This window comes from Frankia sp. AvcI1 (assembly GCF_001420875.1).
Lineage (GTDB): Bacteria > Actinomycetota > Actinomycetes > Frankiales > Frankiaceae > Frankia > Frankia alni.
The window spans coordinates 57672-102565 of the sequence record NZ_LJFZ01000032.1; the positions used below are offsets into that span (position 1 = coordinate 57672).

Consider the following 44894-nt stretch of genomic DNA (forward strand, 5'->3'; position numbering starts at 1 on the left):
GCCGCCTGCGCCCTGCCGGCCGATCCCGCCGGGGCGACGGGTGGGGCGGGCGGTAGGGCGGGCGGGGCGGGCGGGGCTGGTCTGGTGCGAACAGGCGGGCCTCGGCGTGTCGACCGATCGTCACCCAGCCGATCGCGACCAGCGCGATCGCGACGAGATCGAGCCGTGACGCCGCGCCCTGCCCGGGCGGCACCGGGGTGACGAGCAGTGCGATGAACGGCAGCGTGGCGAGGCTGCCGGCCCGGGTGCCCACCGGCCCGAACCGCCGTGTCCAGACGGCGCCGCTGACCGCCGCGGTGAACAGGACCTCGCCCACCGTCCGATGCCGGCGGGACAGGTCGGCGACCTCGCTCGCGAGCAGCGCCACCGACGGCGTCACGAGCAGCGGCAGCAGCCACGTGGCCCGCGGGCCGGGCTGCCCGACCCGGCCGCCCTGACCGCCTCGCCCGACCCGGCTGAGCGTCAGCGCGAGGACAACGCCGATGACGGAGAGACCGGCGGACGCGCCGGTCAGGGCACGCAACGCCAGTGACGTGCCGAAGGTGGCCAGCANAGCGCCCATCGTCACCACCGCCGCCCGCAGGTCGGCTCGGCGATCGACGGACCGTGATCCCGGGGCGCGAGCCGCCTGGCGGCCCGCGACGATAGTCGTCACAGCGAACTAATCTCCGTCTCTCGCCAGCGCGAGCCGCATGGTCAACGCATTCGACGGTCCCCCTGAGCCCAAATAATGGTAAGTGATAGCGTGCTAACTGTGCGAGCAGGAGAGGTGGCAGGACAGGTGGAGAGCGCGGCGGCGATCCGGCGGGCGGTGACCCGGCTGGGCCGCCGGCTGCGCGCGGAGCGGCCGGCCGGCGCGCTCAACGGGACCAAGCTGAGCGTGCTCGGCCACCTCTATCGGCTGGGCCCGAGCACCCCGGGGGCGATCGCCGCGGCCGAGCGGCACCAGCCGCAGTCGCTGTCGCGCACGTTCGCCGAGCTGCAGGCCGCTGGGCTGATCAGCCGGCGCCCCGGGGAACGCGACCGGCGGGCCGCGGTCCTGACGATCACGTCGGTCGGGCGGGAGGCGCTCGTCCGTGACATGGCGGACCGCGACGCCTGGCTCGCCCAGGCCCTGGACGACTGCACGGCGGCCGAGGTGAACCTGCTGCGGATCGCCGCCGGCCTGCTCGAATCGCTGGCGGATCGCCCGGTGGACCTGCGCGACCTCGCGGGCGGCACCGACCCGGGCACCGTCGGTGAGCAGTCGGCATGACCACCCACCGGCAACCGCCACCGCCCCACACGTCCCCGTCTCCCGCGTCCCCGTCTCCCGCGTCCCCGTCTCTCGCGTCCCCGTCTCTCGCGTCGGGGTCTCCCGCGTCGTCGAGCGGTGAGCCGGGCTGGGTGCGCCACGCGGTCTGGTGGCAGGTCTATCCGCTCGGGTTCGCCGGCGCCGACACCACGGGAGCCGACCGGCGGCCCACCCGCGGGCTCGCCCGGATCGGCGACTGGCTCGACTACGCGGTGCGGCTCGGGGCGTCCGGCCTCGCCCTGGGACCGATCTTCGCGTCCTCGACCCACGGGTACGACACGGTCGACCACTTCCGGATCGATCCGCGGCTCGGTGACGACGCCGACTTCGACGATCTCGTCGCCCGTGCCCACGACCGAGGGCTGCGGATCCTGCTCGACGGTGTGTTCAACCACGTCGGCCGGGAGCATCCCGCCTTCGCCGCGTCGCCCGGCGGCGGGGACGCGCCACCCCGCCCGGACTGGTTCGTCCCCACGGGCTCGACCGGACCGGAGGGCCGGCCCGAGTACGCCACCTTCGAGGGCCACGGGGGCCTGGTCACGCTGCGGCACGACAACCCGGCCGTCGCCGACCACGTCACCGAGATCATGACCCACTGGCTCGACCGTGGCGCCGACGGCTGGNGGCTCGACGCCGCCTACGCGGTCCCCGCCNACTTCTGGGCGCGGGTGCTGCCGCGGGTGCGTCACGCCCACCCGGACGCCTACCTGGTCGGCGAGGTCATCCACGGCGACTACCCGGACATCGTCCGCCGCACCGGCCTGGACGCGGTCACCCAGTACGAGCTGTGGAAGGCGATCTGGAGCTCGCTGAACGACGCCAACCTGTTCGAACTGGCCTGGGCGCTGAGCCGGCACGACGGCTTCCTCGACACGTTCGTCCCNCTCACCTTCGTCGGCAACCACGACGTCACCCGGCTCGCCAGCCGGCTGCGCGAACCGCGGCACCTGGCCCATGCTCTCGTCGTGCTGTGCACCGTCGGCGGCACCCCGAGCGTCTACTACGGCGACGAGCAGGCGTTCGTCGGCGTCAAGGAGGACCGCATCGGCGGTGACGACGCGGTTCGTCCCGCGTTTCCCGCCGGCGCGGACGAGCTCGCCCCCTACGGCTGGCCGATCTACCGGTTGCACCAGGACCTCGTCGGCCTGCGGCGGCGTCACCCCTGGCTGCACGCCGCCCGCACCCGTCCGCTGCACCTGGCCAACGAGCAGCTCGTCTACGAGGCGAGCGCCGAGGGCCAGCGCCTGTTCGTCGCGCTCAACCTGGCCGACGACCCGGCCGACTGCCCCGCACCCGGCGCCACGCGGCTTCTCGCCGGCCCGGCGGACCTGGTCCACCCCGGCACCGAGCAGGCCCTCGCCCGCCTACCTTCCCTCGGCTGGGCCGTCCTCGCCCCCGCCGACCACTGACCCTCAGCCGCCACTGACCCTCAGCCGCCACTGACCCTCAGCCGCCGCGGGTCGCGGCGCGCCGGCCGCGGGCGCCCAGCGGAGCGTCGGACAGGTCCTCGGCCAGCGACCGGAGGTTCTTGTGCCGGTAGCCGCGCTCGGCGAGCCAGGCCTGCGCGGACGCCTGCGCGCGGGCGGTCGCCGCCGCCAGGTCCTCGGCCCGCTCGCCGTGTGCCAGGAAGCGGAACGTGAAGAACGGCCGGGCGGCGATGTCGTAGGTCAGGCTGCCCTCGGGTGTGAACGCGGCCTGCAGGATGTCGTGCTCCGCCGCCCGGGCCAGCAGTTCGGCGCGCTGGTCGGCGCTCAGCCCGTCGAAGGCACCGCGCACGGTGATGCGGAAGGTACGGGAGCTCACAGGCCGATCCCACCACATCCCGCCGGGATGTCCAGCGCATTCCTCGGCGCCCGGGCGGCGCGGGGAAAACAGGGCGCGGGCGCAACGGGCAGGTCAGGAGAACACGACCGTGCGACGGCCGCTGATGAGGACGCGGTGCTCGACGTGCCAGGTCACCGCGCGAGCGAGCGCGCGGCACTCGACGTCGCGGCCGAGCGCGGCGAGGCGGTCGGGACCGTCGGCGTGATCGACCCGGATGACGTCCTGCTCGATGATCGGGCCGTCGTCGAGCTCGGCGGTCACGTAGTGCGCGGTCGCGCCGATCAGCTTCACCCCGCGGGCGTGTGCCTGGTGATAGGGCCGGGCGCCGGAGAAACTCGGCAGGAACGAGTGGTGGATGTTGATCGCCCGGCCGGCGAGCGACGCGCACAGCTCGGGGGAGAGGATCTGCATGTAGCGGGCGAGGACCACGAGGTCGATCCGCTCCCGTTCGATGATCTCCCGGATCCCCTGTTCCTGCCGGTCGCGGGTGGTCGGGTCGACCGGCAGGTGATGGAACGGGATGGCGTAGGAGCCGACAAGGTCGGCGAAGTCGGGATGGTTCGACGCGACGGCCGGGATGTCGACGTCGAGCAGCCCCGACCTGTGCCGGTAGAGCAGATCGTTGAGGCAGTGTCCGAATCGGCTGACCAGGATCAGCACGCGGGGGCGGACCGCCAGGTCATGGATCGCCCAGTCCATCGCGAACGGGTGGGCGACGCGGGCGAAGCCGGCCCGCAGCGCCTCCAGGGTGAGCCCCGCCTCCTCGGCGGCGACGTGCACCCGCATGAAGAACCGGCCCGAGTCGGGGTCGCCGAACTGGGCGGCGTCGGCGATGTTGCCACCGACGCCGGCGAGGTAGGCGGAGACCGCGGCGACGATACCGAGCCGGTCGGGGCAGGACAGCGTCAGGACGAACTCGCCGGCCGCCGTCCGGGCGGAGGGGCCGGTCGGCGGGCCGGGGGAGCGGCCGGGATCGGCGACAGGCGGCGTCACGCCGCGGTCTTCGGGGATGGGCACAGCCCCTTCCTACCTTGGCACGACCGGCCACACCCGGCGCGGCGCACCGGCCCCCGCGCACCGGCCGGAGCCAGGGCGGCGACGACGGCGCCGGCGGAAGGCCGGGCGCCCTACCGCGGCTTGCGGCCCTGCAGGCCTCGGGTGCGCGGCCGGCGGCCGGCGGGGAAGGCGCCGGGGCCGGTGCGCACCGCGGGGCGGCGTCGTCCGGCCGCGAGCGGGCGGCGCCCGCGATGGTGCCTCACGGTGCGGCCTGCGCCGGCGGCACCGGCGTGCCGTCGAGGTGCGGGACGGTGACGGCGGTGAGCAGCAGGCCGCGGTCGGCGAGCCAGTGGCCGTCGAAGCCGGTGAGCTCGCCGCCGTCGAGCGTCGGCCCGGTCACCAGCAGCTTGGCGGTGAACGTGCCGCGGGCCGGGGTGGCGGTGGTCGCCGCCGTGCCCGGGTCGATGGTGAGGGCGGCGTCCTCGAAGCCGAGCCAGCGCTGGGCCAGCGGGAACCACGCCTTGTACACCGACTCCTTGGCGCTGAACAGCAGCCGGTCCCAGTGCACGGTGGGCAGGGTCCGGGTGAGGGTGGCGAGCCAGCCCTCCTCGGCCGGGACGGTGATCTGCGCCGTGACGCCCTGGGGATTGGGTTCGTTCGGTTCGGCGTCGATGCCGATCGTGCGCAGCCGGCCGGCGAGCGCCACCGCCGCCGCCCGGTAGCCGGCGCAGTGGGTGATGCTGCCGACCACGCCGTCCGGCCAGTGAGGGGCGCCGCGATCGCCCGACAGGATCGGTACCGGCGGTAGGCCGAGGCCGGACAGCGCCCGGTGCGCGCAGATCCGGGCGGTGGTGAACTCCCGGCGGCGCTTGTCCACGGCGCGGGCGAGCAGCGCGGCCTCCTCGGGGAACAGCACGGCGTTCGGGTCGTCCTCGAACGCCTCGACGGCGACGGCCGCGTCCGGCAGCAGGCTGGCCAGCATCGCGGTCAGCTCCGCGCCGTCGACGGCGACGCCGCCCGTTCCTGCGCCCCCGCGGCCGGGGCCGGAGCGGGCTCCGCCGGGTAGGGCAGGATCTGGCGGGGGCCGGCGAAGGGCCGGCCGTAGGCCTCCCACGCGACGCGTTCTCGCGGGTACCCCATCGAGACCTCCTCGAAGCGGACGCCGTCGTACCAGGTCGTGCGGGGAATGTGCAGGTGGCCGTAGACGACCGCCGCCGGGCGGAAACGCCGGTGCCAGTCGCCGGTGGCCGTCGTCCCGCACCACAGCGCGAACGTCGGGTAGCGCAGGATGTCGGTGGGTTCGCGGACGAGCGGCCAGTGGTTGACGAGCACGGTCGGCACGGCCGGGTCGAGGGCGGCCAGCCGCTCGGCGGTGTAGGCGACCCGGGCCCGGGACCAGGCGTCGATGGTGGGATGCGGATCGGGGTGCAGCAGCCACTCGTCGGTGCACACCACCCCGCTCTCCCGGGACAGGGCGAGGGCCTGCTCCTTCGTCGCGGTGCCCGCCGGGCGGAAGCTGTAGTCGTACAGGGCGAACAGGGGCGCGACGACCACCGGGCCGCCCTCGCCCGTCCACACCGGGAACGGATCCTCCGGCGTGACCACGCCGAGGCCGCGGGCGATCTCGACCAGGTGGCGGTACCGTTCGTCGCCGCGCAGCTGGAGCGGGTCGTGCTTCGGCGTCCACAGCTCATGGTTGCCGGGCACCCAGATCACCTTGGCGAAACGCTGGGTGAACAGCTGCCAGACCGCCTCGATCTCACCGGCGACCTCGGCCACGTCACCGGCCAGAATCAGCCAGTCCTCCGGCGAACCGGGCTCGATACCCTCGACAATCAGCCGGTTCTCCGAATAGCCGACATGAATATCACTGACGGCCATCAGCCGACCGGGCGGCGCAGGTGAATCCACGGGGGACACGTCGAAAAGCCTACCGGCGCAACGGGGCAGGTGTCCGGCCGACGGTCGAACCTCCGGTCGTCGCCCCCCCGACAACGCCGGCCCGACACCGCCCGCGGCACCCCCGGGCAGCGTGGATGTTCGTATCGGCCGGACATCGGGCATGCCGTCATGGATCATCGCCCCGGGCCGCCGGCCGGCCGCCGCGGGGACCGACCCGGAGTGGAGTGGATGATGGGTGACAGCTTCGGCACGGCGCTGCTCGTCGTCCTCGGTGTGCTGGTGGCCCTCGGCCTCGCGCTGGCGGTGGCCGCCCTCGTCGTCGTCCGCAGGTACGACCTACCGCTGCGCGGCACCGTGGCGACNCTGGCCAGCCTCGCCTACGTCGTCTCGCCGGTCGATGCGGTCCCCGAGATCCCGCTGGGGCCGATCGGGCTGGTCGACGATCTCATGGTGATCATTGCCGCGGTCGTGTACGTCCGCGGCCTGATCGCCGCCCGGCGCGACCTCGGCCAGGCGGGGCTCGACCACTCCGGCCACGCGCCCCGCGACCTGCCTCGCCAGCCGCCGCCGCGGCTGCCCCGCGGACGTCGCGGCATCCGCCGCTGACAGCGGAACATGCCCGGGGGCGCGTCTGTTGCCTCGGGTATGACCTCCGCCACGTTCGCGATCACCTGGGATTACCGCTGCCCGTTTGCGCGCAACGCGCACGAACACGTGCTTACCGGTCTCGCGGCCGGTGCCGACTGGAATGTCAGCTTCATCCCCTTCTCGCTGGGGCAGGCGCATGTCGAGGAGGGCCAGCCCAGCGTCTGGGAGAAGCCCGAGCAGGATTCCGGCATCCTCGCCCTACAGGCCGGCGTCGTGATCCGGGACGAATACCCCGACCTGTNCCCGGCGGCTCATCGCGCGTTGTTCGCGGCGCGCCACGACGAGGGCCGCCATCTCGAGGACCGCGNCGTGATCAGGGAGACGCTCACCGCCGTCGGGCTGCCCGCGGACGAGGTGCTCGCCCGGGTCGACGAGGGGGGGCTGGCCCGGGTCCAGGCCGAGCACGAGCGCTACGTCGCCTCCCACTCGGTCTGGGGCGTGCCCACCTTCATCGCCGACGACCAGGCGGTCTTCGTGCGGCTGATGAACCGGGCTCCGCTCGGTGCCGAGGCCGCACCGTCCGTTCGGGCGGTGGAACGCGTCGTCGACCAGCTCACCGGCTGGCCGGAGCTCAACGAGTTCAAGCACACCTCCATCCCCCGCTGACCTCCCCGCCGACATCTGCGCGGAGCCCGTCTTCGCGTCGGTGCCGTGCCGGGTGCCGTGCCGGGACGGTCGGGTCGCCCACGGGGCGTCTCGGCCGGGCCGGTCTCGGGGTTCAGACGTCGAGACCGTACCCGCGGGCGATCTGCGCCAGACCGGCGACGCCGCCCTCGCCGAGGGCGCGAAAATGNCAGCCGCCGCTGTCGCGGTGCAGCTCGCCGAACAGCATCGAGGTGTCCCGCGCGGCGGTGCTCGACAGGTCGTAGCGCACCAGCTCGTCACCGGTGTCGGTGTTGACGACCCGGATGTACGCGCCGTGCACGTCACCGAAACTCTGGTGCCGGTAGTCGGCGTTGTGGATGCTCACCGGGAAAACGATGCGGGTGATCGCGCTGGACAACAGGTCGAGCCGCACGTCGATCTGCTCGTCGTCCCCCGCACCCTCGCCCGTGAGGTTGTCCCCGCGGTGCACGATCTCCCCACGCGGGCTGCTCAGATTGTTGTAGTAGACGAAATAGCTCAGGCTGGGCGCCCGGTCGTTCTCCTGCAGGGCGATCGCGCTCGCGTCGAGATCGAACTCCTCCCCGCCTGGACGATTGGGATCCCAGCCGAGACCGACCGTGATGTGTGTGAGGGTCTCGGTGGCTTCGGCAAGAGCGACGCTGCCGCCCTTGGCGAGATCAATGCCCACTGTTCTCCGTTTCCGCGGCTTTCGCCGATCGCACCGATCGCACCGGCCGGACCGGCCGGCGTCCGATCCACGTGATCAGCCAAGCACAGACGGGCGCCGCCGGGGAGCGCATCCGGCGATACTTCGCTGTCGTCGGGGAGACGGCCGCCGGCGCCCGCGGGCCGACCGCGGCGGACAGGTTCGGCGGCCGTGGTGTGAGCGCGGACGGTCGGTCACCGGATGGTGGTTTCCGGCCCTGCTCCGCGGTGATCCGACAGCCGTCGATCACCCTCTGGCGGCCGTCGGTCTCCCTGCGCGTCGGATGGCTGCCGCCCGGCACCGGCGAGCCCGGCGTCGCGGGCGCGGCAGGGCCAGCATTGGCTAACGTCGGCAGACGTGGATCACCTACCACTGCTCGTCGGTTCCGGCGACATCGCCCGCGCCCTGGGCCTCACCCGTCAGGCCATCGATCACCGACTGCGGGTCGATCCGGCCGCGCCGAGCCCCGCCGCGGTCGTCAACCGCACCGCGACCTGGGGTGGTACTCGGATCTGGTGGCGGGAGGAGATCGACCGATGGCTGCGCCTCGAACCCGAACACTGGGAAGTGCACTGACGGGGACGTGTGCCGCAGGAAAGGATCCGCGTCGCCGGTTGACGGGAAGCGCCGCCGGTTGACGAAGAGCGCCGTCGGTTGACGGAGAGCAGAGAAGGCGCGGGGACAGGCCCCGGGCGGTGCGGGGTACGCGGAGTGGCGCCACCCCGAGTGATGGCGTGTTGAGGCATCATTGATACTTCCGTGTCGTGGGNATCGCCATCCGGGCGGTCGGCTGATAGCGTTTGGCGACACCGTCCGTCGGATGGCGGTGGGCCCGGGGGCGCGGTGATGGTAATCGAGTGTGCGCGATGAAGAGCTACTTCTTCGTCTCCTATGCCGCCAAAGAGGACCGTCGCTGGGTCCAGCGCTTTCACGCCGATCTGGAGTATGAGCTGGGCCGGCTCGTCGGCTCCGCGGTCGGCGGAATCCTCGATACCAGGCCGCGGCCCGGCATGGACGCGGACCTCGCCCTCGCGGCGGGGGCCGGCCGTATCCGCTCGATGGTCGCCCTCTGCTCCGATCCTTTTTTCAAGGACGGTTGGTGCGGACGCGAATGGGAGGTCTTCGGCGCCCGCGTCGAGAACTTCAGCAAGGCCGGTGCGACCAGGCTGGAGGACGGTTTCCTGCGGGTGTTGTGGCGGCCGACCCACGACCCGGTGCCGCCGGCGGCACGCCCCGCCCTCGCCGACGCCAGGCTCGGGCTGCCCGAGGTCTACGGCCAGCACGGACTGCTGTGGCTCATGCGCAACATGCTGCGCGGGCCCAGCGGCTACTACGCGTTCGTCCGACTGTTCGCGGCCCGGGTCATCGCCGCCCAGCAGATCGATCTCGACCCTCTGCCCGAGCTCGCGATCCGCGCCGCCGGCCCCGCCTTCGGCTCCCACGGTACCGACGGCTCCGGGCATGCCCCGAACGGCGCCTCCGCGGAACCCGCCGGCCGGCCGTCGGCCGGCGGGGTGCTCCGGCGGCAGGAGCCGCCGTCACCCGCGTGGGCCGCGGCTCCGCCCGCTTCCGATTCGCCTGCTTCGGCTGCCCGAGTTTCGGATCCGCCTGCCTCGGATCCGCCTGCCTCGGCTCCGCCTGCTTCGGCTCCGCCTGCTTCGGCTCCGCCTGCTTCGGCTCCGCCTGCTTCGGCTCGCGGCCGTGGGGCACGAGACGCCGCCGCAGGCAATGGCGCTGCGGGCAATGGCGCTGCGGGCAATGGCGCCGCGGGGGACGGTGCCGCGGGGGACGGTGCCGCGGGGGACGGTGCCGCGGGGGACGGCGCTGGGGGAGCGGGTGCAGCGGGGGAGGGCGCGGAGCGCGGCGGCGGGGATCGGGGCGTCGGCGCTCGGCGCGGCGGGGATCGGGGCGGGAGGGCTGATCGGCCACGGGCGGGCAGCGTCCCGGCGGGCGACGGTGGGGGCCGCGGGGCCGGGGCGTTCGTGACGGCGCCGGTGGACTCGGTGGAGGCGGCCCCGCGGCGGGTCGTCGTCAGCTATGTCGGGGCCGACCAGCAGTGGGCCGACTGGCTCGAGCAGCTCCTGCGCCGCGGCTGCCACGAGGTCCAGCAGGTGCGGTGGGCGCAGAACCGCGGCGAACGGCTCGCCGAGACCGTGGACCGCATCGCCCGGTGGGACCCGGAGATCACGGTCGTGCTGCTGTCAAGGCACTACCGTGCGCCCGTGCCCGAGGACCCCGGCACCACCGAGACCGAGGCCTGGGAGCGCCTCGGCCTGGAGGGGCCGCTGGCCCGCCGTGTCGTACGCGTCACCATCGACCCCCAGCCGTTGCCCGAGCCGCTGCGCACCCTCCGGACGCTGGACCTCAGCGGTCTGGAACCGGCGGTGGTCAACGAGCTCCTGATGGAGGTGCGGGCCGGGGGCGGCTGGTGAGTACCGTGCCCGCCTTCGGTCGCCCGGGCCGCCTGCCCGGGCAGTCCCCGCCCGTGTGGNGCAGCCGCCGGGAGAACGAGCTGTTCGCGGGCCGCGACGACGAGCTGGAACGCGTCTGGGACGGCCTGTGCCGGCACGGCCAGCTCGTCCTCGTCCCCGAGGGGAACCTGCCCGACATCGGGGAGACGGAGCTTGCCGGGGAGTACCAGCACCGTTTCAAGNTGCGCTACGACGTCGCCTGGTGGGTGGACTGCGGCCAGGGCGCCGACATCGCCGCCCAGCTCGACGAGCTCGCCGACCAGGCCCGCGCGCGGCTGGCCGACTGCGNCGCGGACGGCGCGCCGGTGCCCGGCGAGGGCTGGCTGCTCGTCCTGGCGGGGGCGGGCAGTCCCGAGGAGGTCGAGCCGTATCTGCCCGGCCGCGGCGCGCACTGCCTCATCGTCGCCGACCGGACGGCGGACTCCTGGCGGGAGCGGACGTTGGCCATCGGGCCGCTGCGCCGGCGCGAGTCGGTCATGCTGCTCACCAGCGCCGCGCCCATGGTCGATCCGGCCACCGCCGCCCGGCTCGGCGAGCTGCTCGGCCACCGGCCCGGGCTGCTGGCCGAGCTCGCCGGCTACCTGATCCGGGAGACGGCCGTGACCCCNGAGCTCTGCCAGCGTCTGCTCGAGATGGCGGCCGCCCGGCCGGCCCCGGCCGCCGTTGATTCACCGCCCCCTGCCTCCGGCGGCACCGAGCCCTCCGGCGGCACCGAGCCCACCGTCAGGGCCGGGCCGGCCGGAGAGGGAGGCCTGGCCGTCGGGGGTCGCCCGGTGGTCAGCAGCGAGCCGATGGGCCCTGACGGCGCCGTCGGCCGCTTCGGCGGCCGCCGTGCCGTCGGTGACCAAGGCGCCGCTGCCGGCTCCGGCGCCGCTGCCGGCTCCGGTGCCGCGGATCGTTCGGGTGCCGCGGACGGTCCCGCCGCCGTGGCCGACAACCCGGCCGTCGGCGGCGGCGGCTCTGCGCACGCTGACGGCCCCGCGCACGCCCAGGCGACGGCCGCCCGGGAGGTCGACGCGTTGGTGGCGGCGCTGATGCGGGTGGAGTACATCGCCGATCCCGGTGGGTTCGAGCACTGGCTGGACGAGCTGACCCGACTGCTTGGGCGCGCCGTCGCGCTGACCTCGCCGTGGCTCGCCGTTCGGCTGACCACGCTGGTCACCGAGGCGGTTCGCGAGCCGGGTCGCGGGATGCTCGACGCGCTCGTCCAGTCGCTCGACCTGGTCGCCCCTCGAGACGATCGGGCGCTCTCCGTCGTCCGCCGGCTCGTCACCGAACTGGTCGCCCGGCGCGCCGGCGGGCCCGAGCCGGCCGCCGATGCGAGGGTCCGGGCACCCGCTCCCCCGTTCGTCTCCTGGCCGCTGGGCGACGGGGTCGCGCCGTCGGCACCGCCGCCGCCCCGCGGGCCGGCCGGCGCAGCCGCGTACTACTTCTTCACCAGCCACGCCCACCGCCATGACCGGGACCGCGTCGTCGCCTTCCACCGGGAACTGGAGGCGGAACTGCGACGCAAGGTCCGCCGGCGGGTCGAGCCGGCGGGATTCCTCGACGCCGAACGGATGGGTGGCGGGGAACACTGGCCGACCGCGTTGCGCGACGCGGTGCGGACCGCGCCGGTGCTGGTCGCCCTGTGGTGCGACGACTACTTCGAGAGCGACTGGTGCGGCCGGGAGTTCGGGGTCTTTCAGGAACGGATTCGCCGGGCGACCGCGCCGGGGGGAAAACCGCCGGCGGGCATCATCCCGGTGCCCTGGCTGGTGCGGGAGGCGGACGTGCCCAAGGCCGCGCAGGAGCTGCATCTCGCACGGATAGATCTTGGTCGGAAATACGACAACATGCCTGTCCTGGACCTGATGCGACACCCCGACGCGTTCGCGGAGTATGTGAGCCTGTTGGCCTACCGGGTCATGGACGTCGCTCGCGACGAACTACCACCGCTGGCGGCCGACGCGACCAAGCTCGTGCGTTCCCCGTTCCACCCCGAGTCGTGATGTACCGCACAGGATCGATGACCTGGCCGTCGGCGCGTCGCGGGTCGGGCACGGAATCCGGGACCGTCGAGGAAACAATGCGGTCCGGCCGGAGCTGGTCGCCGTGGATGTGAGAGGCACGGGTGTGATGGTGGGGCGGGCGCGCTGTCGTGGAATGCGACCCGAGGGGTGCTGGTGACCCCTTTCTTCCTCGTGCATCATGCCCTCGCCGGGGGCGACGGCAGCTATGTGCACCGTTTCGCCGGCGACGTGCAGGACGGCGTCTACGAGCGGCTCGGTCGCCGCGAGGCGTTCACGGGCCGGGTGGCCGGCGCGGAGGCGTCCGCGCCGGGCCTGCCGGGACGGTCGAACCCGCAGGTGCTGCTCTCGCCGGTGCTGGTGGCGCTGTACTCCGACGCGTACTTCTCCGACCCGCAGTGCCGGGTCGAGTGGTCGCTGTTCCGGGAGCGGCTGCGCTGGCACCAGCACTTCACCGGGCGCCGCTCGCCGGCGCTGATCGGCCTCCCGTGGTCCATCCGGGCGGTACCGCCCCCGGTGCCGATCCGGCAGACGGACATGATCGACGACGACTTCGGCGCCGAGTTCGCCGCGGGGGGAGCGCTGCGGCTGATCCGCGCCGCCCCCGCCTCACCCGGCTACCGGCACCTGGTCGAGGCCGTCGTCGAGTTGATCGCGCGAGCTCGGGTGGACGAGCCGCCGTCGCTGTCCGAACGCGACGCCGAGCTCGTCCGGCTCTCCGGGCGGACCGCCTGGGCGGGTGGGGCCGCCGCCGGGGATCCGCGGCGGCCCGCGTCACGCACGGCGATACGCCCCGCGGGGGAGCGCCGGTGGCGGATGGCCGATCCCGAGCACACCCGCCGGCCCATCCTGCGTCGAGCCGGCGTCGCGGAAAGGGGCGAGGACGATGACTGAGATCACCCCGACAGCCGAGGTGCAACCGACAGCCGGGGTCACCCCGACAGGCGGGCTCAACCCGACGGTCGAGGTCGCCGGGGGATCGGACCCCGCCGAGCGGCCGGCGCACATCGTCACCTTCTACTCGTACAAGGGCGGCGCCGGGCGCACGATGGCGGTGGCGAACGTCGCCTGGCTGCTCGCCTCGTCCGGCAAGCGGGTGCTCACCGTCGACTGGGACCTGGAATCCCCCGGCCTGCACCGCTACTTTCGGCCCTTCCTGCAGAACAAGGAGCTCGACAGCAGCGACGGCGTCACGGAGATGCTGGAGGGCTTCATCCGGGAGATCGACCGCCTGCAGAACGCCGGGCACCCGGGGCTGGAGCAGGCCGCGGCCCCGCCGGACGCGGCCGCCATCCGCGAGATCACCGCCCATTACAGCGACTTCCGGCACAACGTCGAGACGATCGAGTGGTCGGGTTTCCCCGCCGCCGGGCGCANCGACTTTCTCGGCCCGGGCCGGNAGACCGCCAAGAACNCCGTCGTCGCGGTGGCACTGCCGTGGCCGGCGTTCTTCGAGGACACCGACGGGCGGGCCTACTTTGCCGCGCTGCGTGACCGCATGCGCTTCGCCGGCTACGACTACGTGCTGATCGACAGCCGGACCGGAACCTCGGATGCCGCCGGCATCTGCACCCAGTTGCTACCGGACACCGTCGTGGTCGGCTTCGCGCTGAACAACCAGTCGATCGACGGCGGCGCCGCGGTGGTGCGCCAGATCCGCGGCGGCGAGCGGCCCATCCGCATTCTGCCCGTCCCGATGCGGGTGGAGGACACCGAACAGCGCAAGCAGGAGCTACGCCGCCGGGCGGCCTTCCAGGCGTTCCGTCCGGCGCTGAGCGACCTGTGCGGACCGGACCTCCAGGCGCAGCGGGCGCGTCTGATCGAGCTGGAGGTGCCCTACAAGGCCGCCTACGCCTACGAGGAGGTGCTCGCGACCTTCCTCGAGGACCCCGCGAGCCGGTCGGGTCTGCAGGCCGCCTATCGGGTGCTCGCCGGCGTGATCACCGGGGATGAGCCGCTGTCCACCCGGCCGGTGCCCGCCGAGGAGCGGGAACGGGTACTGCGCGCCTTCGAGCACTACGGGCCGCCCGCCCCGCGCTCCGTGGCCGTCTTCGGCGCGCCGGAGGACCGGCCGTGGGTCGACTGGCTGGTCTCCGTGCTCGTCCCGACCGGTGTGCGGGTTCGACCCGTGGCCCCGACCTCCGTCACCCAGGAGGACTTCCCCGCGGCCGACGCGCTGGTCGTCGTCGGCTCGCCGAACCTCGGACCGGACACGCCGGGAGAGGCGGCGCTGCGCGCGGTGGTGCGCTCCCGGGGACGTGACGGGGCGGCGCGGGCCGCGGCGAGCATCGTCCAGGTCGGCGTGACGCGGCTGGACGACGACTACGCCACCGCCGAGATCATCGGGCTGACGGCGCTCGCCGAGCGGGAGGCGGCGGTCGAGGTCCTCGAACGCCTGGCCCTGCCCGTCCCCGGGATCGGTCTCGGCGACCTCACCGCGGTCACCGCCCGCTATCCGACGCGCCGCCCGCGGGTCTGGACGATGCCGACGATGTTCAGCCAGCCGTTCATCGGCCGTCACGTCCTGCTCGACACCCTGCGCGACCGGTTGCTGCCCGGCGCTCGGGCCGCCGGGCCGACCGTGCTGGTCGGCGGCGACGGGATCGGCAAGAGCGCGGTCGCGGCCCAGTTCGCCCTTCGGTTCGGGGCGGACTACGACGTCGTCCACTGGATCCCCGCCGGGGAGGAGGCGTCCGTGCGGCGCTCCCTGGCCGACCTCGCCGTCCTGCTGCACCCGGACAGCGACGTGCCGCAGGCCCAGCGCTCCCCGTCGGAGCAGCTCGAACGGGTGGCACTGGACGCGCTGCGTCGCGGCGACCCGTCGGCGCGCTGGTTGCTGATCTACGACGGCGTGGGTGACCCGGCGTCGCTGGCCGGGCTGGTGCCGACGGCCACGTCGAACGGGCACGTGCTGATCACCTCGTCCGAGCCGGGGTGGCACGACCAGCCCGGCGCCCTGTGGGTGGAGCCGTTCACGCCCGAGGAGAGCCTGGCGTTCCTGCGCCAGTGGCTGCCCGCGGTCGACGGGGAACGGCTGGACCTGGTCGCCCAACGCCTCGATCACCGGCCGTCCGGTCTTCGCACGGCCGTGGGCCGGCTGCGCCAGCAGTGGCGCGGGGCGGAGATCGACGACCAGGCGGTCGACGCCTACCTGGCCCAGACCGTCGGCGCCACGGCCGAGACGACGACCTGGACGGTGTCCTTCGAGACGCTGCGGTCCGCGGCGAGTCCGGTGCGACGGGCCGCCGCCCGCCTGTTGGAGCTGTGCGCCTTCCTGTCCCCGCAGGGCGTCCCGCGCGGCCTGCTGGAGTCGCCGGTGATGCTGCGCTACCTCGCCGGGGAGGTCGGCGACGACACGATCGCCGACCCGACCGTGCTGCCCGAGCTCTGGGGGGAGATCCGCAGGCCCCGACTCGCCGAGGTCGACGCCGTGCCGGAGGGCCAGCTGCGGCTGGCGGCCCGCTGGCAGCTGCTGCTCGTCGAGCGGATGACCCCGGGCGCTCGGACGGCGGCGCGCGCGGCGGTGCTCGGGGTCTTCGCCGAGATCGCGCTGGCCGCCCCGCGGGCCGCCGACCCGGCAAGCTGGCCCATCTACCGGATGCTGGAGGAGCAGGTCCTGCCCTCCGGCGCGATCGACAGCCCGTCGCCCGCCGTGCGCCAGTGGCTGGTGTCCCAGGTGTATGCGATGTGGCGGTCGGGCCGGCTGGAACTCGGCCGGGACCTGGCCGAGCGCACCCTGGACCGCTGGCGGGAGCTGTTCGGGCCGGACGACCCGCCGACCCTGCGGATGGCCACCCACCTGGCGATGCTGCTGCGGGACCTCGGCCGGTTCCAGGCCGCCTACGACCTCAACACCGACACTCTCGCCCGCCAGCGCCAGCACCTGGGCGTCTACCACCGGCACACGCTGATCACCGCGATGAGCTACGGCATCGACAGCCGCGAGCTCGGACGGTACGCGATGGCGGCGGCCGAGGACAGCAGCACCCTGCTGGGATTCCGGGACACCCTCGGCGACAACCACCTCGACACCCTCATGGCCGCGAGCAACCTCGCGCTGTCGACGTTCCTGGCGGGCCGCGCCCGGGAGGCGCTGAACCTCAGCGTGGACACGATGGCGCGGCTGCGGCTGGTCGGCGCCGAGAACACCTCGCAGTTCTGGTGGTTGCAGGCGCGGGCGGGCATCTGCCAGCGCGAGCTCGGTGACCTGGAGCAGGCGGAGCGGCTGCTGCGGCAGGCCGCGACGAGCCTGGCCGACATCGAGGGGAGCACCACCCACCTGACGCTGCGCTGCAACAAGCACCTCGCGGTCGTCCTGCGCCTGCGCGGCAGCGCGGATGCCGCCGATCACCTGGCGGCGGAGACGCTGCGGCGCTACGTCGAGATCTACGGCGAGGCGGACCTGGGCACGATCGCCTGCCGCCTCAGCCGCGCGGGTCACCTGCACGCCCTCGGCGAGCATCACCGGGCCGTGGTCGAGGCCGAGTCGTGCCTGCGGGAATATCTCCGGCTGCACGGCGGCGAGCATCCGTTCACCAACATCTGCCGGTCCGATCTGTCGATTTACCTGCGCGCCGACGGACGCCCGGCCGAGGCGCTCGAACTCGCCGAGCAGGCCTATCTCGCGCTCGCCGACGAGCTCTATCTGCACCATCCGTTCGCCCTGGCCGCGGGGGTGAACCTCGCTGCCGCGCGGGTCGCGCTGGACGACGTCGAGGAGGCCGGCCGGCTGGCGGAGGAACTGCTGCAGGAGGCCGAGATGTCGCTCGATCGCCAGCATCCCCATCTGGCGACACTGCGTCATAACGTTGCGGTGCTGGCCGCCGGGAACGTGGCTGCCGGGAACGCGGCCGGCGGGCACGGTCACCGGGACATCGACATCGACATCTCCAGTGTCTGACCCGGTGCCCGCTTCGCATCGGACGCATGCGCCGGCCACCATCCGGCGGGTCCCGGCAGCCGGCAGAAGGAGGAGCTGATGGTGACTGTTCCCGACGACTCCCTTGAACCCCACATCTTCACCGCCCGGCACATCGGCGACGAATACAACGGCATCAGGCGCGAATTTCGCCGGGCGGTCGCGATCGCCGGTGCGCAGCACATCGGCTACTACGATCGCGGACTGCCGACGGTGGCGGCGGATCTGCTCGCCCATCCGGTTCTGACCGAGAACTTCCGTGGTGCCCGCACGGTGGAGCGGGCCCGCCGGGACTACGAGACGATCGGCCGCCAGCTCAACCATCGGATGACCGAACTGAATGCCGCGCTGTTCGGGGTGGGCGGCGGTCGCCTGATCAGGACGGTCTTCGCGGCGCCTGATCGGGCGGTGCTGTACTTCGACGTCGACGAGGGGCAGTACATCGTCGGCGTGAGTCTCACCGCGCAGGCGCTGGAGGCCGCCGACCTGGCGTTGTCGGCGGCGGCGGCGCGGATCCGGACGGCCCGGGGCCTCGCCGACCCCAACTACGGCGGGTACCACCAGGGCGGCTACTACCAGCCGCCGGCGGAGCCGTTGGCAACGGGAGCGGTCGACGCCCGCCTCCGGGACGCGGCGGGGGACGCAGCCGGCGGAGAGGTCGGCGGAGAGAGCGGGGGAGAGCCCGGTGGATCGGCCGGGGGAGAGGCGCACGTCTTCGCCTCGCTGCCCCGGCCCTCGGTGCCGGTGTTCGCCAGTCCGTGGGCCACGTTGATCCACCGGCGCTGGTCGCCGCTGCGCGACGGCCGCGAGGAGCTGTTCCAGGCGCAGGCGGTGAACATTCTTCAGCCGGCCGACCTTCAGTACATCGCACTGGTGCGCGAGGGCCGCGTGAGCGCCGCGGACGTGCTGGACCACAGCGATCTGAACGAATTCTTCGTCGGTCCCGGACGGACCGCCCGGCGGGACGCCATCGAGCAGGTCGGCGCCGAGTTCCTGGTGCTCAGCGATCTNCTCGACGGGCTGCTGCGCTCGGTGCTAAACCGCCGCCTGACCCGCACCGTTCTCGATGTCGAGAAGGGCGCGCTGTATTTCCATCGGATCAGCCGGGACGAGGTTCTGCTCGGCGTCACCGTCGACCAGCGTCGGGTGGCCGACGCGGATCGGCGGTTCCAACTGCTCGTGCATCGATTCACCGCCGCCCGCGGGGAGTGACAATCGGTCTCGGCGCCGACGGGAACCCGTCGTTGGACGGGATCGCCGCAGATCCCACCGCGCTATTCTTCGTCGTGCAGGTTCCTGCGCCGCAGGACGCGCACCGGCGTGGTGGGAGGCTCCACCGATGGCACACGATCTGACCCCCCTGCCCGGNGGTCTGGTGGACCTCTGCGGGTTCGACATCGACCGGCTGGACGCGCTGTCCGGCCCGGTGTCCGGGGAATGGTTGCGTCAGGTCGCAGCCTGGGTCGGCCAGNCGGCCGCGCCGCTGCCGCCCGCCCTCGCCGTCGCGTTCAGCGGCTCGCTCACCACCGCCGGATACCAGCCCCGCAGCCGCCTGTACGGCGAGGTGTCGGACGGTGAGGTCCGNCGCGGGCGCGGTGTCGCCGAGCTGTCGCGTCCCGGCGACCCGGCCACGCTCCCGACCGACCCGCACTCGACCGGCCCGCACTCGACCAGTGCCCGCTCGGTGGCCGTGCGCCGGCGTCCTCCCCGTGGCCACGTCCCGCCGGCCGCCGCCGGGACGTGGACGGGATTCAGCGGCTCGCGGGCCGAGCCGCTGCCGCCCTCGGCTCGCCATCGTGTCACCTACGGTGACCTCGACGCGGTGGCGCGCGGGCGGGCCGGTCCCGCCGTGCTCACCGAGCTGCGCCGGGCCCAGATCAGCCGGCGGATGCTGCTGCTCTGGGCCGTCCTGCGCAGTGTGGGCGCCGCTGACCTCGACGCCGAGACGCGGGCCTGCCTGGCCACGGCGGTGCGGGTGCTCACCCGGGCCCAGCGGCGGGCGCCCGGGGAGGTGCACGCCCTGCTGTTGCATCCGACGGTCGGGATCTGGCTGGTGGACAGCCTGCGCCGGTGCTGGCGGGCGGCAGCCCGGGTCGACGCTGCTGGGGTCGACGCTGCTGGGGTCGACGCTGCTCGGGTCGACGGCGTCGGCGCGGCCGGCGTCGGCGGTCTGGGTTACCTCGACGGTCTGGGTTACCTCGGCGGGATCGCGGTCGCCGCCGCCCTGCGCGCCCGGCAGGCGTGCCAAGTGCCGGTCCGGATCGTCGACGGGCTGGTCGCCGTGCCGACCGTCGGCTGCGCCGTCGTGGAGGCGGCGGGCGGCTGGGCGCTCGCCGTCGTCACGCCGGCCGGCGCCGGGGACGACCGGCCGTCCACGCTGCGGGTGATGCTTCCCGACCGGTGCCTCGTGGTGCGTCCCGGCGATCCGTCCCCGCCGACCGGGGGCGCCTGGCTCCCGGCGCGCTCAGTGTTCGCCGCCGCCGGGGCCGGTCCCGCCGGCGGCTCCGGCGGCGTCGAGCTGTCGCTGGAGGACACCGACCCGTTCCGCGGCGGCGACGCCCTCCCGCTGCCCGCCGCGGCGCGCGGCGGTCCGGCCACGACGGCGCGCTGGCGGCGACTGACCGCCGCGGCCGGCGCCATCCTGGCCTCGACCGATGCCGGCCAGGCGGCCGAGGTCGCCGGCACCCTGCGCGCCCTGGTCCCGCTGCGCGAGGCGGCGGACCGGCCGAGCAGCAGCGCCACGGTGACCGACGCCCTCGGAACCATCATGATCACTGCGCCGCCCGACCCGATGCGGCTTGCCGTCGCGTTCGTCCACGAGGCGGCGCACAGCCGGCTGGAGATGCTGGGCGACATCACGCCGCTGGTCCGGGCGGTCGAGGGCCCTCGGGTNCACTTCGCCCCCTGGCGTCCCGATCCCCGTCCGCTGGCCGCCGTCCTGCACGGCGCCTTCGCCTACTCCCGGATGGCCGCCTTCTGGGCGGCCCGCTGGGCGCGTCCGCGGCGCGCCGGCGATCTGCAGGCGGCCTACGAGCTCGCCTGGTGCCGCGGCGCCCTGCGCCTGGCGCTGCCGGTACTACGCGCGGCCGGTGGTCTCACCGCGGCCGGTGACCACCTGGTCGCGGCGATGGAGGCCGACTGTGACGTCTGGGACCGCGTCGAGTTGCCGCCCGCGCTGACCTGCGCCGCCCGGCGCGTGCTGCGCGACGTCTGCGTGGTCTGGCGGCTGCGCAACATGCGCCCGGACGCCGATCACATCGCCGGTTGGGCGCGGGACTGGCTGGCCGGCCGACCCTGCGGGCGCCCGGTGCCGCCGCGCGGCCGGGTGGAGTCCCCGCGCGAGCCGTATCCGGTGCACCGCCACGCCCGGCAACTGCTCACCGCTCTGGCTTTCGTCCCGCCCCGCCTCGGTGGGCCTGCGCCCTGCGCAGCCACGGCCGGGGATCTGGCGGCCGTCGCCGGTGACACCACCCGCGCGGCGGTCGAGTTCCGCCGGGAGCTGCGCGAGCGGCCGGGACGGGTGGAGTCCTTCGCCGGGCTGGCGCTGATCCACGCCGCCCGGGTCGGCGGCGGGCTGGAGCGACGGATCTGCCTCGACCATCCCGAGGCGGTGCTGGCGCTCGGCGAGCGGATCCGTGCCGTCACCGGGCGCACCCCCGACCTGCCCGTCCTCACGGCCTGGATCGCCGCCGGCCCCGCCGCGAACCCCGGTCGGCCGGTCGGGCGCATGGTCACCCGCGTGCAGCGAGTACCCGCCGCAGCCACCTGCTGACAGCGGCGAGGAGGTCCCTCACCGCGTCGCTGTCACGGACAGCGTCTGACCTATGGCCTTCTGCATCCCAATCTTCTACGGTTGGTAGAAGTCGAGGCTGAGGGGTGCGCGATGGCAGCGGACGCGACGCTGGATGTGCAGGATGAGGTGAACGTGCTGAACGTGCTGAACGTGCTGGATGTGCTGGTGGTCGGGTACGGGCCGGTCGGCGCGGTGCTGGCGGCGATGCTCGGCCGGCGAGGCCTGTCGGTCGGCGTCGTGGATCCGCAGAAGGAACCCTTCCCGCTGCCCCGGGCGGTGGGCCTCGACGAGGAGACGCTGCGGCTGCTGGTCGGGCTGCCCGGCCTGGCCGGCCTCCTCGACCGGGTGCACGCCAGCGGCCGCAGCGCCATCCTCGGGCCGAACCGGCGGGTGCTCATCGAGCTCGGCCTCGGGGACAGCGAGCTCGGCAACCCGGTCGCGGCGTTCTTCCACCAGCCGTCGTTCGAGCGTGACCTGCGCGCCGGCATCGCCACCCTGCCCGGCGTCACCGTGCACCTCGGCCGGTCGGTGACGGCGCTGCACCAGGACGGCGAGCCGGCGGCCGCGGGCGGCTCAGGCGGCTCAGGCGGCTCAAGCGGCTCAGGCGGTTCGGACGGCTCGGGCGCACCGGACGGCCCGGTCGTCGCGGAGCTGGACGACGGCAGCCGGCTGCGGGCCCGCTGGGTGGTCGGCTGTGACGGCGCCTCGAGCTCGGTGCGCGCCATGCTCGGCGTCGACTACGCCGGGTCGACCTTCACCCAGCCCTGGCTGGTCGTGGACGTCGAGACGCCGACGCCGCTGGCACACCTGCCGTACTTCTCGTTCGTCTGCGACCCGCGGCGCCCCGCGGTGACCATGCCGATGCCCGGCGGCCACCGCTGGGAGTGGATGCTGCTGCCCGGGGAGGACCCGGCGCGGATGGCGCAGGCCGACGGCGTCCGCGCGCTGCTGAGCGACTGGGTGGACCCGGACTCGGTGCGGGTCGTACGCACCGCCGTCTACACCTTCCACGCCCGCGCGGCAGCACGCTGGCGGGTCGGCCGGATCCTGCTCGCCGGGGACGCCGCGCACAGCATGCCGCCGTTCGCCGGCCAGGGCCTCGGCGCCGGGCTGCGCGACGCCGCCGCGCTGTCCTGGCGGCTCGCCGAGGTCGTCGGCGGGCTCGCCGGCGAGGACCTGCTCGACGACTACGAGCGTGAACGCCGCCCGCACGTCCAGGCGATGACGTCCGCGGCGCTGCGGGTCGGCCGGGTCGTGCAGACGACGAACCCGCGGCTGTCCCGACTCACCCGGTCCGTGCTGGTCACCCTCGACCACGCTCCCGGCCTGCGCCGTGCGCTGCGGGGCGGCGCGGCCCGACCGCGGCCGCGGCTGCCCCGCGGCGTCGCCGGCAGCCGTCCCGCCGCCGGACGGATCCTGCCGAACCCGCGGCTGCGCACCCTCGGCGGCCACATCGTCCGCCTCGACGACCTGCTCACCGACGCCTGGACCCTGATCGGCCACGGGATCGACCCGACCGCCGACATGGACCCCGCCGCGCGGGACTGGGTCGACCGGCGGGCCGCCACCGCGCTCACCGTCGTCGCCCCCGGCGGTCTGCGGGCCGTCAGCGACGTCTCCTGCCCGGCGGTCGAGGACCTCGACGGCACGCTGCTGCACGCGCTGCGCACCCGCCGCCCGCTGCCGATCGCCCTCGTCCGCCCCGACCGCTACTTCGCCGGCCTGGTGGCCGCCCCGTTGCTGGGTTCCGACCTGCTCGACCCCGCCGGCCACCTCCGACCCTGAGCCGATTCCGGTGTTGCGCGCAGTCGCGCCCCGCGACCGGTTCTGTGTGTCGGTTCCGGCTCCGCCGCCGGTGATCCGCGGTTCCGCGCAACCGCGTCGACCCGGGCCGGCGCCGACGTCCTGCGCTCACCTGCGGGGGCTTTGACTTGGAGTGCGCTCCAGGTCCTAGCGTGGACTCATGGCCACGCTCGAAGCACCCGCGACGACGTCCAGCCCGACCATCGCACCCCGACAGGCACCGCCCCGCCAGACACCGCCCCGCGAGGCATCGAACCGACAGGCATCGAACCGACAGGCACCGAACCGACAGGCATCGAACCGCCAGGCGTCGGCGCGTCCGGCGTCGTCACCGCAGGCTCCGCTTCGCCAGGTGTCGCCGTGCGCGGTCCCGCCGAGATCCGAACCGGTGGGCGTCGTCGGGGTGGATGACCCGGTTCACGCCTCCTGCGGGGAGCCGGTGGTCGACCCGCTGGCGGGCGAGGACTGCGCCGGCACGCTGACGATCGCCGAGGCCGCCGCGGCCACCGGCGTCAGCACCCACACGCTGCGCTACTACGAACGCGCCGGGCTGATGCGGGATCCGGTCGCCCGGGCCACCTCCCAGCACCGGCGTTACTCCGCTGACGACATCCGCTGGGTGACGTTCCTGACCCGGTTGCGGATGACCGGCATGCCGATCCGGGAGATGGCCCGCTACGCCCGGCTGGCCGGCGCGGGCGAGGGTAACGAGGCCGACCGCCTGGCGCTGCTCACCGAGCATCGGCGCCGGGTGCTGGAGCGCCTCGACGAGGTCCAGCGCAACCTCGCCGCCATCGACAAGAAGATCGCCGTCTACCAGGAGAGGATCGACCGCTGATGCGCAGGGTCGCGTTGGGCAGCCAGGGGCTGGAGGTCTCCGTCCAGGGGCTGGGCTGCATGGGCATGTCCGAGTTCTACGGCGCCGGAGACGACGCCGAGTCCGTCGCCACGATCCACCGGGCGCTCGACCTCGGCGTCACGCTGCTGGACACCGCCGACATGTACGGTCCGCATCGCAACGAGGAGCTCGTCGGACGGGCGATCGCCGACCGGCGCGACGAGGTTGTGCTCGCGACCAAGTTCGGCATCGTCCGCGACCCGGCCGACCCCGCCGTCCGGGGCGTCAACGGCCGGCCGGAGTACGTCCGCTCGGCCTGCGACGCGTCGNTGCGCCGGCTCGGTGTCGACCACATCGACCTGTACTACCAGCACCGGGTCGATCCGTCGGTCCCGATCGAGGAGACCGTCGGCGCGATGGCCGAGCTCGTCGCCGCCGGGAAGGTGCGCTACCTCGGCCTGTCCGAGGCGGCGCCGACCACCATCCGGCGCGCCCACGCCGTCGCGCCGATCACCGCCCTGCAGACGGAGTTCTCGATCTGGTCGCGGGAGCCGGAGGCGGAGATCCTGCCGACGCTGCGCGAGCTCGGGATCGGGTTCATCGCCTACAGTCCGCTGGGACGGGGCTTCCTGACCGGCGCCTTCCGCTCGGCGGCGGACTTCGCCGCCGACGACTTCCGCCGGAACCTGCCGCGGATGAGTGGGGACAACCTGGCGGCGAACCTCGCGGTGCTCGCCGAGGTCGACGAGCTCGCCGCCGAGAAGGGTGTGACACCCGCGCAGCTCGCGCTGGCCTGGGTGCATCAGCAGGGCGACGACGTCGTGCCGATCCCGGGCACGAAGCGGCGTCGTTACCTGGAGGACAACGTCGCGGCGGCCGGGATCGCCCTCACCCCCGCCGAGGCGCAGCGGCTCGGCGCCGTCGGGTCGTCGGTGGCGGGCACTCGCTACCCCGACATGTCGTTGGTCAACGGCTAGCCAGCGCGCCGGGGGCCGGCCGGGCCGGCGCGGTGCGGGCGGCGGCACCGGCCGTGGCGGCCGTGGCTGCCGGCGTCGGGGGTGGCGTCGACACCGGGGGCCGGGCCGAGGCCAGGGGCTGGGGCGAGGCCAGCGGCTGGGGCGAGGCGGGGGCCTGGGGCAGGGGCGAGGCCGAGCAGACGCGATAGCCGATGCCGCGCACGGTGAGGATGTGGGTCGGGGCGGACGGATCCGCCTCCACCTTGCGGCGCAGCCGGCGGACGTGGACGTCGAGCATCCGCGCCCCGCCGAAGTAGTTGTAGCCCCAGATCCGTTCCAGCAGCTGCTTGCGGGTGACGGCCCGCCCGCCCGCCACGGCGAGCTCGCACAGCAGCCGGAACTCGGTGCGGGTCAGGTGCTGGTCCTCGCCGTGCCGGCTGACGACCCCCTCGGCCGGGCGGATCTGCAGGTCGCCGACGCTCAGCGCGCTGGCCGTCGCCTGCCCCGGATGAACGCGGCGCAGCAGGGCCCGCAGCCGCGCGAGCACCTCCGGGGTGACCGGGGGAGCGGTGACGTAGTCGTCGGCGCCGGCCTCCAGGGCCGCGATGACGCCGGCGGGGTCCAGCCGGTCGGCGACGACGACGAGGGGGACGTCGCCGGCGGCGCGCAGCCGGCGACAGAACTCCAGCCCGTCCATCGGAGCATCGGGTTCGGACGGATCACCGCCGGCCGGGCCGAACACCAGCTCGTCCAGCCACGGCACGTCGGAGGCCAGCGGCAGGCAGGTCAGCACGAGATGCGCGCCGCGCGCGGCCAGCAGGGCGAGGGCCTGCTCGCCGGTTGCGGCCGTGTCGATGCCGTAGCCCTCGCCGAGCAGGGCGGGCACCAGGTCGCGCCGCAGGGCGGCCTCGTTCCCCACCAGCAGAAGTGTCGTCCGCACCTTGGCTATTTTCCCGGATCCGGCCTGCTTGTCCCCTCCGGGGCCCGTCCGGACCAGGGCACCCGGGCCCCGTCCGTGCCGGGAAACCAGGGCTGACAAGGCCCTCGACTGCTCCCGTCATGCCATTCGGCACATCCGACCGGTGGCCGAACGGCCCCGGACGGGGGTACCGAAGGTCCGCCCGGCGCGGGCGGACCGGCCCGGCCCGAACGGGTCAGGTCGGCCCGGCGCCCGCGGAGCCGTCCTCCAGGTCGCCCTCGGTGCGAAGGTAGAGCTCCTGCAGGGCGTCGAGGGTGGCCGGCTCGGGATGCTGCCACAGGCCCCGGGCGGCGGNCTCCAGCAGCCGTTCGGTGATGCCGTGCAGCGCCCAGGGGTTGGACTCGGTGAAGAACTTCTGGCTGTCGGCGTCGAGGGCGTAGGTCGCGGCGAGCCGCTCGTACATCCAGTCGGCGACCACGCCGGCGGTGGCGTCGTAGCCGAACAGGTAGTCGACGGTGGCGGCCATCTCGAACGCGCCCTTGTAGCCGTGGCGGCGCATCGCCGCCAGCCAGCGGGGGTTCACCACCCGGGCGCGGAAGACCCGGGAGGTCTCCTCGGTCAGCGTCCGGGTGCGCACGGCCTCGGGCCGGGTGCTGTCGCCGATGTAGGCGGCGGGGGCCCGGCCGGTCAGGGCCCGCACCGTCGCGACCATCCCGCCGTGGTACTGGAAGTAGTCGTCGGAGTCGGCGATGTCGTGCTCGCGGGTGTCGACGTTCTTCGCGGCCACCGCGATGCGCCGGTAGGCGGCCTCCATGTCCGCGCGGGCGGGGGCCCCGTCGACGCCGCGTCCGTAGGCGTAGCCGCCCCAGGTGGCGTAGACCTCGGCGAGGTCGGCGTCGTCGCGCCAGTTGCGGCTGTCGATCAGGGGCAGCAGGCCGGCGCCGTACGCCCCGGGCTTCGACCCGAAGATGCGCAGCGTCGCCCGCCGCTCGTCGCCGTGGGTCGCCAGGTCCGCGCGGGCGTGGGCGCGGACGTGGTTGTCCTCGTCGGGTTCGTCGAGGCCGGCGGCCATCCGCACCGCGTCGTCGAGCATCGCGACCACGTGCGGGAACGCGTCGCGGAAGAAGCCGCTGATGCGCACGGTCACGTCGATACGGGGACGGCCGAGCTCGGCCAGGCCGATCGGTTCCAGCCCGCTGACGCGGCGCGACGCGTCGTCCCAGACGGGCCGGATGCCGAGCAGGGCGAGGACCTCGGCGACGTCGTCGCCGGACGTGCGCATCGCGCTGGTGCCCCAGACGGACAGCCCGACGGACCGCGGCCAGTCGCCGGTGTCGGCCCGGTAGCGCTCCAGCAGCGACGTCGCCATCGCCTGGCCGGTCTCCCACGCCAACCGGCTGGGGACCGCCTTCGGGTCGACGGAGTAGAAGTTGCGGCCGGTGGGCAGCACGTTGACCAGGCCACGCAGGGGGGAGCCGCTGGGGCCGGCCGGGACGTAGCCGCCGTCGAGGGCGTGCAGGACGCTGGCGATCTCGTCGGTGGTCCGCGCGAGGCGCGGCACGATCTCGGTGGCGGCGAAGCGCAGCACCGCCCCGACCGCCTCCCGCCGCAGGTCCGCGGGCGGTTGCGGTTCCTCCCCGGCGCTTGCTGGCGCCGCCGGCAGGACGGCGCCGAGGACGGCGTCGAGGGCGGCGCCGACGGCGGCGGGCTCCCAGGCGCGGTCCTCCATCGCGGTGACCAGGGCGAGGGCGGTCCGTTCGGCGGCGTCGACGTCGACGCGGGCGGCGGTGTCGTCCTCGGCGAGGCCCAGGGCCTCGCGCAGCCCCGGCAGCGTCCGCTGGCCNCCCCACATCTGGCGGGCCCGCAGCATGGCGAGAACGAGGTTGATCCGCGCCTCGCCGGCCGGGGCGACGCCGAGCACGTGCAGGCCGTCGCGGATCTGCGCGTCCTTGACCTCGCACAGCCAGCCGTCGACGTGCAGCAGGAAGTCGTCGAACTCGGCGTCGTGCGGCCGGTCGGCGAGGCCCAGGTCGTGGTCGAGGCGGGCGGCCTGGATGAGGGTCCAGATCTGGGCGCGGATCGCCGGCAGCTTCGCCGGGTCCATCGCCGCGATCGAGGCGTGCTCGTCGAGGAGCTGCTCCAGGCGGGCCAGGTCGCCGTAGCTTTCGGCCCGCGCCATCGGCGGGACGAGATGGTCGACCAGGGTGGCGTGCGCCCGTCGCTTGGCCTGCGTGCCCTCGCCGGGGTCGTTGACGAGGAACGGGTAGATCAGCGGCAGGTCGCCGAGGGCCGCGTCCGTCGGGCAGGACGCGCTCATCCCCACCGTCTTGCCGGGCAGCCACTCCAGCGTCCCGTGCTTGCCGAGGTGGACGACGGCGTGCGCGCCGAACCCGCCGGCCGTCGCCGGGGCGGCCAGCCAGCGGTAGGCGGCCAGGTAGTGGTGGCTGGGCGCCAGGTCCGGGTCGTGGTAGATCGCCACCGGGTTCTCCCCGAAGCCGCGCGGCGGCTGGACCAGCAGCACGACGTTGCCGGCCCGCAGNGCGGCGAGGACNATCTCGCCGTCGGGGTCGCGGGTGCGGTCGACGTACAGCTCGCCTGGCGGCGGTCCCCAGTGCCGCTCGACGCCGGCCCGCAGGTCGGCGGGCAGCGTGTCGTACCAGGCCCGGTAGGCGGCCGCGGAGATCCGCACGGGGTTGCCGGCGAGCTGCGCCGCGGTGAGCCACGCCGGGTCCTGCCCGCCCGCGGCGATGATCGCGTGGATGAGGGCGTCGCCGTCCTGCGCGGCGACTCCCGGCAGGGCGTCCGGGCCGTCGGCGGGGCCGATGTCGTACCCGGCGGCGCGCATCTCGCGCAGCAGCCGCACGGTGCTCGCCGGGGTGTCGAGGCCCACCGCGTTGCCGATACGGGAGTGCTTCGTCGGGTACGCCGACAGCATCAGCGCGACGCGGCGCCCGGCGGGCGCGACGTGCCGCAGCCGGCCGTGCGCCACCGCGATGCCGGCGACCCGGTCGGCTCGCTCGGGATCGGCGACGTAGCTGGTCAGCCCGTCGGGGTCGACCTCCTTGAAGGAGAACGGCACGGTGATCAGACGGCCGTCGAACTCGGGGATCGCGACCTGGGTGGCGGCGTCCAGCGGCGACAGCCCGTCGTCGGAGTCCGCCCACGCCGCCCGCCCGCCGGTCAGGCACAGCCCCTGCAGGATCGGGATGTCCAGCGCGGCCAGCGCCCCGACGTCCCACGCCTCGTCGTCCCCGCCGGCGGCCGCCCGGGCGGGCTGGCTGCCGCCCGCGGCGAGCACCGTGACGACGAGGGCGTCGGCCCGGCCGAGCGTGGCGAGCAGGTCCGGCTCGGCGGTGCGCAGCGACGCGCAGTACACCGCCAGCGCCGTGCCGCCGGCCCGCTCGACCGCGGCGCACAGCTCCTCGACGAACGCCGTGTTGCCGGCGACGTGATGTGCCCGGTAGTACAACACCCCGATCACCGGGCCGGCCTGGCCGGCCGCGGACGGCCGAGCCGCGGCGGCGGGCCGGTCGAGCACGCCCCAGGCCGGGGTGGTGACCGGCGGGGCGAACCCGCCGCCGGTGAGCAGCAGGGTGTCGGCGAGGAAGCGGTGCAGCTCGCCGAGGTTGGCCGGCCCGCCCTCGGCGAGGTAGGCATGCGCCTCGGCGCAGATCCCCGCCGGCACCGTGGAGATGGCCATGAGCTCCGCGTCCGGGGCCCGCTCGCCGCCGAGGACGACCACCGGCCGCGGCCCGGCGAGCAGCCTGGCCAGGCCCTCCTCCCACATCCGCCGCCCGCCGAGGATGCGCACGACGACCACGTCGACGCCGTCGGTCAGCGCGTCGAGGGCGGTGGCGCCGGCGGCGTCGGTGACGTCGAGACGGGCCGGGTTGCCGAGCCGGTAGCGGGCGCCGCTCGCCCGCGCGGAGAGCAGGTCGGTGTCCGACGTCGACAGCAGCAGGACGACGGCGTCGAACTCGCCCTCGGCGGACCCGCCCGCGGCGGTGGACTCGGACGGCGTGCTGGACGCAGGGGTCACGGTGCTGCCTTTCCCGGGCTTCCTCGCCGTGTGCCGCTCGTGGGTGCCTCACGATGGCAGAACGGCCGCCGGGTATGTCAAGCGCTGTGNCGATACCGTCACGACCGACGATCAACCGACAGGGGCCGAGTGGGGCACGTATGCTCCGCCGGTGTCCACCAGCCCGCGGGAGCGCGTCCGCGACGCGTGCCCCGGCGTGCTGCGGACCCATCCGGCGGCGGACGGCGCGCTGGCCCGGCTGCGCATCCCCGGCGGAGCCCTCGACGGCGCCGCGGCCCGAATGCTCGCCGCGTGCGCCCGGGACGTCGCCGACGGCCACCTCGAGCTGACCTCCCGCGGAAACGTGCAGCTTCGCGGGCTCGCCGACGGCGCCGCCGCGGTGCTCGCCGCCCGGGCGCGGTCGGTCGGGCTGCTGCCGTCGGCCACCCACGAGCGGATCCGCAACATCGTCGGCTCCCCGCTGTCCGGGCGCGCCGGCAGGGGCGTCCGCGACATCGCCCCGCTCGTCGACGCGCTCGACCGCGGGCTGTGCGCCGACCCGACACTCGCCGAGCTACCTGGCCGAATGCTGTTCGCCGTCGACGACGGCAGCGGCGACCTGGCCGGCCTGCCCGCCGACTTCACCCTGCGGGCCGAGCCGGCGGGGCAGACCCTGCTGCTCGTCGCGGGCGAGGCGGCCGCGCTGCGGCTGGCGCAGAGCGCCGCCATACCCGCGCTGCTCGCCGCCGCCCGGGCCTTCCTCGACCTGCGCGCCGCCGGGGGCGCCGCGACCGCCGCCTGGCGGGTCGCGGAGCTGCCCGCCGGGCGCGACCGCCTGCTCGCCGCAGCCGCAGCCGCAGCCGCAGCCGTCGACGCCTCTGTTGACGCCGACGCCGACGCGCAGGTCCCGCCCGCCGCCGCGCCCGGCGAGGCCGCCGGCTCGCTCGCCGACGACGGCGGACCGCCGGGCGCCCGGCCGGGTCGGCACCGCCAGCGCGACGGCCGGTGGGCGCTGACGGCGCTGGTTCCACTCGGGCGTCTGTACGCCGACCAGCTGGATCTGCTCGCAACGATCGCCGACGCCGACGGTGACGGCCGGGTGGTGGTGACGCCGTGGCGGTCGGTCGTGCTGCGCGACCTCGACGCCGCGGCGGTGGCACCGGTCCTGGCGCGGCTGGCGGCTGCGGGGCTCGTCGTCGACGCGGACTCGGACTGGGTCGGGGTCACGAGCTGCGCCGGGCGGCCGGGCTGCGCCAAGGCGTTCGCCGACGTCCGCCGCGACGCCGGCCGATCGGCGGGGGCGGGTGGTGCCCCGGGCCGGGCCGGTCCGCCGGGCGGCGGCTCACGGCACCGCCGGGATCGGCTGCCCGTGCACTGGTCGGGCTGCGCCCGCCGGTGCGGCCAGCCGGCCGGCGAGGTCGTCGAGGTCGTCGCCGACGCCACCGGTTACCGGGTTCGCCGCGGCGCCGGAAGTGGCGCCCTGGTGCCGTGGTCATCGGGCGGCGCACTGCCCGCAGAGGTGGCGGGCGAGGTGTCGGCCGTCGGCTGGGACGCGCTCATCGACGCGGTGGCGGCGCAGCGCTCGGTTGCCCGCGCGGGTCGGGATGGACGGGAGGCTGGCACATGGAGGTGACGGTGGCGGGAACGCCGCGGCCCGACTACGTCCGGGACGGCGCGGAGATCTACCGTCGCTCGTTCGCGACGATCCGCGCCGAGGCGCGCCTCGACGGGCTGCCCGCCGACGTCGCCCGCGTCGCCGTCCGCATGATCCATTCGTGTGGCATGGTCGACCTCGTCGACGTCCTGGCCTTCAGCCCGGGGGTGGTCGCCGCGGCGCGGGCGGCCCTGCTGGCCGGCGCGCCGGTGCTGTGCGACGCCCAGATGGTCGCCGCGGGGGTGACCCGCCGTCGGCTGCCCGCCGACAACGACGTGCTGTGCCTGCTCGGCGATCCGCGGGTGCCCGGCCTCGCCGCCGAGCTGGGCACGACCCGCAGCGCCGCGGCGGTCGACCTGTGGGGCGAGCGCCTCGCCGGCGCCGTCGTCGCGATCGGCAACGCCCCGACCGCCCTGTTCCGGCTGCTGGAGCTCGTCGCGGCCGGCGCGCCGCGGCCGGCGGCCGTCCTCGGCATCCCGGTGGGCTTCATCGGCGCGGCCGAGTCGAAGCAGGCGCTCGCCGACGATCCGGCGGGCCTGGAGTTCCTCGTCGTGCACGGCCGNCGCGGCGGCAGCGCGATGGCCGTCGCCGCCGTCAACGCGATCGCGAGCGAGCAGGAGTGAGCGACGCGCGTGAACCGGCGCAGGTCAGNTCGACGGGCCGGCTGTGGGGCGTGGGTGTCGGCCCCGGTGATCCCGAGCTGATGACGCTGCGGGCGGCGCGGCTCATCCACGACGCCGACGTGATCGCCTACCACAGCGCCCGGCACGGTCGCAGCATCGCCCGGTCGATCGCCGCCGCGCACCTGCGCGGCGACCAGATCGAGGAGGCGCTGGTCTACCCGGTCACCACGGAGACGACCAGCCATCCCGGCGGCTACCGGGGGGCGATCGACGAGTTCTACGAGGACTGCGCCAAGCGGTTGGCGGCCCACCTCGACGCCGGCCGGAGCGTCGTCGTCCTCAGCGAGGGCGACCCGTTCTTCTACGGATCGTTCATCCACCTGCACCGCCGTCTCGCCGACCGCTACCCGACCGAGGTCGTGCCCGGCGTGACGTCGCTGTCGGCGGGCTGCGCGGTGCTCGGCCGCCCGCTCGTCGAGGGCAACGAGGTCCTCACCGTCCTGCCGGGCACGCTGGCGCCGCGGACCCTCGCCGAGCGCATCGCCGGCACCGACACCGCGGTCGTGCTCAAGATGGGCCGGACCTTCCCCGGCGTCCGCGACGCCTTCACCGACGCCGGCCGTCTCGCCGACACCTGGTACGTCGAGCGGGCGACGACCGCCGGCCAGCGGATCGCCCCTCTCGGCGAGGTCGACCCGGCGACCGTGCCCTACTTCTCCCTGGCCGTGCTGCCGAGCCCGGTGCGCGGCCCGGACGATCCGGCACCACTGCGCGCCGGCCAGGCCGAGTGGGTGCCCGCCGGCGCCGCGAGCCGGCCGGCGCCGTCCCCATCCGCCCCCGCCGGGACCACCGACCGCACCGCGCCGGCGGCCGAGGAGCCCGCGGTGGAGCGGTCCACGGTGGAGCGGTCAACGGTGGAGCGGTCCGCGGGCGAGGTCGTCGTGGTCGGGCTCGGCCCGGGCGCGCAGGACTGGTTGACCCCGCAGGCCGCCGCCGCGCTGGCCGCCGCCGACGACCTCATCGGCTACGGCCCCTACCTCGACCGGGTGCCCGCCACGCCGCGCCAGCGCCGGCACCCGTCGGGCAACACGGTNGAGGCGGAACGCGCCGAGCTCGCCCTGGAACTGGCCGCCGCCGGCGCGAGCGTCGCGGTGGTGTCCTCCGGCGACCCCGGCGTCTTCGCGATGGCGACCGCCGTCGTCGAGGCCGCGGCGCAGCGGCGGTTCGCCCACGTCGACGTGCGGGTCGTGCCCGGGCTGACCGCCGCCCAGGCGGTGGCGAGCCGGGTCGGCGCGCCGCTCGGCCACGACTTCTGCGTGCTGTCGCTGTCCGACCGGCTCAAGCCGTGGGAGGTCATCGAGCGGCGGCTGCGCGCCGCCGCAGCGGCCGACCTCGTCCTCGCGATCTACAACCCGGCGTCGCGGACCCGGCGCGAGCAGCTCGAACGGGCCCGCGCGGCGCTGCTGGAGCACCGCGCCCCGGACACCCCGGTGGTGATCGGCCGTGACGTCGGCGGCCCCACGGAGACCGTCACCGTGACGACCCTCGGCGACCTGGACCCGGCCGGTGTCGACATGCGCTGCCTGCTGCTCGTCGGCTCCTCGACGACGCGGATCGTCCACCGCGACACCGGCCGCGACCTCGTCTTCACCCCCCGCCGCTACCCGGCACCGTGAGATGCGGGGTGCGGAAGAAACAGTAGTGATCTTCCCGCCGGCCGGTTCCGCGGAACCGGCCCTGCGGCCGGGACGAAACCCGACGCGCGACGAACCCCAGCCAGATCTGACCCACGCCGTTACGGCACAGGAGGTGTCCGTGCTGTCACGGCACCGGCGACAGAGCCCGCGCCCGCGTGGCGAGAGGTGGCAAGGTCGGTCAGCCAACGTGTTGCGGGGGCGATGTCGGAGACGACCGGGAATCCGGACGGTGGGGGCGGACGGTCGATCATGAGGACGGGCAGGCCGAGGTCGCGGGCGGCGGTGAGCTTGGCGGCGGTCATCGCGCCGCCGCTGTCCTTGGTCACGAGGACGTCGATGGCGTGGCGGCGCAGCAGCGCGGTCTCGCCGGCCACGTCGAACGGGCCCCGGTCGAGGATCACCTCGAGCCGCGGGGGCAGCGGGCCGGTGGGGGGCTCGACGCAGCGCGCCAGGAACCAGGGGCGGTGCAGGCCGGCGAACAGCGCGAGGTCGCTGCGACCGGTGGTCAGGAACACCCGCGGGCCGGGGTCGGTCGCCGCGCCGCGCCGGAGCGGGACGAACCGGTCGATCAGGTCCGTCANAGCGGGCAGGGACGGGACCCGGCGCCAGTCGTCGCCGGGCTGGGCCAGCCAGCCGGGGCGACGCAGGACCAGCAGCGGCACGCCGGTGGCCGCAGCGGCCGTCGCGGCGGAGGCGGTCATGCGGGCGGCGAACGGGTGGGTGGCGTCGACCACGGCGTCGATCCGTTCGCAGCGCAGATGCTCGGCGAGGCCGGCCGGACCACCGAACCCGCCGATGCGGACCCGGCAGGACGGCGGCACCCGCGGCTCGCGCACCCGTCCGGCCAGGGAGTAGACGACGTCGAACCCGCCGGCCTCGGTCAGGGCGAGGGCCAGCCGGCGGGCCTCGCCGGTGCCCCCCAGCAGCAGCACCCGCAGTGGCACAGATGCCGCCGCGCGCTGCGGTCCTGCCGCCGGGTCGTCGCCGGCCGTACCGGGCGGCGCGGATCGGGCGGGGTCGGTGCCGGTCACCGTGGTTCGGCGGGGTCCAGCTCGCCGGGTACCGAGGACCAGCCCGTGGCGGGGGCCGGCTGGCAGCCGTCGGGGGCGAAGCGCTGCGGTGAGTAGAGGAAGCTGTCGCGGAAGCCCGCGGCGGCCAGCGCCCGACCGACGATGATGACCGCGGTCTTCGTGAGGCCGGCCGCCCGGGACTGCGCGGCGATGTCGGCGAGCGTGCCGCGCAGCACCACCTCGTCGGACCGGCTGGCCCACGCGACCACGGCCGCCGGGCAGTCCGGGCCGTAGCTGGGCACGAGCTCCTCGACCAGCGTCTCGATGCGGTGCACGGCCAGGTGCAGTACGAGCGTCGCCCGGGACCGGCCGAGCGTCGCCAGATCCTCGCCGGGCGGCATCGGGCTGGACAGCACGGCCGTGCGCGTCAGCACGACGCTCTGGGCGACGCCGGGAACCGTCAGCTCCCGGCGTAGCGACGCGGCGGCGGCGGCGAACGCGGGAACGCCGGGGGTGACGTCGTAGGGGACGCCGGCCGCGTCCAGCCGCCGCATCTGCTCGGCCAGGGCGCTGTAGAGGGACGGATCGCCGGAGTGCAGGCGGGCGACGTCCTGGCCGGCGGCGTCGGCGGCGCACAGCTCGGCCGTGATCGCGTCGAGGGTCATCCGGGCCGTGTCGACGAGACGCGCGCCGGGCGGGCAGTGGGACAGCAGGTCGGCGGGGACGAGGCTGCCGGCGTACAGGCAGACCGGGCAGGCGGCGATCAGGTCCCGCCCGCGCACGGTGATGAGGTCGGCGGCACCCGGCCCCGCCCCGATGAAGTGCACGGTCATCCGCGCTCGCCGCCCCGGGCCCGGCGGCCGGCCGCCGCGGGGGGACGGGCACCGGCGGCGGTGGGCGTGGGAGCGTGGCCCGCGGTGCCTGCGGGTCGTCGCAGGGTGCTCGGCACGACGGGCAACGCTAGCAGGCTGGCCGGGGCGGATCCCCGGATCGTCGCAAGCGGCGTCCAGGTCNGCCGTGGACACGCCAGACGATCCCGGATTCACTACTCAGAGTAATATCTCTGATACAAAAGGCGGGTGATGGTGCCCGGGTCCGGGATCCCCCGTAGCTGGTCCGCGCCGGGGCCGCACGGCCGCCGCACCCTGCACCGCAGCCCGGTGCTCTGGGTGCCGTTGGCGCTGGCCAGCCTGGCGCCCTGGCTCGTCGAGGCGTCCACCGTCCCGTCCGACACCACCCGGGTGAAGCTGCGCTCGGTGGCATTCATGATCCAGAGTGTCGCCTCGCTCGCTCTGATCGGCNCGCGCTACGGGCGTTCGGCCGGGCTGAGTCAGATCCGCGTCGGGCCCTGGTATCTGCTGTGGACCGGAGTCTCGCTCGGCCTGATGACCATGACCTGGCATGCATCGCTGCTCGGCGCCAGATCGCAGATCGACAGTGCGGCCGTGGCCCGGGCGCTCGCGGTGGCCAGCGTCGCACTGCTCTGCTGGACGGCTGGATACCTGCTCGGCCCGGGTGCCGACGCGCTGGCAGTGGCACGGGGGCTTGNGACGGCGGNCGTGCGCGGCGCGGAGTTCCGGGTGCGCAACGCCGCGGTGCCCTGGGTGCTGTGTGGGATCTCCGTCGTCGCCCGTGGCCTCCAGATCGCCCTCGGTCAGTACGCCTACCTCGGCGACGCATCCGCGTTGGTCAGCAGCTCCAGCGCCAACGCGCAGCCCCTCACCCAGCTGGGCAGCTGCGGCCTGCTCGGGTTGCTCGTCGCGGCGGTCGCGCTGGCCCGTGAGGGTGGGCGTCGCTGGACCCTGACGTTCGACGTGCTGCTCGCCGTCGAACTCGCCTTCGCCCTCGTCGGGGGGATGAAAGGCGTGTTCGTGACGACCGTCGGCGCGACGTTCGTGACCTTCGCGGTGGCCCGCGGACGGCTGCCCGTGCGGTGGATCGTCGTCGCAACCGCGCTGCTGCTGCTGGTGATCGTGCCGTACAACGCCGCCTACCGGACCCAGGTTCGCAGCACGGCCGGCCCCATGAGCGGGCGGGCGGCGGTGCTGCTCGCGCCGTCGGTGCTGGCGCACTCCGTCACCGGGGCCGTCGGCACCCTCACCAGGGCCGTCGGCACCGTCACCGACGCCATCAGCACGGGCGCTGCCGGCACCGGCGGGGTCACCTCCGCCTCCGACTCGGCCGAGTCGGCCGACTCGGCCGACTCGGGGGAGTCGAGCTGGCGGTATCTGGCCGATCGGACCGGGGCCGTGGACAGCCTCGCCATCGTCCTGGCGAGGACCCCGGACACCGTCCCGTACCACAGCGCGTCCGAGTTGTTGTTCTCCCCGGTCCGCACGCTGATCCCGCGGGCGCTCTGGCCGGGCAAGCCGCTGCGGATCACCGGGTATGACTTCAAGCAGGAGTATCTCGCCGGCGACGCTCGGGTGTACTCGTCCGCCGCCGTCTCGCCGCAGGCCGACCTGTACCGCTACGGTGGCCTGCTGCCGCTGCTGATCGGTATGACGCTGCTCGGAGCTGGTTACCGCCTCGTCGACGAGGCCTGGCATCCGGCCGTCGACCTGCGCTACGTCGTCCTGTTCGGCCCGCTCCTGCCCAGGATGCTGGGTTCCGAGACCAGTGTTGTGGATCTGCTCGCCGCCCTGCCGATCCAGCTCGCCGTGCTGTTCGCCGTCGCCACGTACGCCTTCGGCGGGGCCGACTCGGGGCCGCGGCGCCCGGGTGGTCGGCCAGGGGCGGGCGTCCGCGGGACCGGGGCGAGACCCCGACCGGATCCCCCGCCGGCCACCGCACCAGAGGCGACGAGCCGGCCGACGATCAAAGTGGCACCTCCCGGCCGTCGCTGACACGGCCCACCAGCAGCCCTGACGCGGCGGAGCCGTGGATCCCGGGCGGTATCCTCAGCACCGGCCGGGCCCGCCTGGACGGGCTCACCCCGGGCGTGGTGCCGGCCACGCCGGGTCGGTCGTCTCCGCTCGGCTGCCCGGCGTCGCCGCTCGGTTCCCCGGCGTCGCCGGACCTGCCGGCGCTGGCCGTCGCGGCTCGGCGGGTGCGCAGGGCCCGAGCCGCCTGCTGCCACAGCAGCAGCGCCACGCCCAGGGTGAGCGCGCCGCGGGCGCTGATCGTGTACAGCACGAGGCCGCCCTCGTACTGCAGGATGCCGGCGACGAGGGCGAGCAGCCCCAGTAGCGCCGCCGGATGGCGTCGGCGCCACAGTGCGCCCTCCGCGCGGGCCAGCAGCAGGCCGCCCAGCCCGGCGAGCAGGACCATCCAGACCGGTCCGCCGATCGGCAGCAGCTCGCCGAGCTGGGTGGGGATCCGGTCGAAGGCGCTGGTGATGCCGTAGGTGCCGGACAGGCGGACCTTCAGCGAACGCGACTCCAGGGCGGTGCTCAGCTTGCCGGGGGCGAGGAAACGCGGGATGGCGATCATCGCATCGTCGCGCAGTGTTACCGGGCCGATCGGCGGTGATCCGGTGCGGAGCTGGTGCAGGATGATCGACGGGTAGGAGTTGCCGTCCAGGCGGACCCCCAGGTCGCCGACGCCGCGCCGGCTGATTCCCCGCTCCGGTTGGGCGAGCGCGCCGCCCAGCGCCGCGACCCGTTCGCCGACGCCGGCCCCGGCGCCGAACGCCTGCCGGCCGGCGTCGGCTCGTGCGCCGTAGATGACGAGGTAGGACAGCAGGATCAGGCCGCTCACCCAGGCCAGTTGCCGGCCTCGCACGGGGATCCCGGTCACGGCGAGCAGGTACAGCACGACCGCCACCGAGATCGCCACCGGCAGCCGCTGACCGGCGAGGGTGTGCAGGGTGCACTGGACGGTCAGCACCAGGACGAGCCAGCGTCCGCGCGTGCGCACCAACACCGCGAAGCTGGCCAGCGCGAGGCCGACGACGAGGAACTGCGTCGCGAACCCGCCGGCGAGGTACTGCCCGCCCGACTCGGCCCCGGGGTCCGGCCCGGCCGTCGTCGCCGCTCGCCCGGCGGCGGTCACGGCGACCGCGGCCACGGCGAAGACGACCAGGAACCGCCAGTCGTAGAAATCCGGAACGCCGGCCCGAAAGGATGCCCGGTCCGGCGCTTCGCGGGTCGCGACCCGATAGGTACCGGCGAAGAAAAGAAGGGCGACGCCGACCAGAATCGCATAGACCGCGACGTCCGAATCGGTCGTCAGCAGCCGGTTGTCGCTGTATACCGGCGCGACGGCCTGGAGAACCTCGGTCGCGCCGTGATAGATGACGGCGATGCCGACGAAAAGCAGCCCGAGACTTCTTTTCGCCTGCTGCCACCGCCGGTACACGAGGAGACCGACGGCGAGCCCCTGCAGCAGCAGGCCCAGGGCGAGCGCAGCCGACACCGATGACCTCTCATCCCCGTTCGCGAGCCTTTCCGGCGAAACCTGACGCCATGCGTCCCGGACGCCGCCCCGAGGTGGTCCGCCGGACCTCGACGAAGGTAGCCGTCGGACACTCCCGGAATGGCGCGGTGGCCGAAGGTCCGGTTTTCGGCGAGTCGGTACAAGNCTCAGGTCGTGCCGGCGGCGCGGTCCACCCGCTGCGACGAGACGTGGGTCGCTCGGCTCCGTTGAAGCGGATTACCAGCCCGATCTGGGTGGTTCGCCCGAAATATTCACCATGCCGTCGATGTGGCCATCCTGGGGTGTCGCGCGGCCGGCTCCGGGATACGCTGGGACGCGTGGACCGGGTCGCCGCGCGTGCCGCGCTCCAACAGCGCAGGGCGGAACTCTACCGGGCGGCCGACGATCTCTTCGCCGATCTCGGCCTGGCCGAGATCTCGCTTCGCGACATCGGGGCCCACGCCGGGGTGGAACCGGTGGAGTCGGTCCGGGACTATCTTGCCGGCACCGTGGAGGGCGAGGTGTGGGAGGTGCCGCTCTCCGTGCTCGTCGACGAATTCTTCCGGGTCATCAACAGCGCGGTGGCGACAGCGGGCCCGTCGGCGGTGGAAAGACTGTCGGCGCTCGTCCGCGNCACCATGAGCTACTACCTTCGTTATCAGACGACCGCATTGTTGCTCCGTTATCGGACGATCATGCGGGTGGGGGAGCGGTTCTCGATCGGCGAGCAGGTGGTCGAGCGCGGCGCCAGCCAGCTTTTCGGCGAGATCATCCAACAGGGGGTGCGGGAGGGCGTGTTCCGCACGCCCTACCCGGCCGACGCGCGGCGCANCATCGAGGCGGCCGGCACGGCCGCGCTGGAGTGGTACGACCGCACCGGCCCCGTCCAGCCCGACGAGCTGATCGAGCGCTACGTGCGCCTCTCGCTGGCCACCGTCGAGTTCNCCGACCTGCGCTGAGCGAGCTTCGGGCTCCGGTCCGCGCCCAGCCGAGGGTCATGATCTCGGGAGCGGATCGCTGGGCCGGAACCTCGACGATGCGCTCGCCCGTCCGNTCGGGCATGATCAGCGGGATCGGCTCGCGGACGGGCATCGGCGCGTCCCCCCGCACCACGACCGTCGCGGCGAGCAGCTCGTCGAGGGCGGGCGCCGCCGCCGGATTCCCGGCGGCCGGTCCGGTGAAGACCGCGCAGAGGAACCAGCGCGAGCCGTCGATGCCGACGATGCGGGCGGGGATCGGACCCGATTCGACGTCGATCGGCAGGTACAGCTCGGGGCCGCGCGGCCCGGGCCGGCAGGCGTCCGGGTCGTCCGGCGCCGCCGCGGCGAGCAGGTCCGCGCGGATCTCGGCCCACAGTTGCTGTCCTCGCGGTGCGGCCAGCACGGACAGCTCCAGGGCGGAGGAGCCGTCGGTCGCGACCAACGCCGGCACCGGCCCGTCGAGTGACAGCCGCAGCCAGGTACCCGTCACGCGGGGAATCAGCAGCGCGCCGAAGTCCGCCCGCTGTCGGCCGTCATCGGGCCGGGTGGCGATGTCGTAAGGTCCCGCGACGTCCGCAGGTCCCGGGGCGTCCGCGTTGTCGACGGAGCCCGGGCGAGGCCCGGTCGGCGGGTCGGCGTCCCCGCGCGTGGCGTCGATCCGGCCGGACGCGCCNGCTCGCGCGGCCTCGCGTCGTCCATCGCGCCTGTGTCGTCCACCGCGCATGAGTCGCCCACCGAGCACCGCCGACCACCTCCTGTCCGAAGCTTGTAGTGATCGGAGCGTGACGTCGGGTAGGCGCGCCGGGATTCTCGTGGGAACGCCGCGCCCCTGCGCNGGCTTCGCCGCAGGCGTGGTCCATCGCCATAAAAATCCGGAAAGATGCATCCGGCCGGCCCGGATCTGCCAACCTCGGCGTGTGCTCTCGACCTCCGGTCCGCCGCGCTCCATCGAGGACCTGCGGCGTCTCGAACGCCAGGCGGCGCCGCTGCGGTTCCGGTACTTCTGGGGCCAGCGTCAGGCCGTCGCGGACGGCACGGGAGCGGGTTGCCTGAGCCTGCGCTGGCCGGCCCGCTTCGCGGTCGACGGGGTCGACTACCCCAGCGCGCAGCACTACGTGCTGGCGCGCAAGGCCGGGCTGTTCGGCGACCAGGCCGCCGCGGAGGCGGTGCTCGCGCTGCCCGCGCCGATCTCGCTGGCCGCCGTCGGCCGGCGGATCCGCGGCTTCGACGAGGCGGTGTGGGACCGTCACCGCTACGCCGTCGCCCTCGCCGCGAACTCCGCGAAGTTCGCCCAGAACGCCATCCTGCGCACCTACCTCGCCGGCACCGCCGGCCTCGTCCTCGCCGACATCAGCCCGCGGGACCGGGTGTGGGGGATCGGCTGCGACCGCGACGACGATCGGGCCGGCCGGNCGAGCGCCTGGCCCGGGCGCAACCTGCTCGGCTTCGCCCTGATGGAGGTCAGGGACGCCCTGCTGGCGGCGGCCACGGCGAGGTGACCTGCCCCGAACGGCGTGACCTGCCGGCCTAAATCGCGTAACGGGATGGTCGAAACGCGGTGAGTCCGGGACCATCGGAGGCGTGTCAGTTCCCAACCAGAAAGCGTCGCTGCCCAAGNCCTGGACGGTCTCCGAGTCGCTGAGCGGGGGGATGAAGCTCCCGTTCGTCGTCGGCCTCGACGATTCGGACACCCCCTACGATGTCGTCGACGCGCTCGCGCTCGCTCCCTTCACGACCGGTGAACAGCCGTGGGCCCGCAGTGCGCGGGTGGATCGGCTCCGCCCCGGAGCGACCCTGTTGCCTTCCGGAGCGCGGGTGCTGCGCTCCGTCGTGGAAGAGTCCCGTGACTCCCGGCTGGCCGTGGGGGAGGGCTGGACGGTGCGGTCCGTGCGCTGGNGCGGTGGCGGCGGCGAGGTCACCGTGACGGCGGTCAGCGAGCAGCTCGCCCGGGGTGTGCTCGAGGATGTCCTGCGTTCGTCCGCGGCCGAGACCGGCTCGGACAGCTCCGTCAGCATGGGGTTCTGGTACCTGTCCGGCCAGCGTGGGCCGATCCGGACCAGCCGGCGGACCGCGACGACGAGGTGGTCGTCGATCCGGGACAACTACGCCTCGGCGGCCCGGGACTCCCTCGACAAGCTCATGGCGATCCGCCGCGACAACGTGATCGGCCGGCTGATCCTGCTGCACGGGCCGGCCGGGACGGGCAAGACGACGGTGCTGCGCGCGCTGGCCAACGAGTGGCGCTCCTGGTGCCAGGTCGACTGCGTGCTCGACCCGGAGTCCCTGTTCGCCGACCCGGCCTACCTGATGGAGGTCGCGATCGGCTTCGACGACGACGGCGACCCCGACAGCGACTCCGCCGACGCCGACCACTCCGACGCCGCCGGCCACGCTGCCGGCGTCGGTGACGCCGCGGGCGTCGGTGGCTTCGACACCGCCGCGGACGGTGCCGTCGGCGGCGGGCAGGACGGCGAGGGTGACCGAATGGGCCAACCCGCCGTGCGCCGCTGGCGGCTGCTGGTGATCGAGGACTGCGACGAGCTGATCCGCGGGGACGGTCGCGGCGCCGCCGGACAGCAGCTGTCCCGGCTGCTCAACCTCACCGACGGGCTCGTCGGCCAGGGCCGGGAGGTGCTCGTCGCTTTGACGACCAACGAGGACCTGTTCCGGCTGCATCCCGCGGTGGTGCGCCCGGGCCGGTGCCTGGCCCAGATCGAGGTGGGCGCCCTGCCCCACGCCGAGGCCGTCTCCTGGCTCGGCTCGACCGACGGGGTCGGCTCGACGATGACGCTCGCGGAGCTGTTCGCCCTGCGCGACGGCCGCGGTCTGCCCCGCCCGAGCGGCGGTGACACCCGCCACGGCCTCTACCTGTGATCGGACCGGGGGTGTCAGGCCGCCCGGCGTGGCACCCCCGGTGTACCAGGGCCCGTCCCGGTCAGGTCCGCCGGGCCTGGTCCGCGTGGACCAGGCGNCGCAGGGCGGCGCGGGCGAGCGGTGCGTAGGCCAACAGGACGGGCAGGGGTCCACGCAGCCGCAGCCAGGTGGAGGTACCGCCGTCCAGACAGGGCTCGACGCCGTGGTCGAGGGTGAGGTGCAGCGGGCCGAGCGTCACCCGCCAGGACCAGGTGCGGGCCAGTTCGTCGACGGCGGTGACGACGAAGCCGGCCGCCGGCGGTAGGAAGGACCGCACCTCACCGGTCATCCCGGGATGGATCCGGGTCTCCCCTCCGTCGACGCGTACGCCCACGACCTGCGGCGCCCACGCCGGCCAGCGGTCCGGCTCGGCGTAACGCCTCCAGCTCTCCGTCACCGGCGCCGGCCCCGACGCCTGGAGGAACAGCGTGGCCATGGCAGGCAACGTTAGTGTGCCGGCAGGCGTCCTTCACGGTGAGCGCCGCAGATCGCGGCACCCGACGGGCCGGATCGTACCGAGCTACCCGCCGAATCCGGGTACCACCGCTAAGGTAAGCCGCAGTGGGGTCAACCGGTGCATTTCGGGTCGGCGGCGGGTGGTGCCGGTATCGGCGCGTCCGATTGCGCGGCCGGCGTGCCCGTATGCGGCGGCCGCGCAATCGGAGCGGTCGCGGCCGTCTCGGGTTGGAACGCGCCGACCTGGGGAAACGTCGCATTTGGCAACCTTGTGTTCAGCTTTGTGGGGAGTGATTGTGACGGCGGTGCGCAGCGGATCCATCGCCGGGCAGCGGTCCGCCGAGGTGCGCCGCGCCTCGGCGATGCCGGTCCTGGCCAGCCGGGTGGATGCCACCGGCGAGCAGGCCCGGCGCAACGCCGAGGGGCACTGGCACGCCGTGACCGATCTGCAGGAGCGCCTGGCAGTCGCGGCCGTCGGCGGTTCGCAGCAGGCCCGGGCGCGGCATGTCGCCCGCGGCAAGCTGCTGCCCCGGGACCGCGTCGACACGTTGCTCGACCGCGGCAGTCCCTTCCTGGAGCTGTCCCCGCTCGCCGCGAACGGGCTGTACGACGACCCGGTGCCGGGGGCGGGCATCATCACCGGGATCGGCCGGATCGCCGGCCGGGAATGTGTGGTCGTCGCCAACGACGCCACCGTGAAGGGCGGCACCTATTACCCGCTGACGGTGAAGAAGCACCTGCGCGCCCAGGAGGTGGCGCTGCACAACCGGCTGCCCTGTGTCTATCTGGTGGACTCCGGCGGCGCCTTCCTTCCCCTGCAGGATCAGGTGTTTCCGGACCGGGAGCATTTCGGGCGCATCTTCTTCAACCAGGCGCGGATGTCGTCGCTGGGCATCGCCCAGATCGCCGCTGTGCTGGGGTCCTGCACGGCCGGCGGCGCCTACGTCCCGGCGATGGCGGACGAGGCGGTCATCGTCCGCGACCAGGGGACGATCTTCCTGGGCGGCCCGCCGCTGGTGAAGGCCGCGACCGGGGAGGTGGTGACGGCCGAGGAGCTCGGCGGCGGCCTGCTGCACGCGCGCACCTCGGGGGTGACCGACCACCTGGCCGAGGACGACGCGCACGCCCTGCGGATCGTCCGGTCGATCGTGGCGAACCTGGCGCCGCGTGCCCCCCGGCCGTGGACGGTCGAGCCCACCGAGGAGCCCGCCGTGGACCCGGCCGGCCTTTATGCGGCGGTGNCGACGGANTCGCGGACGNCGTATGACGTGCGGGAGGTGATCGCGCGGATCGTGGACGGGAGTCGGTTCGCGGAGTTCAAGCGGGAGTACGGGTCGACGTTGGTGACCGGCACGGCGCGGTTGCATGGTCATCCGGTGGGGATCGTGGCGAACAACGGGGTGTTGTTCGGGGAGTCGGCGTTGAAGGGGGCGCATTTCATCGAGTTGTGTGACCAGCGGGGGATTCCGTTGGTGTTCCTGCAGAACATCTCGGGGTTCATGGT

29 protein-coding genes and 22 pseudogenes are annotated in these 44894 nt (G+C 74.4%); 34 read left to right on the forward strand and 17 right to left on the reverse strand.

Annotation, left to right across the window (positions count from 1 at the left end; translation table 11 throughout):
- The first annotated feature begins 769 nt into the window (after positions 1 to 769).
- The 4 genes and pseudogenes from UK94_RS25970 to UK94_RS65800 all read left to right on the forward strand — a co-directional run.
- Positions 770 to 1255 carry a MarR family transcriptional regulator gene (locus tag UK94_RS25970; protein WP_197537256.1) on the forward strand — a complete coding sequence of 162 codons (486 nt, stop codon included), beginning with the start codon at positions 770 to 772 and terminating at the stop codon, positions 1253 to 1255.
- A 131-nt stretch (positions 1256 to 1386) separates the two neighbouring features.
- A partial coding sequence (locus UK94_RS65785) for an alpha-amylase family glycosyl hydrolase (protein ID WP_268761626.1) occupies positions 1387 to 1917 on the forward strand: 531 nt, incomplete at its 3' end.
- A gap of 31 nt (positions 1918 to 1948) precedes the next feature.
- Positions 1949 to 2177: pseudogene (locus UK94_RS65795) on the forward strand (alpha-amylase); the annotation flags it as partial.
- A gap of 1 nt (position 2178) precedes the next feature.
- Positions 2179 to 2703, forward strand: a pseudogene (locus tag UK94_RS65800) (alpha-amylase family glycosyl hydrolase); the annotation flags it as partial.
- A gap of 37 nt (positions 2704 to 2740) precedes the next feature.
- On the opposite strand, the gene UK94_RS25980 reads toward UK94_RS65800, so the two are convergent.
- The 4 genes from UK94_RS25980 to UK94_RS25995 all read right to left on the reverse strand — a co-directional run bounded on the left by UK94_RS25980 (position 2741) and on the right by UK94_RS25995 (position 6034).
- Positions 2741 to 3097 (reverse strand): DUF6204 family protein, encoded by a 357-nt coding sequence (locus UK94_RS25980; RefSeq protein ID WP_011603474.1) that lies wholly within the window; start codon positions 3095 to 3097, stop codon positions 2741 to 2743.
- Between the two features lie 93 nt (positions 3098 to 3190).
- Entirely contained in the window at positions 3191 to 4135 is a 945-nt protein-coding gene (gene purU / locus UK94_RS25985; RefSeq protein ID WP_011603475.1) for a formyltetrahydrofolate deformylase, read from the reverse strand.
- A gap of 238 nt (positions 4136 to 4373) precedes the next feature.
- The gene (locus UK94_RS25990) at positions 4374 to 5096 is read right to left on the reverse strand and encodes a 4'-phosphopantetheinyl transferase superfamily protein (protein WP_011603476.1); all 723 of its coding nucleotides are present in this window, start codon (positions 5094 to 5096) and stop codon (positions 4374 to 4376) included.
- A 5-nt stretch (positions 5097 to 5101) separates the two neighbouring features.
- Positions 5102 to 6034, reverse strand: a complete 933-nt coding sequence (locus UK94_RS25995) for a metallophosphoesterase (RefSeq protein WP_063822625.1) — start codon at positions 6032 to 6034, stop codon at positions 5102 to 5104.
- Between the two features lie 345 nt (positions 6035 to 6379).
- Here UK94_RS25995 and UK94_RS65805 point away from each other — a divergent pair, with 345 nt between their 5' ends.
- The 4 genes and pseudogenes from UK94_RS65805 to UK94_RS65820 all read left to right on the forward strand — a co-directional run.
- The gene (locus tag UK94_RS65805; RefSeq protein ID WP_235489918.1) at positions 6380 to 6622 is read left to right on the forward strand and encodes a DUF1232 domain-containing protein; all 243 of its coding nucleotides are present in this window, start codon (positions 6380 to 6382) and stop codon (positions 6620 to 6622) included.
- 39 nt (positions 6623 to 6661) lie between these two features.
- A pseudogene (locus UK94_RS65810) lies at positions 6662 to 6905 on the forward strand (protein-disulfide isomerase); the annotation flags it as partial.
- A gap of 1 nt (position 6906) precedes the next feature.
- Positions 6907 to 6971: pseudogene (locus tag UK94_RS65815) on the forward strand (protein-disulfide isomerase); the annotation flags it as partial.
- Position 6972: 1 nt separating this feature from the next.
- Positions 6973 to 7270, forward strand: a pseudogene (locus UK94_RS65820) (protein-disulfide isomerase); the annotation flags it as partial.
- Positions 7271 to 7382: 112 nt separating this feature from the next.
- Here the strand turns inward: UK94_RS65820 and UK94_RS65825 are convergent.
- Positions 7383 to 7457, reverse strand: a pseudogene (locus UK94_RS65825) (chemical-damaging agent resistance protein C); the annotation flags it as partial.
- 1 nt (position 7458) lies between these two features.
- Positions 7459 to 7958: pseudogene (locus tag UK94_RS26010) on the reverse strand (TerD family protein); the annotation flags it as partial.
- A gap of 375 nt (positions 7959 to 8333) precedes the next feature.
- On the opposite strand from UK94_RS26010, the gene UK94_RS26015 reads away from it, so the two are divergent.
- From UK94_RS26015 to UK94_RS26060, 12 genes and pseudogenes are all read left to right on the forward strand, one after another.
- A complete protein-coding gene (locus UK94_RS26015; protein ID WP_011603482.1) occupies positions 8334 to 8552 on the forward strand; it encodes a hypothetical protein in 219 nt (72 codons plus the stop codon).
- A gap of 290 nt (positions 8553 to 8842) precedes the next feature.
- Positions 8843 to 10408 (forward strand): toll/interleukin-1 receptor domain-containing protein, encoded by a 1566-nt coding sequence (locus tag UK94_RS26020; RefSeq protein WP_055751911.1) that lies wholly within the window; start codon positions 8843 to 8845, stop codon positions 10406 to 10408.
- Between the two features lie 1073 nt (positions 10409 to 11481).
- Positions 11482 to 12438 carry a toll/interleukin-1 receptor domain-containing protein gene (locus UK94_RS65830; protein WP_235489951.1) on the forward strand — a complete coding sequence of 319 codons (957 nt, stop codon included), beginning with the start codon at positions 11482 to 11484 and terminating at the stop codon, positions 12436 to 12438.
- 174 nt (positions 12439 to 12612) lie between these two features.
- Positions 12613 to 13350, forward strand: a complete 738-nt coding sequence (locus UK94_RS26030; RefSeq protein ID WP_041940359.1) for a hypothetical protein — start codon at positions 12613 to 12615, stop codon at positions 13348 to 13350.
- Positions 13343 to 13832: AAA family ATPase (locus UK94_RS65835; protein ID WP_268761650.1), on the forward strand; the 490-nt coding region annotated here is incomplete at its 3' end. The genes UK94_RS26030 and UK94_RS65835, both read left to right, overlap by 8 nt.
- A gap of 122 nt (positions 13833 to 13954) precedes the next feature.
- Positions 13955 to 17356: an FxSxx-COOH system tetratricopeptide repeat protein gene (gene fxsT, locus UK94_RS26035; RefSeq protein ID WP_235489956.1), complete on the forward strand. Its 3402-nt coding sequence runs from the start codon at positions 13955 to 13957 to the stop codon at positions 17354 to 17356.
- 2404 nt (positions 17357 to 19760) lie between these two features.
- Positions 19761 to 20266 (forward strand): HEXXH motif-containing putative peptide modification protein (locus UK94_RS65840; RefSeq protein ID WP_235489959.1); only part of this gene is annotated, 506 nt, incomplete at its 3' end.
- A gap of 1 nt (position 20267) precedes the next feature.
- Positions 20268 to 21146 (forward strand): annotated as a pseudogene (locus tag UK94_RS65845) (HEXXH motif-containing putative peptide modification protein); the annotation flags it as partial.
- Between the two features lie 111 nt (positions 21147 to 21257).
- Positions 21258 to 22952 carry a bifunctional 3-(3-hydroxy-phenyl)propionate/3-hydroxycinnamic acid hydroxylase gene (locus tag UK94_RS26050; protein ID WP_235489920.1) on the forward strand — a complete coding sequence of 565 codons (1695 nt, stop codon included), beginning with the start codon at positions 21258 to 21260 and terminating at the stop codon, positions 22950 to 22952.
- A gap of 421 nt (positions 22953 to 23373) precedes the next feature.
- On the forward strand, positions 23374 to 23808 hold the full coding sequence (locus UK94_RS26055; RefSeq protein WP_011603491.1) for a MerR family transcriptional regulator: 435 nt from the start codon (positions 23374 to 23376) through the stop codon (positions 23806 to 23808).
- Positions 23808 to 24137, forward strand: a 330-nt coding sequence (locus UK94_RS65850; protein ID WP_235489924.1) for an aldo/keto reductase, incomplete at its 3' end; no start/stop codon positions are given. The genes UK94_RS26055 and UK94_RS65850, both read left to right, overlap by 1 nt.
- A 1-nt stretch (position 24138) precedes the next feature.
- Positions 24139 to 24785: pseudogene (locus UK94_RS26060) on the forward strand (aldo/keto reductase); the annotation flags it as partial.
- Here UK94_RS26060 and UK94_RS26065 read toward each other — a convergent pair.
- From UK94_RS26065 to UK94_RS65870, 5 genes and pseudogenes are all read right to left on the reverse strand, one after another.
- A complete protein-coding gene (locus tag UK94_RS26065; protein WP_011603493.1) occupies positions 24775 to 25704 on the reverse strand; it encodes a response regulator transcription factor in 930 nt (309 codons plus the stop codon). The pseudogene UK94_RS26060 and the gene UK94_RS26065 overlap by 11 nt on opposite strands.
- Positions 25705 to 25918: 214 nt before the next feature.
- A partial coding sequence (locus UK94_RS65855; protein WP_235489961.1) for a hypothetical protein occupies positions 25919 to 26037 on the reverse strand: 119 nt, incomplete at its 5' end.
- Position 26038: 1 nt separating this feature from the next.
- Positions 26039 to 27526, reverse strand: a pseudogene (locus UK94_RS65860) (cobaltochelatase subunit CobN); the annotation flags it as partial.
- 1 nt (position 27527) lies between these two features.
- A pseudogene (locus UK94_RS65865) lies at positions 27528 to 28222 on the reverse strand (cobaltochelatase subunit CobN); the annotation flags it as partial.
- 13 nt (positions 28223 to 28235) lie between these two features.
- A pseudogene (locus tag UK94_RS65870) lies at positions 28236 to 29722 on the reverse strand (cobaltochelatase subunit CobN); the annotation flags it as partial.
- Between the two features lie 196 nt (positions 29723 to 29918).
- On the opposite strand from UK94_RS65870, the gene UK94_RS26075 reads away from it, so the two are divergent.
- The 5 genes and pseudogenes from UK94_RS26075 to UK94_RS65880 all read left to right on the forward strand — a co-directional run.
- Positions 29919 to 31334, forward strand: coding sequence for a nitrite reductase (locus UK94_RS26075; protein ID WP_268761653.1), 1416 nt, complete (start codon positions 29919 to 29921; stop codon positions 31332 to 31334).
- The coding region (locus tag UK94_RS26080) for a precorrin-8X methylmutase (RefSeq protein WP_235489926.1) at positions 31325 to 31917 on the forward strand (593 nt) is incomplete at its 3' end. The genes UK94_RS26075 and UK94_RS26080, both read left to right, overlap by 10 nt.
- Before the next feature lies 1 nt (position 31918).
- A pseudogene (locus UK94_RS75110) lies at positions 31919 to 31978 on the forward strand (hypothetical protein); the annotation flags it as partial.
- Positions 31979 to 32019: 41 nt separating this feature from the next.
- Positions 32020 to 33071, forward strand: a 1052-nt coding sequence (locus UK94_RS65875; RefSeq protein ID WP_268761656.1) for a precorrin-2 C(20)-methyltransferase, incomplete at its 3' end; no start/stop codon positions are given.
- A 1-nt stretch (position 33072) separates the two neighbouring features.
- Positions 33073 to 33654 (forward strand): annotated as a pseudogene (locus UK94_RS65880) (precorrin-3B C(17)-methyltransferase); the annotation flags it as partial.
- A gap of 119 nt (positions 33655 to 33773) precedes the next feature.
- On the opposite strand, the gene UK94_RS65885 reads toward UK94_RS65880, so the two are convergent.
- From UK94_RS65885 to cobM, 3 genes and pseudogenes are all read right to left on the reverse strand, one after another.
- On the reverse strand, positions 33774 to 34255 hold a 482-nt coding region (locus UK94_RS65885), incomplete at its 5' end, for a precorrin-6A/cobalt-precorrin-6A reductase (protein WP_235489928.1).
- 1 nt (position 34256) lies between these two features.
- Positions 34257 to 34607 (reverse strand): annotated as a pseudogene (locus UK94_RS65890) (precorrin-6A/cobalt-precorrin-6A reductase); the annotation flags it as partial.
- Between the two features lie 95 nt (positions 34608 to 34702).
- Positions 34703 to 35518, reverse strand: a complete 816-nt coding sequence (gene cobM, locus UK94_RS26095; protein WP_041939107.1) for a precorrin-4 C(11)-methyltransferase — start codon at positions 35516 to 35518, stop codon at positions 34703 to 34705.
- Positions 35519 to 35770: 252 nt separating this feature from the next.
- On the opposite strand from cobM, the gene UK94_RS65895 reads away from it, so the two are divergent.
- Positions 35771 to 35986 (forward strand): hypothetical protein (locus tag UK94_RS65895; RefSeq protein WP_235489930.1); only part of this gene is annotated, 216 nt, incomplete at its 3' end.
- Positions 35987 to 37502: 1516 nt separating this feature from the next.
- Here the strand turns inward: UK94_RS65895 and UK94_RS26105 are convergent.
- On the reverse strand, positions 37503 to 39041 hold the full coding sequence (locus tag UK94_RS26105; RefSeq protein WP_055751920.1) for a hypothetical protein: 1539 nt from the start codon (positions 39039 to 39041) through the stop codon (positions 37503 to 37505).
- A 634-nt stretch (positions 39042 to 39675) separates the two neighbouring features.
- On the opposite strand from UK94_RS26105, the pseudogene UK94_RS65905 reads away from it, so the two are divergent.
- A pseudogene (locus UK94_RS65905) lies at positions 39676 to 39872 on the forward strand (hypothetical protein); the annotation flags it as partial.
- Position 39873: 1 nt separating this feature from the next.
- Positions 39874 to 39985 (forward strand): annotated as a pseudogene (locus UK94_RS65910) (hypothetical protein); the annotation flags it as partial.
- Between the two features lie 110 nt (positions 39986 to 40095).
- Here UK94_RS65910 and UK94_RS65915 read toward each other — a convergent pair.
- Positions 40096 to 40679: pseudogene (locus UK94_RS65915) on the reverse strand (DUF3710 domain-containing protein); the annotation flags it as partial.
- 259 nt (positions 40680 to 40938) lie between these two features.
- Here UK94_RS65915 and UK94_RS26120 point away from each other — a divergent pair.
- The 4 genes and pseudogenes from UK94_RS26120 to UK94_RS26125 all read left to right on the forward strand — a co-directional run.
- A partial coding sequence (locus UK94_RS26120) for an NADAR family protein (RefSeq protein ID WP_235489932.1) occupies positions 40939 to 41433 on the forward strand: 495 nt, incomplete at its 3' end.
- A gap of 1 nt (position 41434) precedes the next feature.
- Positions 41435 to 41520 (forward strand): annotated as a pseudogene (locus UK94_RS75115) (DUF1768 domain-containing protein); the annotation flags it as partial.
- Between the two features lie 151 nt (positions 41521 to 41671).
- The coding region (locus UK94_RS65920) for a DUF5925 domain-containing protein (protein ID WP_313949597.1) at positions 41672 to 41917 on the forward strand (246 nt) is incomplete at its 3' end.
- A gap of 1 nt (position 41918) precedes the next feature.
- A pseudogene (locus tag UK94_RS26125) lies at positions 41919 to 42895 on the forward strand (DUF5925 domain-containing protein); the annotation flags it as partial.
- A 98-nt stretch (positions 42896 to 42993) separates the two neighbouring features.
- On the opposite strand, the pseudogene UK94_RS26130 reads toward UK94_RS26125, so the two are convergent.
- Positions 42994 to 43370: pseudogene (locus tag UK94_RS26130) on the reverse strand (SRPBCC family protein); the annotation flags it as partial.
- Between the two features lie 316 nt (positions 43371 to 43686).
- On the opposite strand from UK94_RS26130, the gene UK94_RS26135 reads away from it, so the two are divergent.
- Both UK94_RS26135 and UK94_RS65925 read left to right on the forward strand, forming a co-directional pair.
- The coding region (locus tag UK94_RS26135) for a carboxyl transferase domain-containing protein (protein WP_313949598.1) at positions 43687 to 44631 on the forward strand (945 nt) is incomplete at its 3' end.
- A gap of 19 nt (positions 44632 to 44650) precedes the next feature.
- Positions 44651 to 44894: pseudogene (locus UK94_RS65925) on the forward strand (carboxyl transferase domain-containing protein); the annotation flags it as partial.

Coding starts and splice junctions, on each gene's coding strand:
- UK94_RS25990 (WP_011603476.1), bottom strand. CDS start 5,096: ATGCTGGCCAGCCTGCTGCCGGACGCGGCCGTCGCCGTCGAGGCGTTC.
- UK94_RS26020 (WP_055751911.1), top strand. CDS start 8,843: ATGAAGAGCTACTTCTTCGTCTCCTATGCCGCCAAAGAGGACCGTCGC.
- UK94_RS65830 (WP_235489951.1), top strand. CDS start 11,482: ATGCGGGTGGAGTACATCGCCGATCCCGGTGGGTTCGAGCACTGGCTG.
- fxsT (WP_235489956.1), top strand. CDS start 13,955: ATGCGCTTCGCCGGCTACGACTACGTGCTGATCGACAGCCGGACCGGA.
- UK94_RS26050 (WP_235489920.1), top strand. CDS start 21,258: ATGGCAGCGGACGCGACGCTGGATGTGCAGGATGAGGTGAACGTGCTG.
- cobM (WP_041939107.1), bottom strand. CDS start 35,518: ATGACCGTGCACTTCATCGGGGCGGGGCCGGGTGCCGCCGACCTCATC.